Here is a 57,671-nt window from a genome sequence, read left to right as displayed (position 1 = left end):
TTTGTTTATGATAACCAACAAGATTATTATTCAGGTTCCACCATTTACTTATTTTTACGGGGAAATTAAGCGTAAGTGATACCACATCATTAGAAGCAAGGTTAAGTACCGTCTGGTACATCGATTTTTTGGCTTCATTCTGTAATAAGATCTGTGTGATTACATCCGATGTATGTGAATAGGCAAGCGCAACGCTATATTTTTGTTTCCATAAATAAGTCGCTTCAAAATTTGTAGAATATTCCGGTTTAAGGTTAGGATTACCCTCGTTGTAGGTATACTGATCAAGGTAAAAAATAAATGGATTAAGGTTCTGATAATTTGGTCTGTTAATCTTTCTCGAATAAGACACACTGGCAACATTATCCGCATCGAAATTTCGGCTAAATGTTAACGAAGGGAAAAAATCAGTATAGGTTCGCTTATTCAACTGATTTATTGTAACCGAATTACCTGTAGACTGAGTCCGTTCTGCACGAAGACCAGTTTGCACCGAGAATTTACCTGTACTGATGTTCAAAATCGCATAAGCAGCACTTACCTGTTCGTCGTACTTAAAGCGATTGCTACGGCTGTTGTCCTTTATCCACTCTCCATTAACATCATTCTCATAAACGAAATTGTTATCGCTTTTCACACTGGCTACCTTGATACCTGTTTCAAGCTTGAACACTTTATTAAGCGGTAATACATAATCTGCTTTAATGGCTTTAATGTTGATATCCGAAGGCGAAAAATTCCTATATATCTGTCCGTCCTTAAAAAAAGTTCCATCAGGAAGGAAAAAGCGATTTACAAAACTCGCTTTGTTATTCCCGTTAAATGTTGAGTAGTCTGCATCAATAGTAATTTCCTGCCCTGCGGTATCCAATATCCCCTTATAGTTGATATTGTACGAAAAATTCTTACGATCTGTTGAGTTTTTGCCCGGAGTTTGCAATATGGAATCTGGTTTTGCAAACGAATCGCCAATCGTAATTCTGCTAAAACCATTTTGATCAAATCCATTCAAATTACCCTTAAGCAAAACACCAATTGTATGGTTTTTGGTCAGAAAGAAATCTGTTCCAATTTTAAAATTATTCGACGCAAAAACTGAAGTATCCCTATTTCTCTGGCTAAAATACAATTGTTTTGAATTCATACCGGGAGTTACCCTGTCAATGGTAAGGTTCTCCTGAAAAGGCCATCTATTGTAGTCATAAGACCCAAATACATTAAAAAATTGCCTGCGATAGTTTAGGTTAACACCTGGGTTGGCTTGTAAACGTTTATTATAACCAACACCAAGCGTCAAATTACCATTAAAGCCAATGGCAAGACTTTTCTTTGTTTTGATGTTGATGATTCCACCCGTACTATTTGCATCATATCGCGCACCCGGATTGTTGATGATCTCGATACTTTCGATCTCAGAACTTGGCATAGACTTAAGCAAGCTTACTACTTCGGCGCTACTCAAATAAGTCTGTTTGCCGTCAATAGTTACCAGTACATTGCCTTTGCCGGCAAGAGAGATATTCTCATTATGATCAATGGTAACTCCCGGTGCCTTTCTGAGCACCTCCAGGCCATTAAGTCCGGCGGCAGAGGGTGTAGCCTCAATATTAAAAATCAGTTTATCCCCTTTTCGTTCCAAAACAGGCTTTGATGCTGTAATACTTACCTCATTTAATTTATTTGTGTTTTCTTTAAGCACAATTGCTGGCAGCTCATAAGTTGAACCCTTAAGTTCAAATACCGGTGTTTTCACTTTATTATAACCAACAAAAGTTGATAAAACATAATAAGCTCCCGGAACTGCCGGAAGATTAAACTTACCCTCTCCATCGGTCATCCCTGTGGTAACCAGTACAGAATCTTTGGCAGAATATAAAAGTACGCTTACCGAAGGCAGGGTTTGCTTGTCATCCCTAACCGTTCCGGTTATTTTGCCATTTTGTTGCGCTACAACTTCAAAAGGCAAAATATATAAGCATAAAAAGAATGCAAAAAGTAAATGTGTTTTCATTATCGATGTGTGTATTTATAACAATAAGATGAATTCTACGCCAATAGGTTACGAAGAAATGTAAAATTCTTTTCGAAAGCTGTTTATCAAACATTAGATCTGCGCTGATGATTGCCTAATGATTTATTGTTTGTAACTTTAATATGAAATGGAAACAAAGGGTCTGCTTTTTATCCCTGACATTAGTGGCTTCACTCGATTTGTAACAGAATCAGAAATTAATCACAGCCGCATAATCATACAGGAATTGCTTGAATTGCTTATTAATGCAAATCAAATTGGTCTCGAAGTTTCCGAAATAGAAGGTGATGCCATTCTTTTTTACAAATTCGGAGAACCGCCGCAACTCAAAGAGCTGTACAAGCAGGTAGAGAAGATGTTTTGTCTGTTTCACAAGAACCTTATGACTTATGATCAAAGGAGGTATTGCCAGTGCAAGGCCTGTATTTCTGCAGCCAATCTTTCCTTAAAAGTAATTACACACTACGGTGAATTTGCCGGGTATAATGTAAAGAATTTCAGTAAACTGATTGGCAAAGATGTTATTGTTGCGCACCAGCTTTTGAAGAACGACATCGCACAACATGAATATTGGCTGGTAACCAAAGACCTTCTGGATAATCACCCACCGGCTGATTTTACAGACTGGATGAGTTGGACTGACAGTATGAAACAGACAGAAACGGGGGAAATACACTTTCATTACACCCAGCTGAGCCAATTAAAAAATGAAATACCTGATGACCCCTTACCTCCATTAGATCTTTCCGGAAAAAAGAAAACACACTCCGTATCAAGAGTATACGAAACCGACATCATTACTTTATTTCATGCCTCAGGTGCATTTGAATTTCGGCACCTCTGGTGGGAAGGCGTAGAAAAAATTGAGGCACTTAATCACCTCTTACCACGGGTGGGTATGAAGAGCAGATGGACACTAACCAATGGAAAAACAGTATATTATTCCAGCAGCTACTCCTATTCGGAAGATAAGATTGAATTTAGTGAAACAGATGAAAAAGGAGATCAGGTGACTTACTTCACGCTGATAAAAGTAGCAGACAAGGAAATTAAACTTACCATAGATATTTATAAAGCCAGCAACTGGATCACAAACTTTATTTTAGGATCATCAGGTCAAAAAAAACAGGAAGCTATGCTCCAAAAGTCATTAGAGAATATCATTCCGTTGCTAAAAAAGATTCCTTTGTAATCTACCATATAATTAAAAGGCAATAAGGAATGATAATGCACTTAGGTGGTGCTCTTCTTAATAAAATAGTTTTGAACTAATGACCCTATAAAGGCAAATAATAATCCAATTAATACAGCAGTGATAACTACAACTCCTGGTGCCAGCTCATCTGATGGAGCAATATTTCTAAGGAAGATCATTTTAAACATCAAAAGGAAGCCCGCTGTCCCTAAGATAAACCCGCTAATTTTACCTGCTTTGTTTTTCATGATTGATAATGGTTAAGATTTTTCAAATTATTTAAATATGAAGGTAGCTAAATTACTTTGTAATACAAAGTGCTTTTTAAAAAATATTAGTTATACCTTATAATAACGGAAACGTGTTTTTTTATTTTTTTATTTAAAACCGCCTGCGTTTTCAATTGTTCTACCACCCTAAAACCATTTACCATGAGCACAAAATCAATATCAGTATTAAACGATCTCACAGAGATCAACAACGACCGCATCGCGGGATTTGAAAAAGCTATTGCGGACATCAAAGATGAAAATGTGGATTTGAAAGCCTTATTCCAGGAGTACAGTACCCAGAGCCGTAAATTCAGTCAGGAATTGACTGCGATTGTAGCAGGTTATGACGAAGATGTGGAAACAGGCAACAGCGTTGCAGGCACCCTACATCGCGCCTGGATCGATGTAAAATCATTATTTGGTGGCAGTGACCGTGCCAGCATACTTTCTGAGGCTGAGCGTGGAGAAGATGCTATAAAAGCAGCCTACAAAATGGCACTGGAAAATGGTGAGCTTAGTGGCACAGCATTAGAAACGGTTAGCAACCAGGCCTCAGAGATTAAGTCTGCACATGATGCGATTAAGGCATTACGTGATGCAGCAAGATCAATGAATTAAGCAATTTTATTTTCGGGGTTATTCTTCTGACAAAGCCACCCAATGGGTGGCTTTACTATAAAGATTTCAATTTTTCTCATTTCACTTGCACAATTTCTACAAGGTGCGATTTTGGCTTATTGACTTGGTAGATCCTCTCGGTTAATTGTCTGATATTATCTTCCCACATTTTCCTTACTTCCGGAAAACGGGCCGTTTGATAAGTTCCCATCTTGCTTTTCACAAACCAATCTGTTTTAGCTTTTTCAGCTACTTTTTCAAATGCCTGCTGCGAATCATCAAATAACATGTTTTGCGCTTTGAAATAGTTAAAGTGCAACCAATAATATTCCCTTATCTTTTTCTCCAGCTCCAATCTTAAATCGTTAAGGTACATGATCGAAACCGCTTGCTGGTATTGCGGTGTATTGCTCAACAAAGCCATGTTGATACCTTTTGCAAGCGTATCAGCACTAAATGCCCTTATTTTCTTACCATCTATTATCAGGTGATAATTTCCTTTTTCCAGGTTTTCAACCTTTAAAGTTTCCTGATTGAATTCCTGGATAAACGGATATACAGCCAATACATCTGCCTGCGTTTGTGGGTTTTCCCACACGCCATTAACAGAATCTATTGGAAAAGGCAATGCATTGGCAAAATAGATGAAATTTAATCCCTGCTCACTTTTTTTATTGATATTAACCTTTGCATTTTCTGCCTCAACAAGTCCATTCTTTATATCGATGTGAACACTGGCCACGGGTTTACCGGCCAGGCCCTGGCTTTTAAGAAATAATGCTGCCATCACCAGATGCCCACCCCTACCCGGATGGATGCGATCGGGTCCTGTAATAGTAAAATCTGGCTTTTTCTTTTGTTCCCTTACGTTTATTTCTGTCATGGGATGAAACAGATCTACATAGGCCCATCTGTTATTTTTTGCAGCTTCTTGCTGAAAGGCGATAATCTGCTCCATTGCCTTGCTCTTGCCCTTGAAATAATTGTTCTTGTTTTCCATGGTCTCGTCATAAGGCGACGAGGACATCATCACAGGTTTAATCCTGGATTGAGCCTTCAATTTTCCTGCAAGCAGAACAAAATTCTCTTGTGATTTTGCTACACGCTGTTTTGTTGCTTCGTCTGCATTTGCTCCATTAAACTCAGAATAGCCACTGTCGTTCATTCCAAAGGTAAGTACCACAATATTCGGCTTTTTCGGCAAAACATCCTGCTCAAAACGGTCGTTCATTTGCCCTACAACATCGCCTCCTATCCCAACATTAATTACTGAAATCTTCCGCTCCGGAAAACGTGTCATGTAATACAGCCAAATATTGGATCCGTAGTATCCTGCCTCTGTAATACTATTTCCCAAAAACGCCACTCGATCTCCATCTGCAAAAGGTTGAAGAGACTGTGCTTTTATCGTTGTGCTACTTAAAACAGCCAATAATAAAACAGGTATAATTTTTTTCATGATCTTATATTAATTTGTGCTAGCAGATTTTCCCCCCGCAGATGGCTATTTTTTTTTGCAAACTACTCAATACATCTTTTTTTAGCAATTCATTCTAAACATTTTAGAATGATCACTATACAATATACTTTTGTTTTACCTTAGCCCCGCCAATAAATAAGATCAATAATATAAAATGTACACAACAGTATTAGCAATACATTCTCTGGTTCGCTGGCTGGTATTGGCAAGTTTACTTTTTGCCATTTTTCGTGCCTTTAACGGCTGGAGTTCAAAAAGAAGTTTCTCCAGGGTCGATAATTCCGTAAGACATTGGACGGCGACCATAGCACACATACAACTTATTTTCGGTCTTGTGCTTTACTTCATCAGCCCGATTGTCAATTATTTTTTGCACAATTTCAATGATGCAGTTCATCGGAGGGAAATCCGTTTTTTTGGAATGGAGCACAGCCTAATGATGGTAGTAGCAATTGTTGTAATCACCATCGGATCGGCCAGGGCAAAACGCAAACTAACAGACCCCGAAAAGTTTAAAACAATGGCGCTATGGTTTAGCGCCGGGCTTTTGATCATACTTTCATCGGTTCCCTGGGCTTTTTCGCCACTAATCAGCCGACCATATTTCAGGCCATTTTAACTCCCTCCCCCATGAAAGTGCTGTAAACTAAGCGCCTCTGTTGATTTTCTTTTGTTGTCGATATTGGCATACAGATCCTGCTATAAACAAAATAAGTATAACCAGTAAGGTTTTACCAATCAAGGGGTCAGTAGGGCCCTTGGCTAGTGGCGCGCTTAGCGGAACACGAGTAAGCGTTTCGTTTACAGTAGGAATCATAGAAAGAAAAAAGCTGAACGAAAGGAAAAATTGTTCAAAATATCGTGCTTTATTATTCCCCGCTTTTCTGCGGTGAAGAACAAATGCGCCAATTACAAGAACCAATACGAGTAATGACAATACGTGCCCCGGATTGAATCCTCCATGTTTACTTAAGCCTAAAGCAGTTACAGATGTAATGATGGTCCCAACCAAGTATGTATTCCCACTTTTGCTTGCGAGGTTTATTTTTCCACACTTTACATAAGATGCTAATGCTGCGATGATGGCAATGATACCGATTACGGTATGAAAAATGCCTAAATTTGATAATCCCATTTTATTTTTTTTTACAAGTTTCAGAAAAAGCAGAATGATTTTTTTTCACTTAAGTTAAAATGCTATGGAATGTAATTTACCTAAATTTGAATTGTTTTCCCAGCTAGGATTAATAGCAGTAAAACGCTTCATCTATTAATATGACAATCATGACTGAAAAAAACGAGATCATAGCAAAGCATCTGCGGGATTTCGCTGCGTTGACAGATAAAGACATCGAGGAGGGCCAGGCATTCTGGAAACCACGAAAAATCAATAAAGGCGATTTTTTTAATATGCAGAGTATGGTTTGCAATGACCTTGGATTAGTGATAAAAGGGATTTTCCGCATTTATTACCATGACCCAAAAGCTAAAGCAGATAAAAACATTTTCTTTTTCTCCGAGAATCAGTTCGTTGTTTCTTTTAGAAGTTTTATATCGCAAAATCCCTGCTGGTATTTCATAGAAGCTATGGAAGATTCTGAAATTGTTTTTATTTCCTATAAAGATCTCAACAGCCTTTATGAATCCAATAACAACTGGCTGAAATTCGGCAGGCTGCTGGCAGAATTATTTTTTGCTTATGCACAGACACGCGCAGAAGAATTCATGTTTTTCTCACATGAAGAACGATACCTTAGATTATTGGAAGAACATCCGAATATCATTGAGCGGATTCCGGCATATCATATCTCATCTTTTTTGGGTATAACTAATCCTTCGTTGAGTAGGATCAGAAAACGACTAAAAATGTAAGTTCTAATAAGAACAGAAATATTAATTTGCAGGCATATTAATCACACTCAATTCATAAATTGAAGGCGGAGCCGTCGCTTTGAGTACTTTTAGTCTCAACTTGCTTGCATTATAACTCAATGGCAATCTAATTACTTTACAATCTCCCATAGGTTCGTCAGAAAGGTAAACGGTTCGCCATTGCCCATTTTGCATAATATCGATACTATACTGTTGTATACGTGATACTCTTATCTGAGAAAAGCCATCAGGTAATCTCTTTGTATCCTGATATTCAAATATGCTAATCTTATTAAACGACTCTGAGGGATTTAAATTCATTTCGACAGTAGCCAGCGTATCTTTAGCTGCCCAACGACTATTCATTTTCCCGTCGTTAATAGCATTACCTTCATATTGTCCGTTTTTATCATCCCAAACGCTATTTGCTATAACCGGCTTATTTATTGAAATGAATTTACCATTTTTAGGTAATTTATTCAATGATAGATTAAGCCTTTTACCCAGTCCAATTGCCGTATTAGCTACATATTCACGTATGCGTCCGGTTTGATCCGGAGGAACATTCATCACAAGACAATTGTCATTATCTGTACTCCAGTAAAACAATTCCTCTAGCTCATCTAGATCTCTGGTTGGTAGTGGCTCTGATTTTTCAAACCAATTCAATCGCTTACTGATACAAATGGTATGTTCAAAAGGCAGGTAATATGATTTCCCTTCGTGCAAGTATTGTTTCTTATCTGATTTGGCGACCAATTCCGGATCCCATAAACGGAAATCAGAAGGAAAATACTGAAAGAAATATTTGTTATCTTCAGTCATGTTGGCTGGAGGCGTATAGTTGCGTTGTCCTTCTTCATTTACAATGGTATGGTTAACACTCACCGCACAATTAGGATTGTATTTTTTTACCAAACTATAAACCTGATCAATACCCCAGTCCGACGGCTTTTTATCCCATCCTCCATCCAGCCACAACTCACCAATTGTTCCGTAATTAGTAAACAACTCTGTTAATTGGTTCAGCATGTAGTTAATGTATTTTTGGGGGTCTTTATCCTTATAGGAATGTTCTTTCCTGTCCCACAATGAATAGTAAACTGCAAACTGGATTCCATATTTCTTACACGCATCCGATACAGCTTTTACAACATCCATTTTTACCGGAGATGAAGCTACATCATAAGCGGTATATTTACTATCCCATAAACAGAATCCATCATGGTGCTTGGTAACCAGCAATACATAACGAAAGCCCGCCTTTTTTGCAGTTAACACCCACTGATCAGGATCAAGATCTGTGGGGTTATAACTCTCCAATGGCAAAGTTCCGTCAGACCATTCCGTATTGTTAAATGTATTAATACCAAAATGGATAAACATACCATAGCCTCTTTTAATCATAGCCTGCTGTGCCGAATTAGGTTTTGTAGCCGGAACTAATAATTGGGCAACACAGCAATTACATGCCACGGCCAATAGAAGTGTTGTAAATATTTGCTTTCTTATAAGTTTCATATTGTGTGAGTGATAACTGACGTAAAGGATAAGCTAAATTAAATGAGATTCACGCTATAAGAAATAGACTAAATGGTTAAGTTCATGAACTATCCGACGAAATTCTAACCATGTGATGATTAGCATCCATAAAATAGCCTACGCCCTTTTAGAGCGCAGGCTACACAGTTAATTTGTATCCCACCAAAGTGGTGTCAGCAATCGATATTTCTCAGAATTATCTCCAACATTATCCGGGTTACGGGTCTGTTCATTACTTTCGTAAACCATCCCTCTAATCCACTGTGCGGGGTTATTGGCATCAAATATTACAGTATTCAGGTTTAAAGGTCTAACCAGTGAAGGCCCGTATATGGCCTGACTAAAATCGGATCTGCGCATATCTACCCAGGTTTCAGGGTTTAAACACAATGAAATGTATTTCTGTCTCATAATATGACTTAAGCCTTGTGTCAGGTTCGCAAAATGCGCATTTAAGCCATCAGCAAGCTGTGCGGTCCAATAGGTATTAATTTCTGCACCTGTAACTCCAAGTTTCCGCATGTTAGATTTAACGCCTTCCTCATAGGCAGTTAATGCCCCCGGTATATCTCCCGATCTCAACCGAGCTTCCGACTCAATCAATTTCACTTCAGAGTAAGTGATGAAGGGGAAGGGTGAAGTTTGTTTGGTGTAAAAACCGCTGTTGCTAAAAAGCCCATAGTCATTCGCGTTCTTTTTTGTAGCATCACCATTCTGCCCATTAGCTAAAATACCTTGTCCCCCAACCAAGCCGCCTCCAGATCTTAGCCCCCTATATTGGCCGTCGGAAACGGCTGGCTGCATAATCTTGCTGATCCGTGGATCCTGAAGGCTGGTATTGGTAACAGGCAATGTCGTCAGCATATTCACAAAAAACTGGCTCCATGCAAAGTATCTTGGATTATAGGTATTATCATTTGGTGTAGAGCCAACCGGCACGGTAAATCCACCCCAACTATACCATGGATTTTCATCAGTCGGCAGTGCACCAGCCAGATATGGAAATTCGGCATCCATTCCATCGGCATTAAAGGCATTTCCGCAGGCTTCAATAATCTTTGTAGAATTATAAAGCGCCCCTTTTTTAGAAAGATGGTTCAGGTAGCGGGCTTTCAAGGCCCAGGCAAAACGTTTCCATTTATCTACATTTCCCTGGTATATAATGTCACCCGCTGCAGAATTTAATGTAGTATTGTTTGTCGGATTATTAAACGCAACAATGGCTTCATCCAGTAATTTGTCTATCCGTTGATAAACGGTTTGCTGGTCCTGCATTTTAGGTGTCAACGAAAGCTGCGTCTTACCATTATAAAACTCGTCAATTACAATGGCACCATACTGATCGGCAAGGAGCCCAAAGTTCATCGCCAATAAAGTTTTTCCGGCACCAACAAAAGATGGACTCCCCTCTTCTTCTCCCAGATTGATCAGATCGATACAATTTGGCATCGTAAACACATACGTATTTTGCCAGGCAAAATAGCTTGCGGTAAAGCGCCAGGTCTCTGCATTCAGGTTGGTTCCTGTTAAAAGTTTGGTTACACCATACTGGGTTAAGCCGGCAATTTCCCTGCCTCCCCGCCACATTGCAGCGCCGTTAGAAGTGGTAATGGCACCAACTAACCTGTTTGCTGCTGTTACCTTGGTAGGGTTATTCGGATCTGTATTTACATCCAGAAATTTCTTACAGGAAGGGGCTATAATGGCAGCGACCAAAACCAGACAAACCAGCCCTTTTTTATATATCGTATTCATAATTAGTCCTCCTTATTACAATGTTAATTTTAAACCTAAATCAAACCCTCTGGTTGCCGGAACACCCAGATTATCAAAACCAAAAGAACCCGTCCCACCTACTCCGGCACCACTACCCGAAACTTCCGGATCAACACCAGAATAATCAGTGATCAATAACAGGTTCCGACCCGTTACGGTAAAGGAAAGTCCTTTGATTTTTAATTTACCCAAATACTTTGTGGGCATATTATAGCTCAGTGTAGCATACCTCAGTCTTACCCAGCTTCCATCTTCTACAAAATCGTATCCCTGGTTGGCGTAAATGGTCTGATAGTAATTCTGGTTTAAAGGAACTGCAATTGTATTCTGAGCACCGGTTGATTCAATAATTCCTTCAAACACCTTGGTTCCTCTATCCAGGGTTTTCAGACTCAGGCCTGATCTTACCAGGGCATTCTCTGTTGCATTGAATACCTGTCCGCCCGAACGGATGTCAACCATAAACGAGAACATAAAGTCCTTATAATTGAAAGTATTGGTTATTCCCATTGTAAAATCAGGATTTCTATCGCCAATATTAGCCAGGGCCGTCTGAACCTGTGGATAACCCGCATTGTTTAGCAACAACTGTCCCTGGGCATTTCGTTTCCAAATATTTCCATTTATGCCAAATAAACTACCGTCCAAAAAAGCAGCTCCCTGTGCTACGTTTGAAGCGGCCCAGGCATCAGAAAGTTCTATTCTGTCGATTTTTGCAGGTAAGGCCTTAACAACCGAGGTATTGTGTGCAAAGTTGACGTCTATTGACCATTTAAAATCATTACCGACTATTGGTCTTCCGTTCAGTATCACCTCTATCCCCTTATTTCGTATAGATCCTCCGTTCAGGGTTGCTAAAAAAGAGCCCGAAGATGGTGGTGTACGCAACTGCAAAATCTGGTTATCAGACTTGCTTGAATAATAGGTCACATCTATACCCAAACGGTTTTTAATGAACCTAAGGTCTGCCCCTACCTCAAAGGCACGTGTAAACTCAGGTACCAGTAGCGGGTTACCAAAAGCATTATTTGAGTTGATAATAAATCCTCGTGGATTAATGGTGAAATCGTTTGTTAGGGTAGCCAATAAGGTAGTGAGTGAATATGGCGGAGCATCCTTACCCACATTAGAATAAGCTGCCCTTATTTTACCATATGAAAAAACACGGTCATCAGATTTGGCTCCCATTTCTTTTAGCAGGTCGGTCAAAATCACTGCACCGCTTAACGAAGGGTAAAAGAACGATTGATCTTTTACAGGCAAAGTAGACGACCAGTCATTCCTTCCCTTAAAATTCACATAAGCGATCCCTTTCCAATCCACATTAAAATCTCCAAACCAGCTGAATATCCTTCTACGTCTCAAATCTTCTGAGGTGGTTCTATCAGAAGGTTTGGTGTTATTGATACTGGCAAAGGTAGGATCAATAAAATTAAGCGCACTGGAAGTAGAAGTCTGCAGAGCGCTGACTTCTATATTATTACCTACAGAAAGACTAACATTTATATCGGCTCCTATTTTCTTTTTGCCTGTCAAAATAGCTGTTGAGGTAGTGATCTGGTTATTGGCTACAGATTGCGCAATAGAACCTTTGATTACATTTGGCTCCAATGTTCCTGGCATTCTTACAGATTTAAAATTCTCTGTATAATAGTCAGTACCTATCCTATAGGTAAAGTTTAAAAAGCTAAATGGATTATAATCAAGGTTACCCTGTACAATTATTCTATTCACCTTACTGGTAAAAGGCTTATTGTCTATGGTCCAGTAAGGATTGTCTGTTCCTGTAGAGTTAATAATTTTCTGTGAGTCATCAGGATTAAGATAATCTTTCATATCTAGACTGCGGGGCCAGGAAAGCGCACCCATAATACCATTGAAGCTTCCCTGAGAAAGATACTTTCTGTCTGTGCGAATATAATTAGCACTTCCCCCCACAGTTAACTTTTCTCCAACTTTGGTATCTGCATTTATCCTGAACGATTTTTTCCCAAAAGTTGAATTATCAATAATCGATCCTTGTTCCAAAAAAGATCCGGAAGTGTAATAATGGGAATTATCTGTGCTGCCACTTACCGAAACATCATGTGTTTGTGCAAAGGCATTTTTAAAAATAGCCCCCAGGTTATCATAGATAGGCTCCCCTGAAGAAAATGCTGGGCCCCAGGATCCCAATGCTGTTGCATTGGCTGCGCCCTGCTCGCCTTGTTTAAACTGCGATTGAAGTTCAGGAAGTTTGTTGATGTGATCAAATGAAAAATTATTCTGATACACAATTCTGGCCGCCCCACCCGAGCCTTTTTTGGTGGTAATAACAATTGCTCCTGAAGCTGCCCTGATTCCATATAACGCTGCAGCTGCAGGTCCTTTCAAAACAGTGATGGTTTCAATATCTTCAGGATTGATATCTATTGCCCGGTTTGAGGCTGGAGCCACTGACGCCACCAAACCACCCTGAGAAACGGGAGTACTGTTATCTACCGGAATACCATCCAGAATAAACAAAGGCTGATTGCTGCCGCTCAGTGAACTTCCTCCCCTGATCATAATGTTGGCAGAGGAACCAGCAGCACCGCTGGAATTGGTGATCTGAACTCCTGCAACTTTTCCTTGTAATGCATTTACGATATTGGGCTGTTGGGAATCTACGATATCCTGGGCCTTAACATTTTGTGTAGAAAAGCCCAGTCCCCTCACTTCCTGTTTTACACCAAAGGCTGTAACCGCAACCTCATTTAAGATCCTACTGTCCTCCGCCAGCTTTACATTAATCACCTTGTTTCCTGTTACCTGAACCTCCTGGCTTATGGCACCAATAAAACTAAAGACCAGCACATCCCCCGTTTGGGCGCTGATGGAATAATTGCCCGATTCATCGGAGCTGGATCCACCGGACTTGTTTTTAATTTTTACTGAAACACCCGGCAATGGGCTGTTGTCGTTTGCCGAGGTGACTTTACCTGATACAGTTATCTGCTGGGCGGCGACATGCGTAATGCACAATCCTATACACAGAAATAACAAGAGTAGTTTTCTTTTCATAAAATGCCAATTTTAGTAAAATTTAAACTGTTAGCTAACGATTGTAATGGTTATTGGCTGGTTTCGTCTGACAGGAGCCCGCATAACACGCATTAACCTGCAGAGTAGTAATCTTTATAGTAAATATCGATAATAATTTCGACAAAAAACAGCAAGAAACAAACTATTTCGACCATCCTAGCACTCCATTCCTTCACAAAACCGCAAATACCTGCATTTTTTATAGCTATGAGTTCTTTTTTTAGCTTTATTAACCTCGGTCTAGACAAATTCTTTCATAATATGGCTATGCCTGAGAAAATATCTGCCGAGTTGATCAAAGGAAATGGCTATCAGAGGTATTACCTTGTAATACCTCTGATAGCCATTTCCTAAATCCTGGGCGGATTATTGACCTTTTCCCAAAAAGATATCGAAAGAGCCGAGACAAGGTTACTAATACCCTTTCGCTCTTTTTAGCTTTACAAACATTTTTTTGTTAGAGCCATCTCTTCCCGTCTTGTATAAATTCCAATTATTAGCATCAACACTTTCCAAATGGAATGATTGCGCCGGATCTGACAGCTGATTTTTTACCCATATCGGAAAAGCATTGGCCGCTCTTGCATCTTCCCATGTCCTTATCGCTTTAAAAATGGCGTCTTTTTGAGGACAACTTTCAACATCCTTTTGATTTATTTTTAAACTGTATGTTGTACCAACTCCTACTGAAATGGCTTGTATATGCTCATATTCTTCAACTTTAGATTTGGCATTGATAGGGAAATTACCCCCCATTCCCACAGGAAAATAATTAGCATAAGTTACGTCACGAAGATCTTTTCCTTGACTGGTTGTGCTGCCCCATTCACGGGTTTCGGCATCGTACAAATTCTTTCCGCCACCAACATTCCAAATGCTTTGATAATGCCAGGATCCTTCAGATAAAGTAGCGCCTGTGAAACGGATATATGGAACATCCAATTGCTTTGCCTTTTCAAACATTTTTCCAAAGAAGCGTTTGGTCGAATAATAGCCGTGTCCATTATTAAACAAAAACTCTTGTCCATCGAAATCGTAATAAGCAAGACCATTGATTTTACAAATCTCAGCAAAGTGCTCCGCTATTTTGTCTTGCAATTGCATATTCGGGATAAGCCCGTCGTAACCATAATTAACCGTAACCTGAAGTTTATAAATGGTGTCTCTGTTCGCATGATTTGATGGCGTAGTCTTCCAGTATCCTCTCTTTACATTTAAAAGCCGGTAAGGTTTATCTTTAGAAACGCCCATATAGTGGATAAGTTCTTTTCCAATTTTTATCATATTTAAGTCTGCACAATGACCTTCCCAACTGGCAATCTCATTAAGATGTGTTGGATCGTCAACAAGAATGACCGTGTCAGTTGCGCTGATACTTTTTACCAGTAAGCGTTTTTGCTGATAACACAAACTATCGCTGGGGCTTGGACTGGCATCCATGGTACCTGGAGCTAAGGAATTAGTAATAGGAGTTCGGCCTATCGTAATACCATGTTTAGCGGCCATATCCGAAAATTCCTTGTGCGAAATATTCCCGTTTGTTAATTTGATAGGTTTTTTTTCAAAATTCCTTCCGTCAATATATCCATTGTTACCGCGATCGGCTTTCAGAAAGCCCTGATCATATAAACTGATTGTTTTAAAACCCAATCTTGATGTATAAGAGATAATGCTGTCATTTAAATTGCCACTGGTAAGGGCATCAGGAACAAAAGCTGCTGGATCTTTTATCCATTTTCCGTTAATCGTTGGATGAGGAAGCTTTTCCGCCAAAACAATTTCTTGAATCACATCCAACAAAGCTATGCTATCCGGACTTCCCCATAACGCTACAGATGATCCGATATAATCTACCGGCAAAGGTTGCACCTGTATATGGTTTGGTTTATTGGCAGCCATAAGCGGCATAAGTGAGAAATTAATTTCTCTTTCAAAAGACCTGTCTCTTGATTGATAAGCAATAGATATTTGGCCTTTTTTGTCTACCAAGGCTGCGTTACCGTACATAATTCTATACCAGGGTTCTTTGTGCGCGTAAAAAGCGACATCACTAATACCATCTCCACCTAATGTAAAAATCTGTCCTTCGTGAAGGTCTTTAGGTAAAGGAAAACGCTTCGCATCTGGTGAATGTATAATGTATTGAAAAGGAGCTGCATCACCAATGGTTTCAGCCAGACCGCTTATGGTCTTGTCATTTAAGGCAAGCATACCTATTGCATAGTTAACCGTTTTACTGGTATCGCGTGCTACACCGATAATTTCACCCATTAAATTGGTAATATTGGTATGGTAATTTCCCCACTGGATCACATCAATACCATTACGCGGTGAGAGTGATTGCAGCGTAAGTTTCAAATATTTCTTTTTAGGTAGGATAGTAATTTTGGCCACAGAACCATTCGGATATTTAAGTACCATTGTCTGACCGCCCTGAGTGTAGGTTGCACTGGTCGGCTGGTAGTAAACATTCTTTTTACTATCATATAAACTCATCACCGGCGAGGGCTTATTCGTAGGACTAAATTCGCGATTGGGCTTAACAGTGATATTTTTCATGCTGGTAATCCAACCTTTGTTGTTGATCTGGATCTTAAAATAGTCGCTGCTAAAATTGTGCTGTGCAAAAATCGATATCGGAGTTGTTGTCACAGAAAAAGCGATTGCAATTTTAATGAAGCTAAGTTTCATAATGGATTGGTTATTTCAGTTGTGTGTTATAATATCTAAAATCTACTATTTTGACTAAAGTTGATTGATTATTTGGATAAAATATAAAATCATGGCCGAAATTTCTTCGGACCATGATTGGAGCACTAATCTCCATTTTTAAGTGGATTAACTATGAGAAATTATTGCAAAGGATCGAAGGAACCGCCCCATTCTTTGTTTTGCGGCAATTGATCAGGCTCAATAGAGATCTGCGCGGGATTTAAAGAGTTAAACCAGTGATTTAAACTCAGCTTATAAGTCTGATTAGACGATGCTGTTTTATCCAGGCTTTCTACAATGACCATAAAAAATTTAGACCTCACAGAAGCAGTCATGATATTATCTGTGTTGCCAGGCAATGCTTGACCTTTATTTAGCATTAGGAATAAACCCCGTCTAGTAGATTGAGCGTTCAGGATATCATAGCGTTTCCATCTTCTTAAATCACTAAACCTAAATCCTTCAAACGCAAGCTCTACCTGACGCTCATTCATGATCGTAGTACGGATATCTGCCTGCCCAGTCGCTGTGATACCGTATTTCTGAGCTCCACCAGGAGCGATGCCAGCACGTCGGCGAATAGCATACAAAGCAGTTAATGCCTCGTTAGTACGACCTGTTTCATTTGCACATTCAGCAAGATTTAAGAGTAGTTCTGCATAGCGCATTGGTGAAAACCAACTTTTAGCACCAGCAGCCACACCCACTAAGGCATTTCTATCTAAAAGAGTATCTAAACCTTTACGCTGAAAAAATCCTGACACCCCATTTTCGTCGCCATTTTGGACAAGTGGAGAAATACCGGAGAATAAAGAATTATCTCTTGCCGGAACAACTGTACTTGGCGTCGCTGTTGCCTTCCATGTCCAGGCCTGCCAGTAAGAATGTGATCTTGGGCTTGTCATGCCAATCGTATTTACATCGGGTGTAGGGTATACTGTACCACCACACCAAATAGTTCCGTAAAAACGATCGTCACGGTTGGTGTAAAAGTCGGTTAAAAACTGTTGGTTATAAGCTGCATTAGACATTTGGTTTTTATCAAACTGCATAGGGCTGCCATCACGTTTTGGATAAGCAATCAATAGTGGCAATATTGGCTGATCCGTATTGGTATCTCCATTTGTAAATGGAAGTGGTCTAATGGAGTTAAAGTTCATGTAACTGTCCGGGTAGTAGTACTGCCTGGTCATAATTTGCTCTTTATTCTTCGAATACCAAATTAATTTATAGTTTTCAAACAGGCCAAAACCTGCAGCATCTGCAGCATCTACTGCAGCTTTAGCCGCATTATAAGCATTTGTCCATCTATTCTGATCGTTTGTCGGATTAAATAATGGGCTTGCATACCATAAAAGCACCCTGGCTTTAAAACCAAGTGCGGCGGCACGGTTAATCCTGCCGTAGTCGGCCCCGCTATAGTTGGGTGGCAAAACGGGAGCAGCTTCATCCAGATCTTTAATGATTTGTGCAACACATTCCGACGTTTTGCTGCGTGCTACTTTTAAGGAATTTGGATCGTTACCATTCTGGGTATGCAAGATCAATGGTACGCCTCCAACTGAACTGACCATTCCCCAATAAGTCCAGGCACGCCAAAATTTGGCCTCACCTATTAGCCTATTTTTGGTACTTAGACTTAACACCGATTCCGATACATTTGCCAATTGATCCATAAAGTAATTGGTTTTGTCGATATAAGTATAATCCAGATTAGTGAAATTTACTGCCACATCGACTATACCCTGTTGGAAATTACCTAGGTTCCCCCCCGATGCGTTGATTCCCTCGTCAGCGTTCGCTCCACTCCCAAGGGGCCATCTAGGCATAAGTCCACCGTACACATCGTTCAAATAAGCCTTAATTAACACAGAATCAGTCCATACATTCTGTGGATTTATGGCACCTGTGTTTTCATAGTCCAATCCTTTTTTACAAGACGAGCCGAATACAATTAGGGCCACATAAAGGATAAATTTACTTTTATTTTGATATTTCATTTTGATTTCCTTTTAATGTTAAAATTTAGAACGTTACACTAACACCGGCATTGAATGATTTAACAATAGGGAACGCCGTGCCGCCATTCATTTCCGGATCATAGAATTTTTTATTGAATTTACTGATCACAAAAAGGTTAGATCCTGATACGTAAAAACGAACATTGCTTAAATATTTCTTGTACAATTTGTGCGGAACATTATAGGCAACATTCAAAAACTTTAGGCGTAGAAAACTTGCATCCGCCAGCCAAAAATTACTTCCACTGGTATTAACCGATCTTACATCATCATTTGCGCTGTAGCGAAAAGGTAGCCAGGCATTAGGATTTTCCTCGCTCCATGATTCATCAGACCACGGACGCCACATTCTGTTCCATTCTACTCCTCCTGACAAATCCCGGAAAGATTTTTTGTAACCAAATGAGCCATTAAAATTAGCCATCACGCTTAACCCTTTCCATTCTGCATTTAGGTTTAAGCCCAAGACTTTAGCGTTATTGCTTTTATTTAATATTGTAATGTCATTATCATTGATCGTATTGTCTCCATTGAAGTCCTTATAGGCAAACTGACCAGGTTTGGGTACATTTCCATTGAAATTATACCCCGGATGAGCCGCTAGTAAAGCATCGACATCAGCTTGTGATCTAAGCAAATGATCAACAGTATAACCCGTAATCATATTGGCAGAACGACCACCTCCTATAATATTTTGATAATCATAGGTGATGTTCTGATCCCTTAGGACATACCAGGAATTACCGTAGGTGGCATTTAGACCTACATCGTACTTAAATTCGCCAACGTTATTGGTGTAGTTCAAACTTAGATCAATACCATTTGCTTTCATTTTTCCATAATTTACTGATGGTAGAGGGCGGCTAAAAGTTGGCGGTGTACTTTGAATCCTTGTACTTAAAATATCATAGGTAAGGGTATGCCAGTATTCAGCAGTAGCAGTGAAGTGTTTTAAGAAACTGATATCGACACCCAAATTCTTGTTCAGGTATTTTTCCCAGGTAATATTAAGATTTGGAAATACATTGTATCGTATACCGGGATTAAGCGAAGGGGACTCACCAAGAATGGCATTGTTCCCTGCAACGTAATTATCTTCATACTGCCAGCGCTTCGCATTTGAATCATCTTTGGCACCATTTGGATCTATCCCCACAAAGTCATTCCCGGTCAGCCCAACTGAAGCTCTTAATTTTAATGACTCTACTCCTTTTACGTTGCTAAAGAAATTTTCTTTCGAAATGATCCAGGCTGCAGAAGCTGAAGGGAAAAACCCCCAACGTTTATCTTCTGGAAAATTTACCGAACCATCGTAACGATAAGTAAATGTAGCGACATACTTATCAGCATAATCATAGGCAAATTGTCCAATATACGATTTACGACCCGTTGTAGGCAGGAAACCATAAGTATTACTAATCCCCTTTGTAGGTGTACCATTTACAACACCTGCCCCTCCGGTAGATGCCCACCATTGATCAGTCATATAAATAGGAAAACCGTTGATGACGGCATCTATACCATCGTAACTCCTTTCCTGACGCTCATACACCAATGCCGCATTTACGTGATGTTCACCAAAATTCCTTTCAAAATTCACCTGAAGGTTCAATTGTGCCTCCTGATTCCAGGCCGACAGTTTTTCTAAACTAGGCGAATGCGCAGTAAGACGCTGCCCTACAATGGTATTCAAATCCCAGATAACAGGCTCAATCTGTTTCAATTGATAATACGTGAAAGGATGTGTATATATTTTTTGATTGCTGTTGTTAAAAGTTTTTATGTAACCCACTTTAGCGCTTAAACCCTGCAAGAAGGGTGCTTTGTAAGTTAAATTTAAATTAACCACAGATTTAATGGCTTCTGAATTGCTATATCCTGCTAGCCCATCCGCTTCACCCGATTTATTGGAAATCCAAAAATAATCTACAGGTAAACCACTCGCAGTAAACGAAGGCATGTAAGGTTGCCATAATAGGAGCTTAGGATACATATCTCCCGACCAATCTCCCTGAGGCGAATTAAATTTATTATTGTTTAAGCTAAGACCAGCAAAAACGGTTACATCTTTGGTAAGGCTAGCTGTTATATTTGCCCTAACATTATATTTTTTTTCGTTGGTATTCTTAATGAAAGTTTCTTGATTTACATAAGAAGCTCCAACAAAATATTGAAGTTTATCTGTGCCTCCGGATGCACTTAAATTATGTGTAGTAATAGAAGGGTTCACATAAACATCTTTTAATAGATCAAAACCATATCCCTTGCCTCCACCAAAATCTGTATCTTTAAAATACGCTTTTGCAGTCTCAGTCCAGGGAGTATTTGCCGGTCCGCCAGCTTCACCCCAAATTCTGTTTTGAATAACTCCCCATTCCATAATATCTGTTAGCTCCATGTTTTTTCCCCGAACATCTCGCCCAGTATTCACGGAGTAATTAACAGTTGCTTTACCTGCTTTACCACGTTTGGTGGTAACCAATACAACACCCGCTCCGGCACGGGCACCATAAGCAGCAGTAGTAGCTGCATCTTTTAAAATAGTTACTTCTTCAACGTCATTAGGGCTTAAGTTGTTGAATTCCGCAGCGTCGCTAGTAACTTTTCCGTCAATTACATATAAAGTCGGAGCGGCATTCCATGAACTTGGTGTTCTTATATTAATAGCCGGCTGTGCCCCAGGTTTACCACTAGGTGTAGAAATATATAATCCGGCCATTCTGCCTGCCAATAAGTTACCGACTGATGTAGTGGGGATTTCAGTGTCTCGTTCTGTAAATTTAACAGAAGCTACTGAACCGCTCAAAAGCGTTTTCTTTTGCTTTGAATAACCGACGATTACCGTTTCCTGCAACCCAATAGTGGTAGAAGTCATTTCTACTACCATTCCTTGCTGAGGTGCAACAGTTACAGCCTGATAGCCGGTCATAGTAATTTTCAGCATCGCCCCACTAGGCACGACAATTACGAATTTACCAGCCAAATCAGCTTGTACTGAGGATGTGGCAAACTTAGTATCATTAGTATGTGTCTGTATAATTCCAATTGTGGCACCTGCCAAAGGGAGTTTTCCTTCTGAATCTACTACCGTCCCCGATATTTTTTCTTGCGCGAAAACATAATGGCATTGTAGCAACATGAAGACAATTCCTAGCACCCGCAAGTGCATTTGTAATACCTGTTTCATAATTTAAATTATTTGGTTGTTGGTTTAGTTGTTAGATTGTTTCTACCCATAAAAAACAATCGATTGCTTATAGGGTAAAGCTCTGAACAATAATCAGCTACAACTACCGTTAATTTGATCGTTTATAATGTTTTTTTTGCACGGAAAATTTATTCCCAATTCAGAATACCCTATATTTAGGAGCTCAAACTATTTTATTAGCTTTAGGAAAATCAACCAAATAACTCACTGAAATGCAGTATATCTACGAGAATTTTACCTTTCCCCCTGATCAATCATTTACTGTGCGATCAGAAATTCTGGAAATAAAAAAGTACACGTCATTAAAGTCTCACATTAATTTTGAGATCGCTTTAATAGAAAATTGCTGCGGAAAACGCTTTGTAGGTGACCATATTGAAGATTTTAGGGGCACAGAACTAGTGCTTTTGGGAAGTTACTTACCGCATTGCTGGCAATATTATAATACTCTAGACGAAAAGGTACAACCACAAGCAGTTGTTGTGCACTTTTTCCCTGATTTTTTAGGAAAAGATTTATTAGCTAAACCAGAAGCTGCTCACCTAAACCATCTCTTCGAAAACGCGGCAAAAGGTCTTATATTTTCTGGAGCTACGGTAACGAGATCAAAAATGATTCTGAACCAAATGTTATTTGAAACGGGGTTGTCGCGAGCTGCATTAATGCTCCAGCTTTTAGATGTTTTATCTCTCTCTAGCTCATGTAGAACGCTATCATCCCCTTCTTTTAACATCATTGAAAGTTCAACTGAAGCAAATAAAATCAACCGTGTTTTTGATTATATATTCAATAATTTCAAAGAAGATATTTCTTTACAGGATGTTGCTTCAATTATTCCCATGTCTACAGCCGCTTTCTGCAGATTTTTTAAGCTTAAAACCAACAGGACTTTAGTTGAATTTATTAAAGAAATAAGGGTTGGGCACGCAGCTAAGCTGCTAATGGAAGGCAACCACAATGTAACAGAAACCTGCTACATAAGTGGTTACAACAATATCTCTAATTTCAATAAGCACTTTAAAGAAGTAAAGGGCCTATCGCCAAGAGACTTTATTAAGCGATATAAAATTACTGCTTAAACTTGTAAAAAGGAATTACCTCAACCCATTTCTGTCCTTCAACAGTACCATTAACACCTTTTTGATAAGTATTCATTAATTTATTCCATTCTGCACAGCGAGGGCTATAAGATTCTGCTAGCCTCCCCATTACATTCAAGTCGGCACCTTTAGGCACGATAATCACCATAACAATAAGGTCGTTGAAACGGTAAAGTGTAATACTTTTATAGCCTGCCTTTTTAAACCCGGCTTCTACCTCGGGCCAAATTTGCTTATGGTATGCTAAATACTCATTCAGTTTTTTATTGTTATCCACGGTATTTACGACAAATACCTTTTCTACAAGTTCAGGTTCTTTATAATCAGAGTTAGCAGGCTTACACATTATAAAAAAACAGGCAAAAATTACTGGTGCTAACTGTAGGAATATTTTTTTCATCGAAATATTAGTTAAAAAGTAAATAAATTAAAACCATTACAGATGCCAATCCTAACCAAACCAACCAAATAGGCTTGGAATTATAGGTTTCTTCTACCGGTTTATTTTTTGACTCAAGAAGTGAAGGTATTATCGGGTTTGTTGCAGATTTTGAAACTAATGTTACTGCTATAATAACAACACTTAACGCTACGAACAGGTAAAATGAAAGCAAAAGGAAATGTGGCCAATAGCCTTTATAAGGATAGTTTAGTACATGACATGCCCCAAGTATTAAGCACACCAGTCCACCACCATAAAGAACTATCTCTACTGAAATGCTATTCACACGTTTCCACATAATGCCTGCCAGAAATACCACAGACAGTGGTGGAGCAAGTATAGAAACCAGGCCCTGACTTAATTCAAAAAAGTTTTTCCCTGAATAAGAAAAAACCATGGCGATACCTACACCTACTATTGCAGCAATAATAGTAATCCACTTTCCCATCTTTATCTGTTGTTTCTGATTAAGTACTTTAACCTGCGAAATAACATCCAATGTAAACACGGTACAAAAAGAATTTAAACTGGAAGATACTGTATCAATCAATGATGCTATTAATGCTGCAATGCTTAGGCCTAATAAACCATGAGGCATTAATTCTTTAATCATAGTAATGTAGGCATTATCGGCCTGGGCTGTATCTCTAAATAGAACATAACACATAATGCCAGGAAGAATAAATATTAAAGGCATTATGATTTTAAGCACACCAACAAACAACGCACCATATTGTCCTTCCTTCAAATTATCTGCTGCAAGTACTTTCTGTACAATCGTTTGATCCGCACACCAGTAATAAATTGCCACAACCGGATACCCCAAAACAATAGCTATCCAGGAGTATTCCCGGTTTGATGCGGGCAGAAATAACTTCCAATAAGAATCCGGCGTTTGGCTAATCAACATGTCTATGCCCCCAATTTTTTGAAAGCCCAAAAAAGTAAGTATTATAGAAGAAACTATAATAATAATGGATTGAAAAACACCGGTTCGAACTACCGCTTTTAATCCGCCAATGGCTGTAAAACTGGTTGCAATTAAAGCAATTATAATGAGGGCCATAAATAAGGAGCAACCAAATATCCCAGAAATTAAAAGTCCTCCAGCATACAAAGCACTCCCCAACCATACCACCAATATTGAAATCAGACTGTAGATAACCAGAAAATTGTAGGATCGCTTACCAAAACGGATCAGTAAAAATTGGGGGATAGTACTTATTTTGGCTTTTAAGTAATATGGCAAAAAAACCATCCCTAATAGCATTAAAAATATCCATGCCAGCAATTCGAAATTACTACCAACAATACCATGCGAAAAGCCAACTCCTGCAAAACCAATTAACATCATAGGGCCGGCATTGGCACTAAACATGGAAAAACCAATTTGCCACCACTTCAATGTTCTTCCACCCAAAAATATATCTTCCTGATTTTTGGCCTTTTTACCAGAGCGAAAACCAATACAAAATAAAGCAAGAGCATATAGCCCTAAAATTATATAATCGATGTAATTGAATGATAAACTCAAAGTTGGTCCCTTAGCTACATAGAAACAACAGGGTTATATATTGAAACATTTTGTTTTTCCCATAACCGCTCTTGTACTATCTTATTTTCTTTATAACAATAATCCCAATCAATTCTTACTGGCAGCCCCTCTATTTCGGACAAGTAAAATCTACCGTTTTCCCATACTGGTCTGACTAAAAAATATTTTTCTAACCCATACATCAGCGGATACAAGTACTCAATCATGCTATCCCTATTTGCGGAAGTCATGAGAAACGCTGAATATAGGGAATATCCACCAGAAGAGAATTGCAAATTTTTATTTTCGCAAAGGTCTCTTATTTCCATCCACTCTTTCATTCCACCTAATTGTGTTGGAACAGGCTGTAAGTGTCCAACTCCGGAATCAACAAGGGTTGGGAAGATCTTTGATGTCCGCTCGGATTCTCCATAAGCTACAGTAACTGATAATTTTTTACAAAGTAGTTCAATTTGATCATAAGCAGCTGAATGTATAGGCTCTTCTAACCAACATAAATTTTCTTCTCCAATGGCATCAACAAATTTAAACACATCATTACAATTCCAAATCTGATTTACATCCGCTGCGATCTTCATTTTATTACCGGCCAAACTCTTTACAAATTTCACTCTTTCAATATCCTCATTTATTTTTGTTCCAAAGTCTTTTCCAATCTTCATTTTGTAGCAGTCAACACCTTTATTCATCAAAAAACTCACTTCGGTTTCCAGTTCCTGGAGTGTATAATTGGTTCCTCCTCCGCTACCATACATTTTCACGTCATTTTGAATACTGCCAATATATCTATACAATGGAACTTTTCTACGCCTTGCGGCTAAATCGTACAAAGCCATATCTACCTGGCCCAATATTGCACCTGCCGCACCTTTAAATCCTTCATTTCTAATAGACCAATATAATTTAGGATAAAACACTTTATAGGGAACCGATCGGCTATGAAAAAGTATTGGAAAAATACAGGATTCCAGAATGTTCATATAGCTGTTATAAACCGGGGCTTCTCCCAAATTCCCCTCCTCATCCTCTATAGTTATAATTGATATCCCGAAATTAGGGAAAGGCCCCATAGTAGCATCCTGAAAAGGAATTACCGCAGCAACCTGCTCTAGAACTCTTATCCTAATTCTTTTTATATTAAAAATCTCATTATCTATGTCGTACATCTATTGTCGATTAAGCGTTAGTAGTATCTCATCATAAATTTCCGTAGGCAATTCACCCAATTTCATTGCATCAAGGGTATCCCTTAATTGCATCCTGTCTGCAGCGCCAATTACAATTTTAAACTCAGCTGGAATGGTTAAAAGAAATCGATGCGCAAGCTCCTGTAATGAAAGGTTATATTTATCTGCTATTGAATTAACTCTTTTTGCCTGCTCAATATTTTTTACCCCGAGCCAGTTGGGAGGAGAGGTTGTGAATTCAGAAAAACTACTACCCAACAATCCCATGTTTAAAGGACTGGCCGCGTAATATTTTCTGCTATTCTCTCTGCAAAAAGGGATAGCACTGTTCAAAGCATCAATACAACAAGCATTAAGCCTGTTATATTCCATAATCACATCGAATTGGTTAGATTTAAAATAGGGTTCAAACCATTCGGGTGCGTTACCCCCCAAACCAATTCTTTTTGCATAGCCTTGATGCATAAAGAATTCCATCTGCTTCAAAACCTGTTCTATATCCGATGGAGGAATTGCAGCAGGGTCATGTAAAAACAGAATGTCTATAATCGGAATGTTTAATGATTTTAAGCTGTTTTCCACACTCCTTTTCATGCCATCGACGGTGTAATCATAGTGTGCTTCATCAACCCTATAACCTTTTAAGCGACCCACTTTTGTACTAATCAACGGTCTTTTGCCAGTCCATTGATTTAAAGCTTTTCCTACAAGTTCTTCCGCATCTCCGTAGGCAGGAGCAGTGTCTATAGCCGCTATTCGGTATTTAAGGGCATCCAAAATTGTCAATATTGATTCCTGAACATCAATCTCCCTCCATATCCCGCCAAGTCCGGCAGTACCCAGAACCAATTTATTTATCTCCTTCATAATTATAGCATTGTTATGCCCTTAGCAGGGTTAACTTTAATCTTTATAGTCTCGCCAGTTCTAACCTTAACTTTAGGCCATCTTAAAAATGCCGTATAACTTAAGGGTTTTATGGCCTGTTTTTCAGTTTCGGCCATTATCGACACATTTGCATCGTATTCTGTTTCATTTTTGAGTTGAACGGTAATCCCTGATTTATCAACTGATAATACCTGAGCTTTAACATGATCAAAAACGTATAATTTTTTATGATTCATATTAAGATAAATGCCAGGGATTTCCAAAGCCATCAGCACCCCATTTGTTTCTGTCCACGAGTTACGCGTGTTTATAAAATTACCAATACTTCCTTTCCCTTCAGCATCACTTAGCTGAATTCTTTCCATTGAAGAACCAATCAGGTTATTGGTTGTTAAATGGCCCGGCATATTTACTGCTTCGGCATGTGCATGCTGAATATCTCTGATCAAATCTGCATATAGCGGATTACCTGTAGCCCTGAACAGCTTAAAGATATAATCTCCTGAAGCCGTGCAAATGCCGGGAGCCGCATGCTTATTTTGAATACTGGCCCAAATAGCGCCGGCCATATTGCTCTTAAGCTTTCCTATTTCACTATTTGGAGGAAAAACAGGGTCATAAGAAAACGTCCACGTAGCACCTAATGCAGCTTGAACTTCTGCCCTATTTAACCATTCTTTTTTTCCGGTGTAATAATACAAAGCCATTAATGACTCTAAGAACCCAAATGCGGATTCAGAATCAGCATCTTGAGATATATCTCCACAATGACCTCCTGTTAAACCTTGCTTTTCAACATCCCGCTGATAATAAAATTTAGCTGCATCCTGAGCCACCTTCATCCATTCCTTATTGCGAAAATAATCGGATGCCATTGCTAAGCCTGCCGGAACAATAGCTCCAGCCGTTGAATTAAATACAGCAATCTCGCCCATTTCAGGAACAACGTACTGACCAAATTCTCCATCTTTATTCCAGGTATTTGCAAAGGCAGCAGCGAGCTTTTTAGCTGCATTTTCCCATTCCGGCTTAACACTTTTTCCATAGCCCTGAGCTTTTAACAGTTGCATATGTTTTATGAGCCAAAGCAACGCATCAGCATTTTTCCTTACCATTGCCTGAATTGGTTTAAAATCAGGAGACATCTTTTCTGGGATAATTTCGCCGCCAGCTGTAATTCCCCCATAAAAATATCCGCTTTTTCCTTGTAATTTATTTACCACAAAATCCAATTCGGCAATAACCCTTTCTCTCTCCTTTTTATCATTAAGGGCTAACATTGGATAGGTATTCATCATTCCGCTAACCCATCCAAGCTGAAAAGTCTTATTGTTTTCAGGTCTATAAAATGATCCTGCAGGAACATCAACAAAGTTTCCTCTACATATATTTGTAGCTGCTTCAAACAATTTACTCATAGGTATTATATTACGAGGGTGGTTTAAACCTGAAAGCGCTTTGCGTACCTGCATAAACTTCTTTAAAAGGTCTGGAATACTTGCAGCATTAAAAACGTATAATTTGAAGTTTAATGTTATCTCATCACCAGGATTCCAATCGGGTGCTTTGTCACCACTTATGTGAAAATCACCAAAGCCGGTTGCCATTTTACGAACTGCAGGTGCAGAAATACTGAAAGAACAGCTGTCTTTTGCAGCATTTTCCGTAATGGTTAATCCGCTGCTACCCAATCTGGTCATTTGTTCAGTAAGTACAATAAATCCTTTTTGTTCCGTTTTTGAGAAAAAACACAGCGCGGGCGTAGCCACATTTCCTGTTGTCAACTCTACAAATGAGGCTTTATTTGATTCAATTGAAAGTCGGGGATTGTTAGAAATAGTAAGTGGCACGGAAGGGTTATAGTACATATCCTTTGGATATTGTGGACTATAACTGTTTCCAATTGCTCTGTATCGGTTTCCATTGTAAACAGAAGCAGGTACTAACACATAGTTTTCTGGATTCCATTTACTAAAATCAAAGGAAACTGAAACTGCTGATGATTTAGCAATACCACTGTTTAAGCGAAATGACGTAGAAACATCCATAACTTCGGGATGCTTCGAAACTGAACTTGCTTTAAATTGCATACTCCAGTTACCTGTTTTTGTCCGCAATAACTCTTTGCTAAATGGATGTTCGGATATTAAGTCTGTCCCATCAAATTCCTTTACCGACAATCTTAATGAACCGTTTATACCTCTTAATAATTCATTAAGGGATTGAACTGGTTCTTGTGCTAATGAAACCATTCCACTGCTTAAACAAAGAAAACCAATCAACGTCATCCCTAAATTCTTCATTCCCATAGTCTATTATACTAGTTTAGCGTAAAGATTAAACTATAGCTGGCTTAATACCACCGATAATTTGACTATTAGTAATGTTTTTTTTGCATGAACATTTTCTATTAAAAATAGCGAGCCGACAGCGATCTTACTTACTTTCCAGACTCTTCATAAAAACAATGATATCCTCTTTTTCTTTTTCAGTGAGATGCAGGCTTTCTTCGGAAAGCGTTTGATTAGAAAGATGCATTCCTAAGCCTGCACCTCCCCCATTGTTATAAAATTCCATTACCTCATCTAAAGTCTTATACGCTCCATTGTGCATATAAGGCGCAGTTTTATTGATATTCCGAATAGTGGGAACTTTAAAAGCATTTTTATAAGAATCAACACCAATCACGCTATAATAACCCAGATCCGAGTCCAGCGTCGAATCCGCCGCAGACACAGGAACGCCCAGCACTTCCGTTTCGCTCTCCACGTATTTTGGGGGAGTAGCCCCATTAAATAAAGGAGCGAAATGACAGGTGGCACATTTTGCTTTTCCCATAAATAAATTAAAGCCTTTCAATTCCTGGTTTGACAAGGCGCCTCTGTTACCACGCATATATTCATCAAACCGGCTATTGAGTTTTGTTAAGCTGCGAATATAGCAAGCAAGGGCATTTGTCACTTGGTCTGAACTGATTCCTTTTCCGGTCTTTTCAGAAAAAGCCGTTGCGAATAACGACTGATATGATTTATCTGCAGAAACATATTTTATGATCACATCCATTGAGCCATCCATCTCCTGTTTACTACTGACTACATCACGCACCTGATCCTCCAACGTTAACGCCCTCATATCATAGAAATAATTTGATTGTAAAGCCGCGTTGAGTAATGTGGGTACATTCCTTGTCAGCAGTTTTGAAGGAACATGAACATCTGTATGCTTAGCCAATCCGTCTGTAAATGCTAAATCGGGATTATGGCATGAGGCACAGCTTCTTGTGCCGGTACCGGATAACAATGGATCATAAAAAAGTTTTTCCCCTAACCCCACTTTAGCATCGGTTATACCGTATTCAGGGCCTGGTGAAAATGCCTCTACATTAAATGCATCCGAATCAAATAATGTACTCACCTCCTGCCTAAGCATTCGGTTATATTTAATTTTATCGCCCGATAAATTCTGCTCCAACTGTGCTATCCCGGAGCTGATCTCATTCCCGAAACTTGTAATAAATGTTGCTCTGTCGAAGGAATCAAAATCAGGGTTATGATTAAGATATTCAATTGAGGCACTCAGATCCTGCAGTAAAGTCGTTTTTTCCTTTTTACTGGTATAGAGAGAAAGGATACCCCGTAGGCTTTTTAAGGATTCGGACGATTCTTTCATACTGTTCAAAGAAAGGAAATTGTCAAATCCGGTAATTCCCAAAGTGATTATCCTGAATACCTCTAACTTGGCAGCATCTAATATTCGCCAATCCGCAAACTGATGATCAGCGAAATAAGAAATCAGATAGTCCGTACTTGTGATTAAATGTTTGACTTCGCTGATCAACTCTTTTTTTCCGGCTGTATCATACTTCGGATAGATAAATTGCTCTATCACCTGGAGCCCCATTGGATCAATAGCACGGGCTAAAGAAGGCTCTAGTAAATCCGCATTTTCGATCTCTTGTACTGGAGGGCCATTTAACCTCTTAGTTAAGTCGGCAGTAAAATACTCTGCCGCCCATTCAAATTTTTTGAATAGCAGCCTTGATTTTAAAAAGGCTTGCTGAACGCTGCGTCCGTCAACCTTTTCTTTACTGACCTCAAAAAACAAGGTATCTTTTACATACTCCTGGAAGGATATAATCTGACTTAAAACTTCTTTTTGGATTTTTCGTTCACGCAGACTGGCTGGTATTTGTTCTGTTTTATTCGAATTAACGGAGGTAAAGCTTACAATAAATAGCCCTGTAAACAGAATTGCTACTATTCCAATCTTCTTATACATAACATATCCCTCCTCCTGATTAACAGTAACTTATTTAAACACCAGCGCATTCCTGAACGGGTTCGCATTTTTATCCCTTTCGGCCAATGGCTCTATTCCCCATCTATGCTCTATAAAAGAAAGAATGCTTACTGTTTCATACTGCGTGTGATCTACAACGCCCTTTTTGGCAAATGGCCCTATAATAATTGCAGGAATACGGCTACCAGGGCCCCATCGATCGATAACCGGTGGGGTTACATGATCAAAAAAACCACCAAACTCATCATAGGTCAGAATAACCAATGCATCCTTTGCATTTGGTCCCTCCAATACCGCATTAATCAGGTTAACTGCCAGTTGTTCTGAAGAATATACCGCAGAACCTCCCGGATGTTCATCATTTCCCCCGCCTGGTTTCACAAAGGAAACACTTGGAAGGGCACCTTCTTTCGCTGCCTCAATGAAATCATTTTGGTCTTTCATATGTTTTCGGCCTTCTGTACCCTCTTCATATTGGGCAAAATATAGGAATGGTTCATGATTATAGGCAAAATTATTCTTCTTTCCTGCTACTGCATCGTCCCATCCCTCAGAATACCATGCCCATGATATATTTTTTTCGCTCAGTTTATCACCAATAGTCGGCATCGTCTGAGATGGCAGTAATTTGGAAGTATCTGATTTGGGCGGGTAAGGCTTGTTTCGTGAAAGGACATGATTCACAACATATCCATCCGGAGTAACTATCCCATCCTCTATCATTTTACCATCAGCATCAACTTTTGCGATCATTGATTTAGGGGCATCCGGCCAAACCGGCACAGCCGCAGAAATCATATAAACGTGGTTAAAATAAGAGCCGCCATAAACACTCTGAAAAAAATTATCACACAGTGTGTATTTTTGAGCTATCGGATAAAGGGGTAATTTTTCCGTGTTATAATAACCCATCGCCAGTCCTTTGGAGTCATTATATACCGCGAACTTATCCATCTTTCCTCCGTTAATTTGCAACTGATTGTGAAAAAAACGGTGAGTAACATCAGGCGTTGTCTTGTCAGACGGAACGTATTGGTCTATATTAAATAACTGATTTGGCAGATTGGTTGGGAAAGAGTTGTTTCTCGGAATCTCAGGAAGGTACTTATAAGGTTTTCCATCTTTGTCAACCTGTACAAAATTTCCTCTTTTGGCATTTTCAATACCATTTGCACCTTTGAATTCACCGTAAAGATTATCGAAACTATGGTTTTCCATATAAATAACCACCACGTGCTTAATCTGCTTGATGCCATTGTCAAATGAGGTTTCCTGATGTTTCGCTTTTCTGCTGATCCCGCAACTACTGATCATCAAAATGATAAGAAACAGATAAAAAAATCGTTGTAAATACATTCCGTTTTCTTTTTAGATTCGATTAAAAGTTATGTTACAAACATATGATATTATATTTTGTTGAAAAGTCATCAGACTAAAACAGGATAGGATTGTTTGTAATTTATTGCTTACAAGAGCCAAGGCTATTTTGGAAGTTTCACCCGATAAATGCGATAAGGATAGCTGGTTTTATTCATACCATCATTCCATTGTGGTAAACGGTTCATCTGAGCACAAGAGAAATACAAATATCCGTCGCTGCCAATTCCTAAAGAATCAGGCCATATTAACCGGCTATCCTGTACCAGTGTTATCAATTCACCCTTTGGGTTAAAATATTTTATACTATAATCTGTAGAAGAAGTGAGATAGATATTGCCGGTTTTATCTGCTTCCATACCGTGGCAAACTCCTGTTTCGCCTAAATCCTGAACATATTCAGACAATTCATCAGCTGTTAATTTTGCATCTGCAAGATATTTTGTTTCCACACGATAAAGATGCATGGTGTTGATTGGTCTGAAATAAAAGAACTTATTGTCCTTAGTTATTGCAATCCCATTTACATTGGATTTAAAGATATTTCCATTTTTGTCTGCCATTGTCTTTCCCCCGTAAGACAAACTAAATCCGGGAACGGCTAATGTTTGAGGCTTATTTTGAAGTGCCAGCCTTGTTTTACCGCTTTTAAGATCTAATACCACAATCGCCGCCTGACCGGGATCTGAAAGGTAAGCTAATTGTTTATCTGTATCGACTCTAACATCATTTAATGCTGATTTATCTTTTGCCAGGTCGTCAAACTGATAAACTCTTTTCACCTGATTACTTTTAAGGTCTATCTGTACCAATTTAAATTTATGCTGATCAGGTTTAGGGTCCAATACCCACAGTTGGTCTTTCGTATCGATGTAAATGTCCTGAACATTTAAAAAGGTTTCTGTTGCCTTTCCCTCTTTCCGATTCCAGCGCTCATCGGGATAAGCAACATACTTTCCATTTACAATCTCAATTAATCCATACCGGTAGGGTTCTCTTTTGGGAAATGAAACGAAGAGTCTGTTGGTAGAAGAAACGCTAACACCGATGGGCTGTGACTGACCAAACTCAGCTACTACTTCCAATTCATCTGAATGGTAAGATTGAGAGTGCACGTTTAAAGTCATGCTAATTACAATTAAGCATAAAATTACTTTCATCTTGAAGGGATTAGTCAATATCTTCTAAATTACGCAATTCTTAACATATTGAAATAGGATCTCATCAAAGCCATATTAAATATAAGTATACCCCTGTTCTGCAGTATACTGATCTATATAACGAAACTCACTATCAATTAAATTTGCGGTAACATCTAAACTTACAAACTGCAAATTCCCGAATATACTAGCAAATGCGGTGTCAGTGGCATCAACTCCAGTAGCAATCTTAACTAGTCCATTTAACGGAACAAGTTTGGTTGCATCTACAATAATCCAGTAACCACCAATATAAGCCTCAAAACAGGCATGGAAATCTGCAGGCTGCAATTGATATGCATAACCAGTGTAATATCTTGCCGGGATGGTTAACGCCCTGCACAAAGCAATGCCTAAATGCGCAAAATCACGACATACCCCTATTTGCTCCGTAATCGTATCATATGAAGATGTTTGGGCATTTGTATAGCCTCCACTGTATTCTACGTTGGCATAAATCCAATCACGTATAGCCATAACCTTATAAAAAGCATGATCGATGTGCCCAAATTTGTGAAATGCGAACTTATATAACTTGTCGGATTGACAGTACCTGCTGGGATTTAAATACGACAAAGCGCTAACCGGCATGTTGCCAATGGGTATATCATCCAAATGTTCTGCCTCAACCGCACGGACTTCTGTTTCTACTAATGCCCGATAATGAATAATTAAGTTTCCCGCATCAGGAATTTCTATGATTTTGAACCTCTTTTCACCGGAAATTGAAAACAACTCTCTCATTTTCAGTTGCTGATTCAGCTCCATATGCTCTTCTACAAGAAACTGTCCCGCAGATTTAACCGGCTGCACATTCAAGATCAATGTTGAAGACGAAATTACCTCATAAACTATCCTAGCAGAAACTTCAAACTTCATAAATATTTAAAATATCAAATAAAAAACAACAATAAATCAATTTAAAATAGATACAAAACAAAAAAAGACTAAAAAATAAATTTTAACACCAAAAAAATGATTAAATAAAGTAAAATAACATTTTATTTGATTTAATAATCAATTTAAATAAAGATATAACTATATTTCAGAAGATTTTAACATAAAATGATCGAATATGGAAACAAAAAGCTACACAAAATCATACGATCTACCCAAAAACACTTGGGATGAAATGTTTAATGACTCAGAAACGGTAAGAGAAGAGTACAAAACTGTAATGAACTACCTCGATCTGGAGTCGACCGAAGAGCTCAACAAAAAAGAAGAACTATCCAAAGCACTTTTCATGAGCCAAGGCATCACCTTTACCGTATACAATAGCGGCGAAGGCATAGAAAAGATCTTCCCTTTCGATATCATTCCCAGAATTATTACTGCTGATGAATGGTCTTTTATAGAAAAAGGAATTAAGCAGCGGGTTACTGCCCTGAACCTTTTTCTGAAAGATGTATATAGCGACCAGTTTATCATTAAAGACGGGATTGTTCCCATCGATGTAATTTACTCTTGTCCTCATTTTTTACGAGAGATGGTCAATGTAAAAGTACCTCACGACATCTATATACACATTGCCGGGATTGACCTAATCAGGGACAACGACGGAACTTATTATATCCTTGAAGACAATGTCCGCACTCCTTCTGGGGTTAGCTACATGCTGGAAAACAGGGAAATTACCAAACGTCTATTCCCGGATCTTTTACCTCAATGTAAAGTAAGAAGCGTGATTGAATATCCTACAGTCCTCTACAACAATCTGCTTTCACTTGCACCACATGACGTTGCCGATCCGACAATAGTTTTGTTGAGTCCGGGCAGTTTCAACTCAGCGTATTTTGAACATACTACGCTGGCCCGCTTAATGGGAATTGAGCTGGTGGAGGGACCTGATTTAATTGTGGAAGACCACAAAGTGTATATGAAAACTACTGCCGGATTGCAGCAGGTGAATGTGATCTACCGGAGAGTAGATGACGACTACCTTGATCCCCTAGCCTTTAATCCAACCAGCTTACTTGGTGTTGCCGGATTAATGAATGCTTACAGAAAAGGAAATGTGACCATTGTAAATGCGGTAGGAAATGGTGTAGCCGACGACAAAGCGGTATACGTCTATGTGCCAGACATGATAAAATATTACCTGAATGAAGAACCTTTACTTAAAAATGTACCCACTTACCAGTTAGGAAACGCAAGTGAGCGCGCCTATGTATTCGAAAATATTTCCCGTATGGTTGTTAAACAAACCAATGGCAGCGGTGGCTATGGCATGTTAATGGGACACGCTTCAACGGAAGAAGAAATTGAAGCATACAAGCTGGAAATACTGAAAGATCCACGACAATTTATTGCACAGCCTACCATCAGCTTATCATCCTCGCCATGTTACATGCAAGGCAAATTACAACCCAGAAGGGTCGATTTTCGTCCGTTTGCACTTTGCGGTCCCAATGGGATAGACATTATTCCCGGAGGATTAACAAGAGTAGCACTTAAAGAGGGTTCGCTGGTTGTAAACAGCTCTCAAGGAGGCGGCAGTAAAGACACCTGGGTACTTTCTAAATAAACAACAATAAGATTAAACACAGAATTACTATGTTAAGCAGGGTTGCTGAAAGCCTATACTGGCTAAGCCGTTATATCGAAAGAACAGATGGCATGCTACGCATGCTTAAAATAAATTATGCTTCCTCGCAAGATGCGATCGCAGAGTTTTCATGGAGTCCCGTTATGCACCTATTTTGCGATCGGAATGACGAAAGACTGGAGGCCATGGAATTTAACAGTCGTACGGTGTTGCAGTACATGGTGATTGACAAGGAGAACCCCAACTCCATCCTCAACATCATCACGCAAGTACGAGAAAACGCAAGAAGTGTACAGGACCACATTACTAAAGACGTATGGCAGTGCCTAAACGAATATTACCATACAGTAAAGGACCCTAAGCTAAACGCCATGTTGAAAAAAGATGACCCGATATCCGTATTAGACATTCTGATTAAACAAGGAATGCTTTTTTACGGCATTACAGAAATCACCATGGCGAGGAACGAAGGAAGTAGCTTTATGCGCATCGGAAAATATCTGGAGCGCAGTATTCAATCGGTAAATATATTGGACATTAAATTTGGCTCGGTAGACCACAACCCGGACTTACTGACAAACACCAACTACTGGAAACACCTTTTGTTTTCTATAGGCGGTTACGAGCTGTATCTAAAAACCTATAGACAAGGTTTTGAAGCAGAAAACGTACTTGACCAGGTTGTGCTGAACAATGAATTTCCGAGGTCTGTTATCTATTGCATCAACCAGCTGTTCAAATATTTTGAAAGACTAAAAGGCGACGGACACATTACCGCAGGAAATCTTGCTTTCCTTATTGGCAGGCTCCAAAGTAAAGTAAAATACAGTTCTATAAAGGGTTTAAAAAAAGGAGACCTTCACCTCTACCTCGCGGAAATAAAATCCGAACTCTACGGCATAGGAAATGCCTTCAATCAAACTTGTTTCAACATATACTAAGCACCATGCCGGAATTTAAAATAAAACACATCACTAAATACACTTACGAATCTCCGGTAAGAGAAAGCGTAAACCACATTATCCTCTACCCCATTGAAGATCAATTTCAGAGCGTAATTAAGCACACCCTTAAAATTTCGGGCAACCCGAAAGTAGATGTATTTACCGACTATTACGGCAATAAGATTGGCTTCTTTGCTTATAGTGAGCGACACAGAGAACTGGAAATCTATTCCGAACTTACCGTTGCTACCATTGCTAAAGAACTCCCCTCAGAAACCATGTTCAGTGAGATGCAGTGGATGGAACTTGAAAAACTACGATATCAGGTTCCTTACATTGATTACCTGAAATGGGAAGCTTTTAATGAACTTGGTGAGCTCAAAAAGATTACAGAACAATTCCTACAATCGGATTTAACACCCTATCGTGTAGCCATGGACTATTGCCAATATGTATATGAACATTTCAAATACATACAAGGCGTAACAACAGTACAGACTCAGATCGATGAAATCTGGCAAATCAAATCAGGTGTATGTCAGGACTTCGCACATATTCTCTGCCAGATGTTGCGTATGGCTAAAATCCCGGCGAAATACGTAAGTGGCTACATTTGCCCTAATAAAAACGGAATTCGGGGAGAAGGCGCCACTCATGCCTGGGTAGAAGCTTACATACCCGACTATGGCTGGCTGGGTTTAGATCCGACAAATAACTGCATTGCTAACGAAACATATGTAAGATTGGCGCTAGGCAGGAGTTTCACAGACTGTTCTCCGGTAAAAGGCGTTTACAAAGGCCCATCCAATCATAAACTCACCGTTCAGGTAATTATTGGTTACGACAACGGTACATCAGATACACAAGAACCTTTCGCCGAAGAGAATGAATCAATCGTAGTATCTGCCCCTCTTACACAAGGCAACAGCTATCGTCGGAATCTGGAGCTTATGCAGCAAATTCAACAACAACAATAAAAATAAATCCATCAATTCTTTTTAAGAGCTGAACTGATAAATTCATAGTCAAGGGTTTGCCCGTTGCCGGAAACGATTGCTTTTACGGTTCCACCTTTCCGGGTATAAGCAATCTTTTTCGGAAAGTCATGCTCTGGGTTTTCGCATACAAAAGCGTCTTTACTAATGGCGGTCAGCTTAAAATTAACCGGCCCGGAATCACCGGTAACAGTAACGATATAAAAAATATCGTCTCCCTTGATGCTAAGTTCCAGTTGTTCTACAAAAACAACTTTCTTCCCCTTAAGCGTTACGCCCTTTCCTGTAAGTTTGGTATCAGACACCTTTGACCAGTTTTCGTACCCCGATTGCCCGGGTTTGGAATTTGTGCGTTGCCACTTACCGATCAGCCATTGTAGCTTTTTAAATTTTTGAGCAGTGTTTTCCTGTCCGCAAGCCATATTATTGAAGCCCAAAATAAACATAAGAGAAATCAGGAAAGAGAATCGTTGAATTTTCATAATCTTTTTCTTTCAAAATTACGATTGAGGGATGTTTATGTATTGTACAAAACCGACGTTGGTTACAGAAATCATTTATTAAGAAAGAAGTTGGCCATGCTTGGTGTCTCAAAAAAATAAGCAGAGGGATCTTCTCCCGCAAAAGCTTTAAAATTGCGGATGAAATGAGATTGATCGTAATAACCTGATTCATAAACAATATCTGCCCAACTGCGCTTTTTCTCTCTGATCAATTGAAAGATATAATTGAAACGGATGATCCGTGCATAGTATTTTGGTGAAAGCCCTATGTACTTTTTAAAAAGCCGCTGGAGCTGACGCTCACTCTTCTTCCCTGCTAGGCAAAGATCCTTAACACTTGCCTTACCGTTTGAATCAAAGATAAGCTCTAGCTCTTCTTCTAATGGATTTTCAGTGGCCGATTTGCTTAGCTCAAGGAAATGATCATCCAAACACTGTTTAAGGATCTGTTCGTTTTCAAAAGGAAGAAACCGATCCTTTAGTCCAGCCAACTCCTGATGAGGAAAGGTATCCAGGTCAACAATCTGATCAAGATAGCATTCCATATTCAAACCAAAGAGCTGGGTAAGTGCTGCAGGTTTTAGTTTAATGGCAAAAGACCCGGTCTCTGCGGTATTCTCCAAATGAAAATTGCTGCTGATCTGCCCAGCCAGCAGGTTTGGTGTTTGGGTATACCAGGATCCGTTTATTTTGGCTTTATATACGCTGCCGTAGTTAAAAATAAGCTCTGTAAATCCGTCAGGAATAATTTTCTCTACCCGAGGAGTGCGATCATCACTCTGCATCATCCAGTAGCATTCGATCAACTTTTCTAGACTTGGATGAGGTGATATTCTGGTGAATTTCATGAGATGGCAAATTGAAATATAAATATATAAACGATTGCTAAAAAATTTGATTTTAAATTTGCGTAACCAAATGGTACCCTATATATTTGTAACCACATGGTTTCAAATATATGGAATTAAGAAGAGACGTATTTCAGGCAATCTCCGACCCCACCAGGCGCGAGATTATTGATTTACTGAGTGATCAGTCCCTGAACCTCAATGCCGTTGCCGGACATTTCAGCATCACGAGGCCAGCCATATCCAAACACATCAAAATTCTGGAAGAGTGCGGATTGATCATCGTAAGGCAGGATGGCCGGGAGCGCTATTGCAGAGCTGATGTACATAAGCTAAAAGAAATCGACAAATGGCTGAATCGGTACAGGAAATTCTGGAACCATAAATTAGATGCCCTTGGCAACTTTCTGGAGCGCGGGGACGATGAACCATCAGGAGATAACACAATTAAATACAAGTAATTATGGAAACAAAACCACTAATTGTAGAACGCAGCTATAATGCACCAATTGAAAAGGTATGGAAAGCCATTACCGATAAAGACCAAATGAAAGAATGGTACTTTGAACTTGAAGAATTCAAAGCGGAAAAGGGATTCAAATTCCAATTTACCGGGGGTGATGAAAAGGAGCAATACCTACATGTATGCGAAGTGATTTTTGTGGACCCTCCCAATAAGCTAAGTTACAGCTGGACTTACCCTGAACATAACGACGGGTATTCAGTAGTCACCTGGGAACTTTTTAAGGAAGGCGAACAAAAAACCCGATTAAAACTGACCCATGAAGGACTTGGAAGTTTCCCTAAAGACAGCCCGAATTTCGCTATCACCAGCTTTACTGAAGGTTGGAATTTTATACTTGGAGAGTCGCTAAAAAAATATGTGGAGCAGGATATCAATCAGCCGTAAAGCTGATTTTTTGTCTTTTTTGTTTTACACCTACGATTAACAGCCATAAGCAAATTCCTATTTCACCCATGCTGGCCGGTAAACTCACAAATTTAGAAACCCCGATGGCGGAATAATTCTTAACGAGCATATTTCCTGTAAAATTTATTAAATAGCCAAAACAGCCCAGCATTAAAAGGATACCTAAAATTTTGGGAAGAAATCCTGATCTAAAAACCAGATAGCCGAAAGGCAGTAACCAAAGCCCCCAAAATATAGAAGCCAGAAGCATCCCATTGTCGTATTGATTTAGATGAAACATAACCTGACTTTCCAATTGCTCTGCTGTGTAAACGTTCAGGTAATTGTCCCTACTAATCAGAGAAAGAACCGAAAGCTTATTTTGCAAATTCACAAAAGATATAGGAACACTTACAATTGCTAAAATGGCCATGAGTTTTGCATAGAACTCATCAACAGTTTTCAATAACCTGTATAAGGCAATTGGTAAAAAGACAAATGCCGTGTAGCAGATTACACTACTCACAATACTTAGTCGAAAAAGCATCTCAGACGATACAATGTTCTTAAAAGTAAGCGCTGGATCATCCCAGACAAAAAGGGTTTTAGGCACATATGCCAGACTAAAAATCCCCATAAGCACTACTATAAGATATAATAATCCTGAAATCCTTGCCGTTTTCTTGATGGATGAGGTAATTGTTATCATGTTTTAAGCGGTTATATTTTGTTTTGGCCATTTCCAGGCATAAAAAACTATAATTGCGGTTATTGCACTTTCAACCAATGCTAAAAAAACATAAAATGATTTCCATGGCACCAATGAAGTAAAAGCGATCAATAGCATAATGATGGTAAATAAAAGGCCGAAAATGATATTCATCAGCTTGTTTATGGTGGGTTTTAAAATGAGGGCTAAGAAAACCATTACGGCTGGAATAGCCAATAATATCGCTGCCATCAATAATTTTTGTGGGGTGTCCAACAAATTTTCACCACTGACCAGACCTGCTGCTTTTTGAGGAACATATAGTTCAAAATAGTCGCCATACAAATAGCATAATGTTACAGATGCCCAAAGTGCTGAAAGTTTAATTTTGATATTGATTTTGAAATCTTCCAGGTTACTTTTAATGTTTTTGCCAGTATCCATTTTTCTCTTTTTCTTTAGACGAAGTCCTGCCCATTTTGTTACCATGTCCTTAACTTGCTTAGAGCGTGATAAAATGCATAAAGTCAAGTAAAAAAGATAGCTGGATATTTCTTTCAAAAGGACATTCCTCTTTTAGACTGTCCGGACAAAGATATTGAAAGGACCTATTATTTCAGGTGGTGGACCTACCGGAAGCACATTAAAAAAACACCGGAAGGTTATGTGATCACCGAATTCTTACCTGATGTACCCTGGGCGGGAAAGTACAATACCATCAGCTGCCCTGCTGCTTTCCATTTCTATGAAGGCCGTTGGCTCCGAAACGAAACCTATTTAAACGACTATGCGTTTTTCTGGTTCCGCAAAGGTGGAAACCCGCGGCTTTATAGCTTCTGGGCAGCAGATGCGATCTACAATCAATATCTGGTAAGTGGCAATTCGGCAGGCATTAAACAGTTATTACCGGATCTGATCGATAATTATTCAGCCTGGGAAAAAGACAAGCAAGATGCCAACGGTTTGTTCTGGCAGCTTGACGACAGAGACGGAATGGAAGTGTCCGTTTGCGGAAGCGGATACAGGCCTACCATCAATTCCTATATGTATGGTGATGCAATTGCGATCAGCAAAATGGCTGTTCAGAGAGGAGACCACGACGATGCCAAAATTTACCGTAAAAAAGCTGAACAGCTTAAGGCAAAAGTAGAAGGCCTGCTTTGGGACGATGCTGCAAACTTTTTTAAAGTAAAATCTCGAGCTTCTGGTTCAGACCTTTGCGATGCAGTGGAACTTCAGGGGTACACACCCTGGTATTTCAATATGCCCGATGCGGGGTACTCCGCTGCCTGGAAATATCTTATTGATAGTTCATTTTTTAAAGCCCCCTATGGCCCAACAACTGTTGCGCGTAACCATCCCGATTTTAAATTATCCTACCAGGGACATGAATGTCAGTGGAATGGCCCAAGCTGGCCGTATGCAACTTCTGTTGCTTTAACTGCTATGTCTAATTTGCTAAACAATTACAGCCAGTCTGTAGTTGGACGCGCCGACTATTATAAACTCTTAAAGACCTATGCTACCAGTCAGCAGTTAAAAACCGGTGAAGGTAAAGTGGTACCCTGGATAGATGAAAATCTGAACCCGCTGACAGGTGACTGGATTTCCCGCACGCGCCTTAAGAGCTGGCATGATGGTACCTGGGTAAAGGATAAGGGTGGCATAGAGCGTGGCAAGGATTACAATCATTCTACCTTCTGTGATCTGGTGATCTCAGGGCTGATTGGACTACGTCCTTCTGAAGGAAATCACCTGGTGATCAACCCCCTTTTACCAGAAGGCAAATGGGATTACTTTTGCCTGGACAAGCTACTTTATCATGGAAAAGAAATTACCATTTTATATGTTAAGGACGGAACCAGGTACCGCAGAGGAAAAGGTTTTATGGTTTGGGTAAACGGGAAAAAAATCGGAGCAGCCAAGACACTTGGTAAAATGACCATTAATATGTAGTGTAAAAAAGCAAGAGTTTAAAAGAACTCTTGCTTTTTTGGTCTTACATCTTTACTTTTTTAAATCTGTAAATACTGCAGCCTTCTCTTTATTTGTTTTTTTAAGACTAAAGGAATCAAAGACTTCTCCGGAAGCCTTATATGCGGTATAAATCAGTTTATCGTGGTCAACCGATATGATTTGGAACAGTTGTGTATTTTCTGCAAATACATCCATCCACCTTGGCGTCACATCTATTTTGTACATTTTTGGCCCAGCTACTGAGACCACATACATGGGACCTCCTACCTTTCCTGAAACACCAGTGGGTAAATTCTGTCCACGACTGTAGGTATGATCGTGTCCCTGCATCAGTATATCTACATGGTACTTATCAAACAGTGGCTTAAACAGGTCTCTGAATTCTTTATTGTCCCTACCTTTTGCTGTCGAGTAGATTGGATGATGATAAGTGATCATGGTCCATTGTTTGGGATTGTTCTTCAACACCCCTTCCAACCATATAGCCTGAGCCTTCATGGAGTTGGAATCCAATACGATCATCTGGGAGTTCAATGAAATGAGACGAACATTTGCATAATCGATGAAGTATACAGATTCTTCCAAACCTTTAGGTCCATTCTCGGGCAATGTATATTGGGAACGCCAATGTGGATCTAAGGTCAGGGTCTTTTGTTCATCTCTGAAGTATTCATGATTTCCAGACGAAGGGATACTTGGGATCATCCCGTTAATGAAACCACCACCAAAATGCCACTCTCCCCATTCATTATCATTGTTGGAGCGATTGATCAAGTCGCCTGCATGAACAATAAAACGTGCATCACCGTGGGTGGCAAAGGCCCTCCTGATTACCCTCGACCATTTTGATCTGATGTCGTTCTGAGCATCGCCCAAATAAATGAATGAAAAAGGTTTCACTGTTGCCGGTGCGGTTCGAAACTGAAACCACTCGCTCCAGTTCTTACCGTCCCCTACGCGGTAGGTATAAACTTGATCGGGTTTTAAACCGGTTATGGTTGCACTATGGTAATTTGCTTTTTCATATTCTACTCCTTGCAGGGTGGTAGTCAGGGCAACAAATTCTCCGAAATTGTCTTTTCCGAGATCGGGTGAGCTGTCTTCCATTAGTACCTGGGCGTAACTTTTAAGTATAGTAGTGTCGGTACGCCAGGTAACAGATTGTGTAGTCGTTGGGTCGGCCGACCAGGTCAGGATAATTCGATCTGGAAATGCTGAAGCTTTGAACGACTGTCCATTAGCCAATTGAAACCCTAAAAGGGCAATAATGACCATTATAATTTCTCTGGTAATGTTTTTCATCATTAAAAAGGGTTGTATTTAAAGCCTGCATTGGCCCACGTTGAAAAATATTTATGATCATTCGGTCTTCCATCGCCATAATCCAGGATGGTTTGGGCATTGTTGATGTTACTGATACCCATAAAAATGGTAAACTTTTTATTGATCCGCTGAGAGGCCGAGAAGTCTAGCTGGACTCTACCTTTTTCCATCAGGTCATTGGCTTGCTCTTCTGCAAGCTCACTGATAAAAGTTTCATAGAAATTCAAAGAAATGCGGCCTGAAAAACCATATTTCTCATAAGACAGAGAAGCATTACCTACCTTAGGACGCATTGAAGGCAAACGTACGGTACGCTCACTTACGATACCAGGCACTTTAAACTTTGACTGGATCTGCGTAAAGTTTCCATAGATACCCAAACCGTTTAAAAATCCAGGCAGGAAAGTTAGCTGCTGCTGCCAGGCAATTTCGTAACCATACACATGTGCGTTGGCGCCGTTTACAGTCTGCGTTACCTGATATTGATCAAACTGACCGCCTTGTTGGGTATAAATACTTTGATAAATATAATTTTCTATGTTCTTGTAAAAGATGCCTCCGGATAGTAAACCCAGTGATTTCAAGTAGTGTTCAAACAGGAAGTCGACATTGGTGGAAGTAGCCTGATCCAAATCCGGATTTCCTTTCTTCATTCGTTTTCTTCTCGGTTCAACTTCCTGCCATGGAACCAGGTCATAATAACCAGGACGGGAAAGCGACCTGGTAACAGCTGCGCGCACGTTGGTACGTTGATCAATGGCATACTTCAGGTTCAGACTTGGAAAGAAGCCATCAAATGCAGATTTGGTGTTCACTTTATTTGTGCTTACATATTTACCCTGATTGTCGAAAGACACAATGTTGCCACGGTAATCAAACCCTGTGCGCTCATACCTCAGTCCGGTAATAATATCAAGCTTATCCAGTGTCAATTTACCCATTACATACCCCGCTCCCATGGTTTCCTTACCATTGTAAGAATCCGGATCAGTATTTTGTCTGATATAGGTTTCATCACTTTCAAAAAGCGACAGGTTTTTCTGATAATAATCTTCCATCAGGTAACCATTGGCAATCGCTCCTGAAAGATCATATTTACCATTAAAATAATCCTTTCTGGAATAATCAGAGAGGAAATTATCCATAGATACCTTACCTGTCTTCAGGATGTATTGGAAATAATCTCTGGTATGGTCATCTTCCTTATACCTGTAACGTCCTCCGAACTTAAACATCAGTTTATTTTTTTGGCTAAGGTTGAAAGTCCGCTGCACATTAAACGATCCTTGCCCATCTTTGTCATGAGCGATCTGGTGTCTGTTGACATAAGAGGAAGTGGTGTAGTTGGCCGCATTGTTCACATCGCCATTTGTAAAAGCAAACTGCGGAGCACGCGGATCGCTGATGTCGATGCCGGCATTCAAACCACCATAAGTAAAATAACCGTCATAGTAAATGGGTTGATCGTATAAACCACTCGCATAGGTGAGGTCCAAATTCAACCTCCAGTCATTGACAATCGCCTTAGTACCAACTGAAAAGCTCAGCAAATCTCTATGGTAATCTCTGGGTGAACCACTAGCACCTATACTGATGTCTGAAGCTGTATTTTCATCGGTGTATTCTCCAATGTTATAGCTTTTTGTGCCCCTTGTTTGTAGTTCGTAAAACTTATTGTAAGACGTTCTTGCGTAGATCTGAATCTTTTCTGTAGGAAAGAAGCTCAGTTCAGCTTGTAGTCCGAGGTTCTCACGGTGCAAGTCCGAACCTTCGAGTTCAAGATTAGATAACTTCATTTTTTCTACTCCTGCAATCTCGTACATGTCGTAATCTTTCTGAACCCGATCTTCCCCTCTGTAGGTATTGCTATAATTTACGCCAACCAGATAGCCCCATTTGGTATCTCTGCGACTAAAATCAAATGAGCCATCAAAGTTTTGCTTACCCAATAGAAAATTGTTACCAAATGAACCCTTCACCTGCATTTGCTGAGTGCCCGACTTGGGTGTCTTAGAAATGATGTTCACTGAACCTGATGTTCCGTCAGCATCCATATCGGGAGTGAGGGTTTTGTTGACTTCTATCGCCTCAACAGTAGATGACAAAATACCATTCAGATCAATATCCCTTGAATTGGTTTGCGTAGAAGGCAGTCTGTTTCCATTAAGCGTGATAGACCCCATACTCTGATCCAGCCCTCTGATGATGATGTTTCTTGGCAAGCCATAACTATAATCCATCGCAATCCCTGGCACGCGTTGCATGGCTTCCCCAACAGTAGCATCAGGAAAGCGCTCAATCTGCTCCTGAGAAAGTACATACTTGATGTTGTCTGCGTTACGCATATTGCTCAATGCTATGGCCTCTCCTCTTCTAATCCCTGTTACTGAAATACCCTTCATATCGTTGCTTTGGCTTTCCAATTTCAGTTCCATTTTTACCGTTTCACCATCGGTTATATCTAAGGTAAATGATGTTGTCACATAACCAATATAGTTCACAACAAGCGTTGCTTTTCCGGGTTTTAGGTTGTTGATTACAAAATAGCCATTGGCATCGGTAACATACTTCTGGTTGGTTTCTTTCAAGATCACAGTAGCATAAGGCAAGGTCTGGTTACTTAACTTATCCTTCACATAGCCTACTGCCGCGCCAGGCTTTGGAGCACGTATCTGCAGCTCTGCTTTTTTAAGGACAACCATCGTTCCATCTTCAATAAGTCGCAGGTTATTTTTTTGCAACAAAGGCGTCAATATTGTCCTGGCCGTTTTGGTCTCATCATGGACAGTTACTTTTGTATTGAGAGTTTCCTTATTTGTATACACAAAGCTGACCCCTGTTTTTCTTTCAATTTCCTTAAGCAGGTCTGTGAAAGCCACATTGCGCATATTAATACTGATGCGTTTATCCAGCCCGCTTTGACCACGTACTACAGAAGCTGCTACCAGCTGGATGGAGATCACTGAAATGACACTAATTACTAAGCATGCTCGCATAATTATTTTCATAAGGCACTTAGCCTCATTATTTTTTTTCATAAATTTGAGTTGTTTAAATTTTTACGATTTAAATGATAAGATATAGTCAACGGTTCACCGCCGTTTGCCTAAGAATTAAGGCCGTTCCTGCGCAAACAGGATCGGCTTTTTATTTATTGTTACTGCATGATCCCCCTCCTTCTATGTAAATGGTTTGTCCTACAAATTTTGATCGTATGTTCATAGAGAGATTTAGTGTTTTAAGAACTTCGTTTATAGATTTGTTCCTGAATCTTGCAGTCAGCTTGCAACCCGTATAGTTAGTTTTTTCGGTATTGATTTTGATGTTGTACTTTCTTTCTAAGGCTTCAAAAACTTCATTAAACGGAGTCTGTTCAAAGATCAGTTCACCTGACACCCAAGAATCTACATCGCTACTGGAAATGCTTATTTTATGTGCTTCGGCCTTTTCCCTGTCATATATCAATTTTTCACTTGGCAATAGAAATACTGCCTTCTTATCTTCAGATGTGGTTACACCTACCTTACCCGAATTGACAGCAACAACCATAGCCCTTTCCGTATTATAAGCCCGTACATTGAAACTGGTTCCATAAACCGTAGTATTCATTCCTGCGCTACTGACTACAAAAGGATGTGATGAATCATGGGTGACTTCAAAATATGCTTCCCCTTTCAGTTTCACCAACCTTAGCTTGTTGTTTCTAAAGTCACGTTCATAGCGAATTTCGCTTCCTGAATTCAGCCATACGAGTGTACTGTCAGGCAATAAAACCCTGATCATTTTACCTGCTCCCGCACTTTTCAATACCCATTCTTCAGGCTGCGCTGAGTTTTGAGCTGATCGGTAGTAAAAAAGCGCTGTAAGCAGGAAGATACCGGTCATTGCCGCAGCCAGGCCGTACTTCCACCAACGGGCAGCATTATCTACCAGTGTAAGCTGAGGTGTTGGGTTTGTTTCAGAAATTCTTTCTCTTACGATTTCAAAATCTAGCTGTTCTTGAGCAGGTAACTTCTCTGTCAACTTCCAAAGCACTTGTATCTTTAAATATTCCTCTTGGTGTCCTCTATTTTCGATAAGCCAGGCATCAAGCATGGCCGCCGACTCGGCGGTCTCTTCAGCAGACAATCGCTTAACAATACAATCCCATAATTTATTATCCATAATTATCCTCTTTCAACAGTAAAGACAATTGTGCAGGCAGAAAATACGGGCTGTAATCGGTTAAGCTTCTGTTAACTTTCTATGAATTAAATGTTGGGACCGATCATAGATAAACTGCATGCTTTTTGAAAGATGGTCTTCTACAGTTCTAACCGAAATCTGCAGCAATTCCGCTATCTCTGCATAACTGAATCCTTCTATTCTGTGCATTTTAAAAACCAGTTGCCGCCGCTCGGGAAGTTTACTAATAAGAAAATGTAGAAAAACCAGTTGCTCAGATTCACTGGTAACCTCATCGGCAAAGGAAAGATCAGAAATTGCAGTGAGGTCATCCTGCTCAAGTAAAGTCAATGAGTTGTTCTTATACTGCTTCAGGTAATTAAGCGCGGAGTTTTTTATCGCCCTGAACAAGTAGCCTTTTAGGTTATCAGGACTGGTTTTGTTAAACCAAAGCTGCACAAATAGGTCGTTCACCAAACTGGCAGCGGTTTCTTCATCCTTTACAAAATAAAGGGCATATTGATGCAGCATGCCACTCCAGCGTTTATAGAGCACCTCAAAATTAACCAGCTCTTTATTTGACCCCATGATATTACCCGCAAAACTCGGCAAGGGATATAAATAAGATATTAATTGTGGGTTACTTTTACTTTATTGTAAAAAGATTTTTTTGCAGGTCTGAGCTCATGCCCACTGGTGTTTTTCCCATGTTAAATTTTTAGCTTGCTATAAGCGCAAAGTAGGACAAATCATTAAACTCATTGGTATCTTATCAATCTCAGCTAAATTTTAAAAAGTATATCCCTATGCCTTTCTTATTGAAACTGATCTGCTAGGATTAAAATGATGATCTCCCGCTATGTATGATATTAGCTAGTTTTAGTTTGTATATTTTAGGAGTATCTATAGCGCATCCCATAGTTAAAGTGGCGGTGCCAGCGATATTAAAATCAAAACCCACCTTTTCTCCAGCTATTTTTAAGGTCTGGGAGAGACCAGTTGCTTTTATTACATTAGTATACTTAACTCCATTAAGGGTAAGGGTATCACCATATTGCTGAGTTGCCGAGGATGATGATACAATTTCAATTAGCCAATAGTCTTTTGAAGTATCCTCATTACAGCTCTCCTTTCCAATTACATATCCGCTGGCCATCTCATAGGGGGATTTAAATGGATATTTATTGTTGCACCCTACCACGATAATGAAGATTAGTGTTGAAAGATTTAATATTGTATGTTTTTTGTTCACTTGAATTTGCGTCTAAGGGATCAATTACCTTATTTCTTAGGTAGTGATCGATCAAAGGGGAGAATGGTATAAGACCAATTTCCGTTTTTTTAGTTTATACTTCAAAGATGTACCTGCGAGCTGGTGATCAAGAATCTGTTTCAAGGAGACCTCTTTATAACTGCTCCCTTTTGCCTGATAGGGCGCCAGCACCCGGATATTGAATTCAAAAGTTGTACCCACGCTCAACTGGAGTCGATAGATGACACTTTCCAGTATTTCTGTCGGATAAACGATGATACTGATCTTTTTTTCCAGCATCGTCACCTGATCATAGCCGTAAGGGAGATCTGCAGGACAGAAGGTGGCCATCCAGCATAACAACAGAATTATATTTTTAGGCATTTGGCTTTTTCTTTAACTGTCAGATATGATCTTTATCATGCTTTTCAGGCTTCAGCTCTGACTGGTTCAGCTCTCGCTCTAATTTTTTCTGGTCCTTCCTGTTCCTGCGGATCAGGAATAGGATCAGGGCAATGACCAAGATCAGGACGGGTACGACAACCAGGTAATTGATTTCCATAATGTTTTTTATTGAACTGATACAGAGACAAATATAAAAACAGCATATGAACTGTATGTTAACCGTGAATTTTTTAATTGCTCAGCTGATGTGTTTGTAAATAAACCGGGCCAGCGACTGCCGGCCCGGAATTGAGCATAATCAAACTTGAAACTTATTTTAAAAACATTTTCCGGATTGCATTATTTCCTGCATCGACGATATAAATATTACCATCTTTATCCATAGCCATGTCATCTCTGTTGCGGAACTCTGCATCCATCAACCCTCCATCTTTATATGACCCACTAGTCGATTGACTGGAAACCGTGCTCAGTTCATTAAGCGTAATATTCAGCTTTCTGGTTGTTTGTTTAAAACCATCAGAGAAATAGAAGTTGCCTTTTCCGTCGTAAATGAATCCTTTTGGAATAGCCAGCATCGATTGATTTTTAGGGCCATCAGAATTTCCAAATTCACCATTTCCTGCCCATCCACGAAGGTTTGACGCATCGATCAGGCCAAAACGATTAATTAAAAGATTATCATTATCTGTATAGTACAGGTAAGGACCTATAATGACAGGCCTCGAGGCTTCATTCCCCCCATAAAAACCTCTTACAGCCGTTCTGACTCCAGACTTATCAACCTTTGTTAAACTATACTGCGTTTGCACATATAAATCTCCATTATCATCAATAGCCAGTTTACCAGGTCCATTAAGGTTTACTGCGTAGGTATTTACCACACCTGCAGGTGTAATTTTACGAATGCTGTTATTTAAACCGTCGACAACGTATAACACATCCTGCTTGTCAATTACTATACCCGAATTAAAGCTAAAATTAAACCGCGCTGCAGTACCTGTACCGTTCTGATTACCGGTTTCTCTTATCGGGCTTCCTGCGAATATCGAAACAACGCCTTCTGGAGTAATCTTTTTAATTACATGGTTATTAAGTTCCATCACAAATACGTTTCCACGGCTATCTACGGCAATACTTGCACCACGCTCACTGATATCCAGAACTGTTTGATTTGGCCCACCCGCTAAAGTCATTACACCTGCACGGTTAAAGTTAACCGGTGACAATGCACTTTGACCTGCATTTACCACTTTTACCGGACCAGATGTTAATGCAGGTGGTGTAATTACCACCAGGCTGGTAGCTGTTGCACTGACTATCTGTGCTGCTAGCCCATTAAAGGTCACTGTATTTGCTGATGCAGTAGCACTAAACCCTGTTCCGGTAATGGTAACCCGTGTACCTGACAGGCCATTGTCAGGAGTCATTTTAGAAATGCCTAAACTCTGGTCTTTAAAATCAGGGCCCTGAACAATCTGATCATTTACATTCAAGATTACCTTCCCATCACCTGTTCCACCTGGAATAGTTAAGGTAACCTTAAAAGGCGTTGCAGTAAGAACAGTGGTACTTTTTCCATTTATAGTTACCTTATTTTCATCTGTATGCGGGCTAAAGTTTGATCCCAAAATGGTCATTTCAGCACCTGACGGCCCACTCAACGGCGTTACAGATTCAATTACCGGCATGGGCACAACTGTAAATACAGGTCCAGTCGCTTTTTGATCATTAATGGTAACCGATACCGGGCCGGTCTGCACATCGGCGGGCGCAACAACCACAAGATAATCCTCGGCCGCTTCAGTTACCAACGCGAGTTTACCATTAAAATCTACATGGTTACCGGCAGTTACTTCATCAAAACCACCTCCAGAGATTTTCACACGTGTACCTTTGCCACCACTTGCAGGCTTAATACCAGATATGACCTGGAACTTAAAGGTTTGTCCTGAAGCCTCTTTTCCATTTACCTTAACGGTTACCGGACCGGTGCCTGCGTCTTCAGGCACTTCAGCTACCAGCAGATTGTCACTGGCACTCACTACAACAGCCATTTTCCCATTTATGTACACTTCTGCCGGGCCTGTTGTACTGCTAAAACCAGCACCAGTAATACGAACATGTGTTCCAGCAGCCCCGTTTACCGGACTGATCGCCTGTATACTTAGTTCCTGATAAGTATAATTACCAATACTGATGCTTTCCTCATTTACTTTCATTATAATGGCACCGCTTGTTGCCGAAGCCGGTGCACGCATTACCACGGCAGTAGAGCTTGCGCTAACAATTTCAGCCTTTACACCAGAAAATGTGGCCGATATTTCATCGGCTTTATTGCTAAATCCTGTGCCTTCTACCGTTACCAGTGTGCCCTGGGCACCACTGTTTGGATAATAATCTGTAACCACCAGAGGCACTTTAACTAGTTCTGTCTTGTCCTTTTTACAGGCAATCATCAACAAAATAAAAAGGCTTAGCACACCGATCCACTTATGCATCCCGGTATTAAATTTTCTTGAATAACTCATATCGTATATCATATTTCGATTGATCTGTATCACTTAAAAAGTATATCTCGCTCCCAGTTGCAACTGTGTTCGTGAACCATAGTAGTCAATACTATAAGGCTTACCCGGCGATTTAAACTGGTACAACGGATATTCACCGGAATTTTGGGATGGAGGGAATAGTACCGGGGTTAACCCAACACTTGAAGTAGAGTTGAAAGTATTTGGAGAGAAATACTGAACTCCCCAACTCCTGTTGACTAGATTGGTGAGGTTCATTACATCAGCGGTAAACGTAATAAACTGCTTCTTATCGGCACTCATAAACAAGTCATGAGAAACATGCAAGTCAGCTTGTACATTCCATGGCGTACGGCCTTCATTTCTTTCTGTAAATCCACCACGCTTACTACTTAAATATTTATCTGCATCAATAAAACTATTAAAAGCCTCTGCCTGCTGAATAGCAGTTGAGGTAGCGTTGTCCTGGAAATAACGGATAGCTTCTTCTCTGTGAGGGATATAGGCCAGACTTACCTGTTGTGGCAGCCCTTGTATGCTATTACTAACCACGCCATAGGTAAATGGACTGCCAGATTGTGCACTTACAAACAAAGACACATTAGTTCTACCTGCCTTAGCCCACATTTTATTGTAACTAATGGTACTTACAATACGGTTTCTGATATCGAAGTTACTATTGGCCAATGTCGGGTTATTGGGCACCAATGATTGGTTCAGCTGCCAGTTAGATTCCATTGAGTTACGCACACCGTTGGAAAGGTCTTTTGATTGACCATAAGTGTAAGACACCGAAGCTTGCAGTTGATCAACAATGTTTTTGCCAACGCTAGCTGTTAAACTGTAACGATAACCTTTGCTGGTATTGCTAAGTAGATAGGTATTTGAAAAACGCTGATCTACTGTTCCGCTATATACCGGTTGCTGATGGTCTTTATCATAGCCATAATAGGTTGGATTGTCCTGCACGTTCAATTGCTGAAACAACACATCTTTAATATTTTTAGTATAGATGGCTTCTACACCAAATTTCCACTGACTAGCTGAAGTATAATCCAAACCTAAACTGGTACGCAACACCTGCGGCATCACAAAACCATTGTCAATTAAATCGATCTGGGTTTTACCACTATTGGGATTATTAATCGTTGCGCCATTTTGCTGTATAAAATCGGCAATACCATTTGCACCACCGGCAAGGGGATTGCTGCCCGGCACAAAAGGTTTCTGATCGGCCTTCTGATCAAAACCGCCATAGCCGTCACCATTGTTATAAAATGCATACGCCAACCATGCCATAGGTATCCGTCCGGTAAAAAGTCCCGCACCACCACGTAGAATCAGACTTTGATCACCATTCCAATCATACCTGAAACCTACCCTAGGCGAAAGCTGTATCTTATTCAGGTAATTGTTCGTGATCCTGCTTAAAGGTGTATAGGTATACGTATTTCCAAAATAAGGATCGGCTGCCGCCGTACGGGTCTTTTCGCTCAGTTCTGGTCTGTCAACCAGATAAGCCATATCTGCTCTCAACCCCGGAATTACCTTCAGCTTGTCAGATACACGGATTTCATCCTGAAAATACAAACTGTATAAATTGATGTTAAACTTTGCCCCCGGATGCTGTTCAATATACGAACGGCTGTTATTTTCATAACTATACGCACCACGAACACGGTAAGGATTGTTGCTGAGGTAATCTTCGATATTTAGGTAATCTACCCTCCCGTTCCATGCGTTTACAAAACCATAAGTGATGTTATAAAACTCATTGTGTGTACCCATGGTAAGGGTATGCTTACCAATATTCCAGTTTAAGTTGGCGGTAAGCTCCAATGTACGCTGTTTCATATCAAAAATACTGGCTTCACGATCGGTACCCACGTAAATGGTGGTACCGGGTGTTCTGCCAGCAATTTGTACCTGCGGCAGACTCGGATCACCAAAGGGATCTCTTGAATCGTTTACAGCAGTAAAGCCGGCCAGTAAATTACCAGATAGGCTATTATTAAACCTGCTTTTGAGTTCGGCCACTGTTGAGCTCTGGTTATTCTTTTGCAAAAAGGCCATGCTGCTGAATCTAAAATCCTGCTGATCTCTGTCCATATGGGAAGCTTCAGAAATGATCGTGTTATTTCTAACTGCAAGCTGATGTTTATCGTTGATGTTCCAGTCTAAACGATTAAAAAACTTGGTCGACTTGGCATAAGTATTAAACAATCCTGCAGTTCCGGCGTTAAAGAAATTGGCAGCAGTAATGTCAGCCGCGTCTTTGGCACTTAAAATATGGCCGGTTTCGGCAATACCTGCAATCAATTGTGAAGGATCTTGCCTGTGGGTAATCTCCTCATTGCTAAAGAAAAACAATTTATTCTTGATGATTGGAAACCCAACCCGAAAACCAGTCTGGTAATCGTAAAAGTCGTTGTTCATTTTCCCTAATGATCCTACCCTATCCTTGCCGGTTATCGTAGCATTACGACCGAAACCATATACCGATCCACTAAGGGAATTGGTTCCGCTTCTGGTTACCGCATTTACAGAACCTCCGGTAAAATTACCGATCTTCACATCGTAGGGAGCTAAATAAACCTGCATATCTTCAATTGCATCAATGGATATCGGATTGGTTCTGGTTGAACTTCCGGCCATTCCAGATGTGCCCGACTGGCCTCCCAAAGAAGGGCTAAATCCGATGGCATCGTTATTAATGGCACCATCAATTGTTACGTTGTTATACCTGAAGTTGGCACCACCAAAACTATTGTCTTTACTGGCCTGAGGTACTAAACGGGTAACATCAGTTATACTCCGTGACACGGTAGCCATATTACGAACCTGATCGGCACTGATGTTCTTTCCTGAGCCATAAGCACTTGCCTGAGCTCCTTTCTTTGTAGCTTTAATTGCTACTTCGGTAAGTTGGTGTGCCTGATCGCTCAGCGCAAAGTTTAAAACAACTGCTGCGCCCAAACGGATAGAGATTCCCTCCCGCCTATCGTTTTTCATGCTCATCATGCTTGCTTCTACAGAATACGGACCTCCAATACGAAGATTGGGCAAATAATAATGTCCGTTTTTATCTGTAGCAGTCGCATACTTTGTTCCTGAAGACTGATGTATCGCCGTAACAGATGCACCCGGTAGCGGTTGTCCTCCGGCATCCAGCACGTTTCCATTTAAAGTACCACTGGTTTCCTGGCTTACCGCAGCAAAAGGCAGTAACATACACAGGAGTAAAAATATTTTGTAAATTGTATTTCTTACTGTCATCTCTAAAATCTTAATTACTGTGTAATTTTCAATAGGCTTCCAATGGTATGTACTACCCCATTACCGGTAAGTACATCCTGTTTTGTCAATTGGATAACCGATGTATTTCCTGTTCCTTTCAATTCAATACCTATAAATGCACCGGCTATCTGAGGATTAGGTTTAAGGATTACCTGAATAGATTTTCCATCAATCATGGTTTGGTCACTACGGTTAGATGTACCAGTACTTAGCACATAATCGTATACAAACCTGCGGTCAGACAAAATATGATAGCGCATTAAGCCCTGCAAAACTGCAGGGTCCATGCTATTGATTTCTTCAATAGTATGCAGTCCGAAGGCGGTCATTGCAGCATTACTTGGCGCAAATACGGTATATGGGCCCTGACCATTTAATGTTTCTGCTAGACCAGAACGTTGTAAAGCCTGATAAAACAGACTTAAATCCCTGTCTGAAGCGATGGCTTCTATAACCTTATTATGGCTGTATGGCTCCAGTACACGATCTATAACCTGAATTAATCCATTAGATGCACGTACATTTTTTGAGACTATTTTGGATCCATTAATTGTTAAAATGGTATCACCTTGTTTCACCCAATGTGTTACAAAAAGTTTACCTCCGTTAGCAGATTTGACCTCCTGGTTAAACAAAAAAGGCAATTTATCAAACTCATAAACTCCATTTAGGATGTGGTAATTCATGATAGAGGATACCCTGGAAGGATCCATACTTAAGATGGCTGTTGCATTTCCAAAACCCGCATTTTCAAAAGCATCATCTGAGGGTGCAATAGCGGTATACAAACCTTCCTTGTCAGTAATTTTGGCCAATCCTGTCCTTATCAAGGCAGTATTATAGACAGAAAGGTTAAAATTATCTGCTATAATTGCGCTGATCTTATTGTTATCGACAACTTTAACGGCATCATCCTTTTTACAGCCGTTAAGGATCATACTACAACTGATCAGCATAAGGAAAATGCCCAATGGCCTAATTGATATTCTATGTAAATAATTCATGTTTCTATTAATCTTTATGAGCTAATGATACCGGTCAGAATTTAAAATCTTTAGGCGGCATTAACCGGTTTACCGCATGTATTGGCCCCATTAAAGTGTTGATGTCTCCCTCAACAATGGTTGCGGCCGAGTGAGCGGATGATTTGACTTTTACAGTTACTTGTCCTGCTTCATTTTTACCAAAATCAAATGGCACATACATAATTGGAATAGTTCCCGAATACCCAGAGGTAGTCAGCGCATAGCCCGACAATAGTTTATTGTTCAGATCGTTCGAATAAAAACTATCCGGATTATCGTCTCCGGGGCCCCAACCGTCCCTTTCTTTAAAAATCCTACCCCAACGATGCATGGTCAATAAGGTATCCGTTGCATATCCGGTACCGACTTGCTCATAGGTATCCCAATCAAAATACGGAAGAG

The 57,671-nt window shown here is 39.8% G+C and carries 45 protein-coding genes (2 of these 45 running past the window's edge); 11 read left to right on the top strand and 34 right to left on the bottom strand.

Annotated features, from left to right (window positions below; all coding sequences use genetic code 11):
• Positions 1–2,011, bottom strand: partial view of an outer membrane beta-barrel family protein gene (locus HQN86_RS05715; protein ID WP_172660035.1) — the 5' portion only. Its footprint begins 422 nt before the window's first position; only the first 2,011 of its 2,433 coding nucleotides appear in the window; it begins with the start codon at positions 2,009–2,011; its stop codon lies off the left edge, out of view.
• Between the two features lie 148 nt (positions 2,012–2,159).
• Between HQN86_RS05715 and HQN86_RS05710 the strand changes: the two genes are divergently transcribed.
• Positions 2,160–3,224, top strand: a complete 1,065-nt coding sequence (locus HQN86_RS05710) for a DUF2652 domain-containing protein (protein WP_172660034.1) — start codon at positions 2,160–2,162, stop codon at positions 3,222–3,224.
• Between the two features lie 41 nt (positions 3,225–3,265).
• Here the strand turns inward: HQN86_RS05710 and HQN86_RS05705 are convergent, their stop codons facing one another.
• Positions 3,266–3,475 (bottom strand): hypothetical protein, encoded by a 210-nt coding sequence (locus HQN86_RS05705; RefSeq protein ID WP_172660033.1) that lies wholly within the window; start codon positions 3,473–3,475, stop codon positions 3,266–3,268.
• Between the two features lie 183 nt (positions 3,476–3,658).
• Here HQN86_RS05705 and HQN86_RS05700 point away from each other — a divergent pair, with 183 nt between their 5' ends.
• Positions 3,659–4,117: a ferritin-like domain-containing protein gene (locus tag HQN86_RS05700; RefSeq protein WP_172660032.1), complete on the top strand. Its 459-nt coding sequence runs from the start codon at positions 3,659–3,661 to the stop codon at positions 4,115–4,117.
• Positions 4,118–4,193: 76 nt separating this feature from the next.
• Here the strand turns inward: HQN86_RS05700 and HQN86_RS05695 are convergent, their stop codons facing one another.
• Entirely contained in the window at positions 4,194–5,576 is a 1,383-nt protein-coding gene (locus HQN86_RS05695; RefSeq protein WP_172660031.1) for an SGNH/GDSL hydrolase family protein, read from the bottom strand.
• Positions 5,577–5,751: 175 nt separating this feature from the next.
• Between HQN86_RS05695 and HQN86_RS05690 the strand changes: the two genes are divergently transcribed.
• Complete coding sequence (locus HQN86_RS05690) at positions 5,752–6,216, top strand: hypothetical protein (RefSeq protein ID WP_172660030.1); 465 nt, start codon at positions 5,752–5,754, stop codon at positions 6,214–6,216.
• 27 nt (positions 6,217–6,243) lie between these two features.
• Here HQN86_RS05690 and HQN86_RS05685 read toward each other — a convergent pair whose 3' ends face one another.
• Positions 6,244–6,732, bottom strand: a complete 489-nt coding sequence (locus tag HQN86_RS05685) for a hypothetical protein (protein WP_172660029.1) — start codon at positions 6,730–6,732, stop codon at positions 6,244–6,246.
• A 149-nt stretch (positions 6,733–6,881) separates the two neighbouring features.
• Between HQN86_RS05685 and HQN86_RS05680 the strand changes: the two genes are divergently transcribed.
• A complete protein-coding gene (locus HQN86_RS05680; protein ID WP_172660028.1) occupies positions 6,882–7,469 on the top strand; it encodes a Crp/Fnr family transcriptional regulator in 588 nt (195 codons plus the stop codon).
• A 21-nt stretch (positions 7,470–7,490) separates the two neighbouring features.
• Here the strand turns inward: HQN86_RS05680 and HQN86_RS05675 are convergent, their stop codons facing one another.
• The 6 genes from HQN86_RS05675 to HQN86_RS05650 form a co-directional block, all read right to left on the bottom strand.
• Positions 7,491–8,990, bottom strand: coding sequence for an alpha-L-fucosidase (locus HQN86_RS05675; RefSeq protein WP_172660027.1), 1,500 nt, complete (start codon positions 8,988–8,990; stop codon positions 7,491–7,493).
• A gap of 168 nt (positions 8,991–9,158) precedes the next feature.
• Positions 9,159–10,766, bottom strand: coding sequence for a SusD/RagB family nutrient-binding outer membrane lipoprotein (locus HQN86_RS05670; RefSeq protein WP_172660026.1), 1,608 nt, complete (start codon positions 10,764–10,766; stop codon positions 9,159–9,161).
• A 15-nt stretch (positions 10,767–10,781) separates the two neighbouring features.
• Positions 10,782–13,829: a SusC/RagA family TonB-linked outer membrane protein gene (locus HQN86_RS05665; protein ID WP_172660025.1), complete on the bottom strand. Its 3,048-nt coding sequence runs from the start codon at positions 13,827–13,829 to the stop codon at positions 10,782–10,784.
• Between the two features lie 435 nt (positions 13,830–14,264).
• The gene (locus HQN86_RS05660; protein ID WP_172660024.1) at positions 14,265–16,541 is read right to left on the bottom strand and encodes a hypothetical protein; all 2,277 of its coding nucleotides are present in this window, start codon (positions 16,539–16,541) and stop codon (positions 14,265–14,267) included.
• Positions 16,542–16,702: 161 nt separating this feature from the next.
• Complete coding sequence (locus HQN86_RS05655) at positions 16,703–18,562, bottom strand: RagB/SusD family nutrient uptake outer membrane protein (RefSeq protein WP_172660023.1); 1,860 nt, start codon at positions 18,560–18,562, stop codon at positions 16,703–16,705.
• A gap of 25 nt (positions 18,563–18,587) precedes the next feature.
• Positions 18,588–21,770, bottom strand: coding sequence for a SusC/RagA family TonB-linked outer membrane protein (locus HQN86_RS05650; protein WP_172660022.1), 3,183 nt, complete (start codon positions 21,768–21,770; stop codon positions 18,588–18,590).
• A 233-nt stretch (positions 21,771–22,003) separates the two neighbouring features.
• On the opposite strand from HQN86_RS05650, the gene HQN86_RS05645 reads away from it, so the two are divergent.
• The gene (locus tag HQN86_RS05645; protein ID WP_172660021.1) at positions 22,004–22,870 is read left to right on the top strand and encodes an AraC family transcriptional regulator; all 867 of its coding nucleotides are present in this window, start codon (positions 22,004–22,006) and stop codon (positions 22,868–22,870) included.
• On the opposite strand, the gene HQN86_RS05640 is transcribed toward HQN86_RS05645, so the two are convergent.
• From HQN86_RS05640 to HQN86_RS05600, 9 genes are all read right to left on the bottom strand, one after another.
• Entirely contained in the window at positions 22,860–23,291 is a 432-nt protein-coding gene (locus HQN86_RS05640) for an L-rhamnose mutarotase (RefSeq protein WP_172660020.1), read from the bottom strand. The genes HQN86_RS05645 and HQN86_RS05640 overlap by 11 nt on opposite strands.
• A gap of 7 nt (positions 23,292–23,298) precedes the next feature.
• On the bottom strand, positions 23,299–24,867 hold the full coding sequence (locus HQN86_RS05635; protein ID WP_172660019.1) for an SLC5 family protein: 1,569 nt from the start codon (positions 24,865–24,867) through the stop codon (positions 23,299–23,301).
• A 14-nt stretch (positions 24,868–24,881) separates the two neighbouring features.
• Positions 24,882–26,054 (bottom strand): enolase C-terminal domain-like protein, encoded by a 1,173-nt coding sequence (locus tag HQN86_RS05630; RefSeq protein WP_172660018.1) that lies wholly within the window; start codon positions 26,052–26,054, stop codon positions 24,882–24,884.
• Positions 26,055–26,942: an aldo/keto reductase gene (locus HQN86_RS05625; protein ID WP_172660017.1), complete on the bottom strand. Its 888-nt coding sequence runs from the start codon at positions 26,940–26,942 to the stop codon at positions 26,055–26,057.
• A 2-nt stretch (positions 26,943–26,944) separates the two neighbouring features.
• Positions 26,945–29,272 carry a hypothetical protein gene (locus HQN86_RS05620; protein ID WP_172660016.1) on the bottom strand — a complete coding sequence of 776 codons (2,328 nt, stop codon included), beginning with the start codon at positions 29,270–29,272 and terminating at the stop codon, positions 26,945–26,947.
• A gap of 127 nt (positions 29,273–29,399) precedes the next feature.
• Positions 29,400–31,241 carry a cytochrome-c peroxidase gene (locus HQN86_RS05615; RefSeq protein WP_172660015.1) on the bottom strand — a complete coding sequence of 614 codons (1,842 nt, stop codon included), beginning with the start codon at positions 31,239–31,241 and terminating at the stop codon, positions 29,400–29,402.
• A 30-nt stretch (positions 31,242–31,271) separates the two neighbouring features.
• A complete protein-coding gene (acpA, locus tag HQN86_RS05610) occupies positions 31,272–32,618 on the bottom strand; it encodes an acid phosphatase (protein ID WP_172660014.1) in 1,347 nt (448 codons plus the stop codon).
• Positions 32,619–32,743: 125 nt separating this feature from the next.
• Complete coding sequence (locus tag HQN86_RS05605; protein ID WP_172660013.1) at positions 32,744–33,799, bottom strand: L-dopachrome tautomerase-related protein; 1,056 nt, start codon at positions 33,797–33,799, stop codon at positions 32,744–32,746.
• Positions 33,800–33,874: 75 nt separating this feature from the next.
• Positions 33,875–34,717 (bottom strand): transglutaminase-like domain-containing protein, encoded by an 843-nt coding sequence (locus HQN86_RS05600; RefSeq protein WP_172660012.1) that lies wholly within the window; start codon positions 34,715–34,717, stop codon positions 33,875–33,877.
• Positions 34,718–34,913: 196 nt separating this feature from the next.
• Between HQN86_RS05600 and HQN86_RS05595 the strand changes: the two genes are divergently transcribed.
• Genes HQN86_RS05595 through HQN86_RS05585 form a run of 3 tightly spaced genes read left to right on the top strand, consistent with a single transcriptional unit; the run spans position 34,914 to position 38,307 of the window.
• Complete coding sequence (locus HQN86_RS05595) at positions 34,914–36,365, top strand: circularly permuted type 2 ATP-grasp protein (protein ID WP_172660011.1); 1,452 nt, start codon at positions 34,914–34,916, stop codon at positions 36,363–36,365.
• Positions 36,366–36,394: 29 nt separating this feature from the next.
• The gene (locus HQN86_RS05590; RefSeq protein WP_172660010.1) at positions 36,395–37,327 is read left to right on the top strand and encodes an alpha-E domain-containing protein; all 933 of its coding nucleotides are present in this window, start codon (positions 36,395–36,397) and stop codon (positions 37,325–37,327) included.
• Positions 37,328–37,332: 5 nt separating this feature from the next.
• Complete coding sequence (locus HQN86_RS05585) at positions 37,333–38,307, top strand: transglutaminase family protein (protein WP_172660009.1); 975 nt, start codon at positions 37,333–37,335, stop codon at positions 38,305–38,307.
• Positions 38,308–38,318: 11 nt separating this feature from the next.
• On the opposite strand, the gene HQN86_RS05580 is transcribed toward HQN86_RS05585, so the two are convergent.
• Both HQN86_RS05580 and HQN86_RS05575 read right to left on the bottom strand, forming a co-directional pair.
• Positions 38,319–38,807 (bottom strand): DUF6265 family protein, encoded by a 489-nt coding sequence (locus HQN86_RS05580; RefSeq protein WP_172660008.1) that lies wholly within the window; start codon positions 38,805–38,807, stop codon positions 38,319–38,321.
• Between the two features lie 71 nt (positions 38,808–38,878).
• Positions 38,879–39,676 (bottom strand): helix-turn-helix domain-containing protein, encoded by a 798-nt coding sequence (locus tag HQN86_RS05575; protein ID WP_172660007.1) that lies wholly within the window; start codon positions 39,674–39,676, stop codon positions 38,879–38,881.
• A 110-nt stretch (positions 39,677–39,786) separates the two neighbouring features.
• Between HQN86_RS05575 and HQN86_RS05570 the strand changes: the two genes are divergently transcribed.
• Together HQN86_RS05570 and HQN86_RS05565 are read left to right on the top strand one after the other, a co-directional pair.
• Positions 39,787–40,137 carry an ArsR/SmtB family transcription factor gene (locus HQN86_RS05570; RefSeq protein WP_172660006.1) on the top strand — a complete coding sequence of 117 codons (351 nt, stop codon included), beginning with the start codon at positions 39,787–39,789 and terminating at the stop codon, positions 40,135–40,137.
• A gap of 2 nt (positions 40,138–40,139) precedes the next feature.
• The gene (locus tag HQN86_RS05565; RefSeq protein ID WP_172660005.1) at positions 40,140–40,586 is read left to right on the top strand and encodes an SRPBCC family protein; all 447 of its coding nucleotides are present in this window, start codon (positions 40,140–40,142) and stop codon (positions 40,584–40,586) included.
• On the opposite strand, the gene HQN86_RS05560 is transcribed toward HQN86_RS05565, so the two are convergent.
• Positions 40,573–41,295 carry a DUF4386 domain-containing protein gene (locus tag HQN86_RS05560; protein WP_172660004.1) on the bottom strand — a complete coding sequence of 241 codons (723 nt, stop codon included), beginning with the start codon at positions 41,293–41,295 and terminating at the stop codon, positions 40,573–40,575. The two genes, HQN86_RS05565 and HQN86_RS05560, sit on opposite strands and share 14 nt — an antisense overlap.
• A 3-nt stretch (positions 41,296–41,298) precedes the next feature.
• Positions 41,299–41,784, bottom strand: coding sequence for a DUF6326 family protein (locus HQN86_RS05555; protein ID WP_216854328.1), 486 nt, complete (start codon positions 41,782–41,784; stop codon positions 41,299–41,301).
• A gap of 177 nt (positions 41,785–41,961) precedes the next feature.
• On the opposite strand from HQN86_RS05555, the gene HQN86_RS05550 reads away from it, so the two are divergent.
• Entirely contained in the window at positions 41,962–43,251 is a 1,290-nt protein-coding gene (locus HQN86_RS05550) for an MGH1-like glycoside hydrolase domain-containing protein (RefSeq protein WP_172660003.1), read from the top strand.
• Positions 43,252–43,302: 51 nt separating this feature from the next.
• On the opposite strand, the gene HQN86_RS05545 is transcribed toward HQN86_RS05550, so the two are convergent.
• From HQN86_RS05545 to HQN86_RS05495, 11 genes are all read right to left on the bottom strand, one after another.
• On the bottom strand, positions 43,303–44,577 hold the full coding sequence (locus HQN86_RS05545; RefSeq protein ID WP_172660002.1) for a purple acid phosphatase family protein: 1,275 nt from the start codon (positions 44,575–44,577) through the stop codon (positions 43,303–43,305).
• Entirely contained in the window at positions 44,577–47,633 is a 3,057-nt protein-coding gene (locus HQN86_RS05540) for a TonB-dependent receptor (protein WP_172660001.1), read from the bottom strand. The genes HQN86_RS05545 and HQN86_RS05540 overlap by 1 nt, the downstream gene beginning before the upstream one ends.
• A 109-nt stretch (positions 47,634–47,742) precedes the next feature.
• Positions 47,743–48,759, bottom strand: coding sequence for a FecR family protein (locus HQN86_RS05535; RefSeq protein ID WP_172660000.1), 1,017 nt, complete (start codon positions 48,757–48,759; stop codon positions 47,743–47,745).
• Positions 48,760–48,819: 60 nt separating this feature from the next.
• On the bottom strand, positions 48,820–49,347 hold the full coding sequence (locus HQN86_RS05530; protein WP_172659999.1) for a sigma-70 family RNA polymerase sigma factor: 528 nt from the start codon (positions 49,345–49,347) through the stop codon (positions 48,820–48,822).
• 250 nt (positions 49,348–49,597) lie between these two features.
• Positions 49,598–49,915, bottom strand: a complete 318-nt coding sequence (locus HQN86_RS05525; protein WP_172659998.1) for a hypothetical protein — start codon at positions 49,913–49,915, stop codon at positions 49,598–49,600.
• Positions 49,916–50,062: 147 nt separating this feature from the next.
• The gene (locus HQN86_RS05520) at positions 50,063–50,395 is read right to left on the bottom strand and encodes a hypothetical protein (RefSeq protein ID WP_172659997.1); all 333 of its coding nucleotides are present in this window, start codon (positions 50,393–50,395) and stop codon (positions 50,063–50,065) included.
• A 44-nt stretch (positions 50,396–50,439) separates the two neighbouring features.
• Positions 50,440–50,619, bottom strand: a complete 180-nt coding sequence (locus HQN86_RS05515; protein ID WP_172659996.1) for a hypothetical protein — start codon at positions 50,617–50,619, stop codon at positions 50,440–50,442.
• Positions 50,620–50,727: 108 nt separating this feature from the next.
• Positions 50,728–52,947 carry an IPT/TIG domain-containing protein gene (locus tag HQN86_RS05510; RefSeq protein WP_172659995.1) on the bottom strand — a complete coding sequence of 740 codons (2,220 nt, stop codon included), beginning with the start codon at positions 52,945–52,947 and terminating at the stop codon, positions 50,728–50,730.
• A 33-nt stretch (positions 52,948–52,980) separates the two neighbouring features.
• Complete coding sequence (locus tag HQN86_RS05505; RefSeq protein ID WP_246269443.1) at positions 52,981–56,178, bottom strand: TonB-dependent receptor; 3,198 nt, start codon at positions 56,176–56,178, stop codon at positions 52,981–52,983.
• A 59-nt stretch (positions 56,179–56,237) separates the two neighbouring features.
• Positions 56,238–57,248, bottom strand: a complete 1,011-nt coding sequence (locus HQN86_RS05500; protein WP_216854327.1) for a fasciclin domain-containing protein — start codon at positions 57,246–57,248, stop codon at positions 56,238–56,240.
• Positions 57,249–57,282: 34 nt separating this feature from the next.
• Positions 57,283–57,671: the 3' end of a fasciclin domain-containing protein gene (locus HQN86_RS05495; protein WP_172659993.1), read on the bottom strand. Its footprint extends 838 nt past the window's final position; the window shows 389 of its 1,227 coding nt (coding positions 839–1,227); the start codon falls outside the window, past its right edge; the stop codon is at positions 57,283–57,285.

Source organism: Pedobacter panaciterrae (assembly GCF_013204795.1).
Lineage (GTDB): Bacteria > Bacteroidota > Bacteroidia > Sphingobacteriales > Sphingobacteriaceae > Pedobacter > Pedobacter panaciterrae.
The sequence above is the reverse complement of the archived record's forward strand: the minus strand, read 5'-3'. Positions and strand labels throughout refer to the sequence as shown.

What these genes read in the sequence shown, in the direction of transcription:
- HQN86_RS05710 (WP_172660034.1), top strand. Translation starts at nt 2,160, where the DNA reads ATGGAAACAAAGGGTCTGCTTTTTATCCCTGACATTAGTGGCTTCACT.
- HQN86_RS05705 (WP_172660033.1), bottom strand. Translation starts at nt 3,475, where the DNA reads ATGAAAAACAAAGCAGGTAAAATTAGCGGGTTTATCTTAGGGACAGCG.
- HQN86_RS05700 (WP_172660032.1), top strand. Translation starts at nt 3,659, where the DNA reads ATGAGCACAAAATCAATATCAGTATTAAACGATCTCACAGAGATCAAC.
- HQN86_RS05695 (WP_172660031.1), bottom strand. Translation starts at nt 5,576, where the DNA reads ATGAAAAAAATTATACCTGTTTTATTATTGGCTGTTTTAAGTAGCACA.
- HQN86_RS05690 (WP_172660030.1), top strand. Translation starts at nt 5,752, where the DNA reads ATGTACACAACAGTATTAGCAATACATTCTCTGGTTCGCTGGCTGGTA.
- HQN86_RS05685 (WP_172660029.1), bottom strand. Translation starts at nt 6,732, where the DNA reads ATGGGATTATCAAATTTAGGCATTTTTCATACCGTAATCGGTATCATT.
- HQN86_RS05680 (WP_172660028.1), top strand. Translation starts at nt 6,882, where the DNA reads ATGACTGAAAAAAACGAGATCATAGCAAAGCATCTGCGGGATTTCGCT.
- HQN86_RS05675 (WP_172660027.1), bottom strand. Translation starts at nt 8,990, where the DNA reads ATGAAACTTATAAGAAAGCAAATATTTACAACACTTCTATTGGCCGTG.
- HQN86_RS05670 (WP_172660026.1), bottom strand. Translation starts at nt 10,766, where the DNA reads ATGAATACGATATATAAAAAAGGGCTGGTTTGTCTGGTTTTGGTCGCT.
- HQN86_RS05665 (WP_172660025.1), bottom strand. Translation starts at nt 13,829, where the DNA reads ATGAAAAGAAAACTACTCTTGTTATTTCTGTGTATAGGATTGTGCATT.
- HQN86_RS05660 (WP_172660024.1), bottom strand. Translation starts at nt 16,541, where the DNA reads ATGAAACTTAGCTTCATTAAAATTGCAATCGCTTTTTCTGTGACAACA.
- HQN86_RS05655 (WP_172660023.1), bottom strand. Translation starts at nt 18,562, where the DNA reads ATGAAATATCAAAATAAAAGTAAATTTATCCTTTATGTGGCCCTAATT.
- HQN86_RS05650 (WP_172660022.1), bottom strand. Translation starts at nt 21,770, where the DNA reads ATGAAACAGGTATTACAAATGCACTTGCGGGTGCTAGGAATTGTCTTC.
- HQN86_RS05645 (WP_172660021.1), top strand. Translation starts at nt 22,004, where the DNA reads ATGCAGTATATCTACGAGAATTTTACCTTTCCCCCTGATCAATCATTT.
- HQN86_RS05640 (WP_172660020.1), bottom strand. Translation starts at nt 23,291, where the DNA reads ATGAAAAAAATATTCCTACAGTTAGCACCAGTAATTTTTGCCTGTTTT.
- HQN86_RS05630 (WP_172660018.1), bottom strand. Translation starts at nt 26,054, where the DNA reads ATGTACGACATAGATAATGAGATTTTTAATATAAAAAGAATTAGGATA.
- HQN86_RS05625 (WP_172660017.1), bottom strand. Translation starts at nt 26,942, where the DNA reads ATGAAGGAGATAAATAAATTGGTTCTGGGTACTGCCGGACTTGGCGGG.
- HQN86_RS05620 (WP_172660016.1), bottom strand. Translation starts at nt 29,272, where the DNA reads ATGGGAATGAAGAATTTAGGGATGACGTTGATTGGTTTTCTTTGTTTA.
- HQN86_RS05615 (WP_172660015.1), bottom strand. Translation starts at nt 31,241, where the DNA reads ATGTATAAGAAGATTGGAATAGTAGCAATTCTGTTTACAGGGCTATTT.
- acpA (WP_172660014.1), bottom strand. Translation starts at nt 32,618, where the DNA reads ATGTATTTACAACGATTTTTTTATCTGTTTCTTATCATTTTGATGATC.
- HQN86_RS05605 (WP_172660013.1), bottom strand. Translation starts at nt 33,799, where the DNA reads ATGAAAGTAATTTTATGCTTAATTGTAATTAGCATGACTTTAAACGTG.
- HQN86_RS05600 (WP_172660012.1), bottom strand. Translation starts at nt 34,717, where the DNA reads ATGAAGTTTGAAGTTTCTGCTAGGATAGTTTATGAGGTAATTTCGTCT.
- HQN86_RS05595 (WP_172660011.1), top strand. Translation starts at nt 34,914, where the DNA reads ATGGAAACAAAAAGCTACACAAAATCATACGATCTACCCAAAAACACT.
- HQN86_RS05590 (WP_172660010.1), top strand. Translation starts at nt 36,395, where the DNA reads ATGTTAAGCAGGGTTGCTGAAAGCCTATACTGGCTAAGCCGTTATATC.
- HQN86_RS05585 (WP_172660009.1), top strand. Translation starts at nt 37,333, where the DNA reads ATGCCGGAATTTAAAATAAAACACATCACTAAATACACTTACGAATCT.
- HQN86_RS05580 (WP_172660008.1), bottom strand. Translation starts at nt 38,807, where the DNA reads ATGAAAATTCAACGATTCTCTTTCCTGATTTCTCTTATGTTTATTTTG.
- HQN86_RS05575 (WP_172660007.1), bottom strand. Translation starts at nt 39,676, where the DNA reads ATGAAATTCACCAGAATATCACCTCATCCAAGTCTAGAAAAGTTGATC.
- HQN86_RS05570 (WP_172660006.1), top strand. Translation starts at nt 39,787, where the DNA reads ATGGAATTAAGAAGAGACGTATTTCAGGCAATCTCCGACCCCACCAGG.
- HQN86_RS05565 (WP_172660005.1), top strand. Translation starts at nt 40,140, where the DNA reads ATGGAAACAAAACCACTAATTGTAGAACGCAGCTATAATGCACCAATT.
- HQN86_RS05560 (WP_172660004.1), bottom strand. Translation starts at nt 41,295, where the DNA reads ATGATAACAATTACCTCATCCATCAAGAAAACGGCAAGGATTTCAGGA.
- HQN86_RS05555 (WP_216854328.1), bottom strand. Translation starts at nt 41,784, where the DNA reads ATGGTAACAAAATGGGCAGGACTTCGTCTAAAGAAAAAGAGAAAAATG.
- HQN86_RS05545 (WP_172660002.1), bottom strand. Translation starts at nt 44,577, where the DNA reads ATGATGAAAAACATTACCAGAGAAATTATAATGGTCATTATTGCCCTT.
- HQN86_RS05540 (WP_172660001.1), bottom strand. Translation starts at nt 47,633, where the DNA reads ATGAAAAAAAATAATGAGGCTAAGTGCCTTATGAAAATAATTATGCGA.
- HQN86_RS05535 (WP_172660000.1), bottom strand. Translation starts at nt 48,759, where the DNA reads ATGGATAATAAATTATGGGATTGTATTGTTAAGCGATTGTCTGCTGAA.
- HQN86_RS05530 (WP_172659999.1), bottom strand. Translation starts at nt 49,347, where the DNA reads ATGGGGTCAAATAAAGAGCTGGTTAATTTTGAGGTGCTCTATAAACGC.
- HQN86_RS05525 (WP_172659998.1), bottom strand. Translation starts at nt 49,915, where the DNA reads ATGGCCAGCGGATATGTAATTGGAAAGGAGAGCTGTAATGAGGATACT.
- HQN86_RS05520 (WP_172659997.1), bottom strand. Translation starts at nt 50,395, where the DNA reads ATGCCTAAAAATATAATTCTGTTGTTATGCTGGATGGCCACCTTCTGT.
- HQN86_RS05515 (WP_172659996.1), bottom strand. Translation starts at nt 50,619, where the DNA reads ATGCTGTTTTTATATTTGTCTCTGTATCAGTTCAATAAAAAACATTAT.
- HQN86_RS05510 (WP_172659995.1), bottom strand. Translation starts at nt 52,947, where the DNA reads ATGAGTTATTCAAGAAAATTTAATACCGGGATGCATAAGTGGATCGGT.
- HQN86_RS05505 (WP_246269443.1), bottom strand. Translation starts at nt 56,178, where the DNA reads ATGTTACTGCCTTTTGCTGCGGTAAGCCAGGAAACCAGTGGTACTTTA.
- HQN86_RS05500 (WP_216854327.1), bottom strand. Translation starts at nt 57,248, where the DNA reads ATGAATTATTTACATAGAATATCAATTAGGCCATTGGGCATTTTCCTT.